At 70.9% G+C, this 57245-nt stretch carries 40 protein-coding genes, 3 tRNA genes and 22 pseudogenes (2 of these 65 running past the window's edge); 51 read left to right on the top strand and 14 right to left on the bottom strand.

Going from position 1 to position 57245, the window contains the following annotated elements; translation table 11 throughout:
• Positions 1-7: transfer RNA gene (locus L2X98_RS01250), tRNA-Lys, on the top strand (it extends 65 nt beyond the left edge of the window).
• Between the two features lie 296 nt (positions 8-303).
• Here the strand turns inward: L2X98_RS01250 and L2X98_RS01245 are convergent.
• Genes L2X98_RS01245 through L2X98_RS01230 form a run of 4 tightly spaced genes read right to left on the bottom strand, consistent with a single transcriptional unit; the run spans position 304 to position 2964 of the window.
• A complete protein-coding gene (locus L2X98_RS01245; protein WP_259612081.1) occupies positions 304-687 on the bottom strand; it encodes a pyridoxamine 5'-phosphate oxidase family protein in 384 nt (127 codons plus the stop codon).
• A complete protein-coding gene (locus L2X98_RS01240; protein ID WP_259612080.1) occupies positions 618-1268 on the bottom strand; it encodes a cupin domain-containing protein in 651 nt (216 codons plus the stop codon). The genes L2X98_RS01245 and L2X98_RS01240 overlap by 70 nt, the downstream gene beginning before the upstream one ends.
• 35 nt (positions 1269-1303) lie before the next feature.
• A complete protein-coding gene (locus L2X98_RS01235; protein WP_259612079.1) occupies positions 1304-2536 on the bottom strand; it encodes an MFS transporter in 1233 nt (410 codons plus the stop codon).
• The gene (locus L2X98_RS01230; protein ID WP_259612078.1) at positions 2533-2964 is read right to left on the bottom strand and encodes a MarR family winged helix-turn-helix transcriptional regulator; all 432 of its coding nucleotides are present in this window, start codon (positions 2962-2964) and stop codon (positions 2533-2535) included. The genes L2X98_RS01235 and L2X98_RS01230 overlap by 4 nt, the downstream gene beginning before the upstream one ends.
• A gap of 138 nt (positions 2965-3102) precedes the next feature.
• Here L2X98_RS01230 and L2X98_RS01225 point away from each other — a divergent pair.
• From L2X98_RS01225 to L2X98_RS01180, 10 genes and pseudogenes are all read left to right on the top strand, one after another.
• Positions 3103-4304, top strand: a pseudogene (locus tag L2X98_RS01225) (substrate-binding domain-containing protein).
• A 1-nt stretch (position 4305) separates the two neighbouring features.
• Positions 4306-5071 (top strand): annotated as a pseudogene (locus tag L2X98_RS01220) (ABC transporter ATP-binding protein).
• Positions 5068-5799: an ABC transporter ATP-binding protein gene (locus L2X98_RS01215; protein WP_259613409.1), complete on the top strand. Its 732-nt coding sequence runs from the start codon at positions 5068-5070 to the stop codon at positions 5797-5799. The pseudogene L2X98_RS01220 and the gene L2X98_RS01215 overlap by 4 nt, the downstream one beginning before the upstream one ends.
• Positions 5796-6671: a branched-chain amino acid ABC transporter permease gene (locus L2X98_RS01210; protein ID WP_259612077.1), complete on the top strand. Its 876-nt coding sequence runs from the start codon at positions 5796-5798 to the stop codon at positions 6669-6671. The genes L2X98_RS01215 and L2X98_RS01210 overlap by 4 nt, the downstream gene beginning before the upstream one ends.
• Positions 6668-7774 (top strand): branched-chain amino acid ABC transporter permease, encoded by a 1107-nt coding sequence (locus L2X98_RS01205; RefSeq protein WP_435526234.1) that lies wholly within the window; start codon positions 6668-6670, stop codon positions 7772-7774. Before L2X98_RS01210 ends, L2X98_RS01205 begins: the two co-directional genes overlap by 4 nt.
• A 21-nt stretch (positions 7775-7795) precedes the next feature.
• Positions 7796-8926: a class I adenylate-forming enzyme family protein gene (locus L2X98_RS01200; RefSeq protein WP_259613408.1), complete on the top strand. Its 1131-nt coding sequence runs from the start codon at positions 7796-7798 to the stop codon at positions 8924-8926.
• Positions 8889-9356, top strand: a complete 468-nt coding sequence (locus L2X98_RS01195; RefSeq protein WP_354002864.1) for a class I adenylate-forming enzyme family protein — start codon at positions 8889-8891, stop codon at positions 9354-9356. Before L2X98_RS01200 ends, L2X98_RS01195 begins: the two co-directional genes overlap by 38 nt.
• On the top strand, positions 9353-10039 hold the full coding sequence (locus tag L2X98_RS01190; RefSeq protein WP_259612075.1) for a TetR/AcrR family transcriptional regulator: 687 nt from the start codon (positions 9353-9355) through the stop codon (positions 10037-10039). The genes L2X98_RS01195 and L2X98_RS01190 overlap by 4 nt, the downstream gene beginning before the upstream one ends.
• Positions 10036-10788, top strand: coding sequence for a 3-hydroxybutyrate dehydrogenase (locus L2X98_RS01185; protein WP_259612074.1), 753 nt, complete (start codon positions 10036-10038; stop codon positions 10786-10788). Before L2X98_RS01190 ends, L2X98_RS01185 begins: the two co-directional genes overlap by 4 nt.
• A gap of 208 nt (positions 10789-10996) precedes the next feature.
• On the top strand, positions 10997-11689 hold the full coding sequence (locus tag L2X98_RS01180) for an alpha/beta hydrolase (RefSeq protein WP_259612073.1): 693 nt from the start codon (positions 10997-10999) through the stop codon (positions 11687-11689).
• Positions 11690-11692: 3 nt separating this feature from the next.
• Here the strand turns inward: L2X98_RS01180 and L2X98_RS01175 are convergent.
• A pseudogene (locus L2X98_RS01175) lies at positions 11693-12482 on the bottom strand (IclR family transcriptional regulator).
• Positions 12483-12604: 122 nt separating this feature from the next.
• On the opposite strand from L2X98_RS01175, the gene L2X98_RS01170 reads away from it, so the two are divergent.
• Genes L2X98_RS01170 through L2X98_RS01160 form a run of 3 tightly spaced genes read left to right on the top strand, consistent with a single transcriptional unit; the run spans position 12605 to position 15220 of the window.
• Positions 12605-13384, top strand: a complete 780-nt coding sequence (locus L2X98_RS01170; RefSeq protein ID WP_259612072.1) for a CoA transferase subunit A — start codon at positions 12605-12607, stop codon at positions 13382-13384.
• A 1-nt stretch (position 13385) separates the two neighbouring features.
• On the top strand, positions 13386-14039 hold the full coding sequence (locus L2X98_RS01165) for a 3-oxoacid CoA-transferase subunit B (RefSeq protein ID WP_259612071.1): 654 nt from the start codon (positions 13386-13388) through the stop codon (positions 14037-14039).
• Positions 14036-15220 carry an acetyl-CoA C-acetyltransferase gene (locus tag L2X98_RS01160; protein ID WP_259612070.1) on the top strand — a complete coding sequence of 395 codons (1185 nt, stop codon included), beginning with the start codon at positions 14036-14038 and terminating at the stop codon, positions 15218-15220. The genes L2X98_RS01165 and L2X98_RS01160 overlap by 4 nt, the downstream gene beginning before the upstream one ends.
• A gap of 8 nt (positions 15221-15228) precedes the next feature.
• On the opposite strand, the gene L2X98_RS01155 is transcribed toward L2X98_RS01160, so the two are convergent.
• Positions 15229-15351 carry a hypothetical protein gene (locus L2X98_RS01155; protein WP_259612069.1) on the bottom strand — a complete coding sequence of 41 codons (123 nt, stop codon included), beginning with the start codon at positions 15349-15351 and terminating at the stop codon, positions 15229-15231.
• A gap of 234 nt (positions 15352-15585) precedes the next feature.
• Here L2X98_RS01155 and L2X98_RS01150 point away from each other — a divergent pair.
• The 10 genes and pseudogenes from L2X98_RS01150 to serA all read left to right on the top strand — a co-directional run bounded on the left by L2X98_RS01150 (position 15586) and on the right by serA (position 25605).
• Positions 15586-16993 (top strand): annotated as a pseudogene (locus tag L2X98_RS01150) (alpha,alpha-trehalose-phosphate synthase (UDP-forming)).
• A pseudogene (locus tag L2X98_RS19660) lies at positions 16990-17181 on the top strand (trehalose-phosphatase); the annotation flags it as partial. The pseudogenes L2X98_RS01150 and L2X98_RS19660, both read left to right, overlap by 4 nt.
• Positions 17163-17594: pseudogene (locus L2X98_RS01145) on the top strand (trehalose-phosphatase); the annotation flags it as partial. The pseudogenes L2X98_RS19660 and L2X98_RS01145, both read left to right, overlap by 19 nt.
• Positions 17595-17787: 193 nt before the next feature.
• Positions 17788-19493, top strand: a pseudogene (ilvD, locus tag L2X98_RS01140) (dihydroxy-acid dehydratase).
• Positions 19494-19557: 64 nt separating this feature from the next.
• Positions 19558-21345, top strand: a complete 1788-nt coding sequence (locus L2X98_RS01135) for an acetolactate synthase large subunit (protein WP_259613407.1) — start codon at positions 19558-19560, stop codon at positions 21343-21345.
• 11 nt (positions 21346-21356) lie between these two features.
• Positions 21357-21866: an acetolactate synthase small subunit gene (ilvN, locus tag L2X98_RS01130; RefSeq protein ID WP_259612068.1), complete on the top strand. Its 510-nt coding sequence runs from the start codon at positions 21357-21359 to the stop codon at positions 21864-21866.
• Between the two features lie 33 nt (positions 21867-21899).
• Positions 21900-22929, top strand: a pseudogene (gene ilvC / locus L2X98_RS01125) (ketol-acid reductoisomerase).
• A 74-nt stretch (positions 22930-23003) separates the two neighbouring features.
• Complete coding sequence (locus L2X98_RS01120) at positions 23004-23501, top strand: DNA polymerase III subunit gamma/tau (protein WP_259612067.1); 498 nt, start codon at positions 23004-23006, stop codon at positions 23499-23501.
• A complete protein-coding gene (locus L2X98_RS01115) occupies positions 23498-23863 on the top strand; it encodes a hypothetical protein (protein WP_259612066.1) in 366 nt (121 codons plus the stop codon). The genes L2X98_RS01120 and L2X98_RS01115 overlap by 4 nt, the downstream gene beginning before the upstream one ends.
• Positions 23864-23999: 136 nt before the next feature.
• Positions 24000-25605, top strand: a pseudogene (gene serA, locus L2X98_RS01110) (phosphoglycerate dehydrogenase).
• Between the two features lie 18 nt (positions 25606-25623).
• Here the strand turns inward: serA and L2X98_RS01105 are convergent.
• Positions 25624-25881, bottom strand: a complete 258-nt coding sequence (locus L2X98_RS01105; protein ID WP_259612065.1) for an LPXTG cell wall anchor domain-containing protein — start codon at positions 25879-25881, stop codon at positions 25624-25626.
• Positions 25882-25997: 116 nt separating this feature from the next.
• Positions 25998-26546 (bottom strand): TetR/AcrR family transcriptional regulator, encoded by a 549-nt coding sequence (locus tag L2X98_RS01100; RefSeq protein WP_259612064.1) that lies wholly within the window; start codon positions 26544-26546, stop codon positions 25998-26000.
• Positions 26547-26637: 91 nt separating this feature from the next.
• On the opposite strand from L2X98_RS01100, the pseudogene L2X98_RS19655 reads away from it, so the two are divergent.
• The 8 genes and pseudogenes from L2X98_RS19655 (at position 26638) to L2X98_RS01055 (ending at position 34507) form a co-directional block, all read left to right on the top strand.
• Positions 26638-28202: pseudogene (locus tag L2X98_RS19655) on the top strand (MFS transporter).
• 19 nt (positions 28203-28221) lie between these two features.
• Positions 28222-29285 (top strand): annotated as a pseudogene (locus L2X98_RS01085) (3-isopropylmalate dehydrogenase).
• Positions 29286-29332: 47 nt separating this feature from the next.
• Positions 29333-30432 (top strand): annotated as a pseudogene (locus tag L2X98_RS01080) (branched-chain amino acid aminotransferase).
• A 26-nt stretch (positions 30433-30458) separates the two neighbouring features.
• Positions 30459-31226: a fumarylacetoacetate hydrolase family protein gene (locus L2X98_RS01075; RefSeq protein ID WP_259612063.1), complete on the top strand. Its 768-nt coding sequence runs from the start codon at positions 30459-30461 to the stop codon at positions 31224-31226.
• Positions 31227-31243: 17 nt separating this feature from the next.
• Positions 31244-32465: pseudogene (locus tag L2X98_RS01070) on the top strand (MFS transporter).
• A gap of 10 nt (positions 32466-32475) precedes the next feature.
• Positions 32476-33993, top strand: a complete 1518-nt coding sequence (gltX, locus tag L2X98_RS01065) for a glutamate--tRNA ligase (protein ID WP_259612062.1) — start codon at positions 32476-32478, stop codon at positions 33991-33993.
• A 70-nt stretch (positions 33994-34063) separates the two neighbouring features.
• Positions 34064-34135: transfer RNA gene (locus L2X98_RS01060), tRNA-Gln, on the top strand.
• Between the two features lie 96 nt (positions 34136-34231).
• Positions 34232-34507 (top strand): hypothetical protein, encoded by a 276-nt coding sequence (locus L2X98_RS01055; RefSeq protein ID WP_259612061.1) that lies wholly within the window; start codon positions 34232-34234, stop codon positions 34505-34507.
• Between the two features lie 6 nt (positions 34508-34513).
• Here the strand turns inward: L2X98_RS01055 and L2X98_RS01050 are convergent, their stop codons facing one another.
• On the bottom strand, positions 34514-36385 hold the full coding sequence (locus L2X98_RS01050) for an ArnT family glycosyltransferase (protein ID WP_259612060.1): 1872 nt from the start codon (positions 36383-36385) through the stop codon (positions 34514-34516).
• 78 nt (positions 36386-36463) lie between these two features.
• Between L2X98_RS01050 and L2X98_RS01045 the strand changes: the two genes are divergently transcribed.
• Entirely contained in the window at positions 36464-37294 is an 831-nt protein-coding gene (locus L2X98_RS01045) for a hypothetical protein (RefSeq protein ID WP_259612059.1), read from the top strand.
• On the opposite strand, the gene L2X98_RS01040 is transcribed toward L2X98_RS01045, so the two are convergent.
• Positions 37295-37933: an MBL fold metallo-hydrolase gene (locus L2X98_RS01040; RefSeq protein ID WP_259612058.1), complete on the bottom strand. Its 639-nt coding sequence runs from the start codon at positions 37931-37933 to the stop codon at positions 37295-37297.
• Positions 37934-38029: 96 nt separating this feature from the next.
• Here L2X98_RS01040 and L2X98_RS01035 point away from each other — a divergent pair.
• From L2X98_RS01035 to L2X98_RS01000, 10 genes and pseudogenes are all read left to right on the top strand, one after another.
• Positions 38030-38105: transfer RNA gene (locus L2X98_RS01035), tRNA-Glu, on the top strand.
• A gap of 216 nt (positions 38106-38321) precedes the next feature.
• Positions 38322-39354: pseudogene (locus L2X98_RS01030) on the top strand (TerC family protein).
• 134 nt (positions 39355-39488) lie between these two features.
• A pseudogene (locus L2X98_RS19645) lies at positions 39489-39710 on the top strand (aconitase family protein); the annotation flags it as partial.
• 67 nt (positions 39711-39777) lie between these two features.
• Positions 39778-40173 (top strand): annotated as a pseudogene (locus tag L2X98_RS19640) (aconitase family protein).
• Entirely contained in the window at positions 40158-40991 is an 834-nt protein-coding gene (locus tag L2X98_RS19635) for an aconitase family protein (RefSeq protein WP_435526292.1), read from the top strand. The pseudogene L2X98_RS19640 and the gene L2X98_RS19635 overlap by 16 nt, the downstream one beginning before the upstream one ends.
• On the top strand, positions 40949-41560 hold the full coding sequence (leuD, locus tag L2X98_RS01020) for a 3-isopropylmalate dehydratase small subunit (protein ID WP_259612057.1): 612 nt from the start codon (positions 40949-40951) through the stop codon (positions 41558-41560). The genes L2X98_RS19635 and leuD overlap by 43 nt, the downstream gene beginning before the upstream one ends.
• A gap of 64 nt (positions 41561-41624) precedes the next feature.
• Positions 41625-42951: pseudogene (murA, locus tag L2X98_RS01015) on the top strand (UDP-N-acetylglucosamine 1-carboxyvinyltransferase).
• A 23-nt stretch (positions 42952-42974) separates the two neighbouring features.
• Positions 42975-43726: pseudogene (locus tag L2X98_RS01010) on the top strand (lysophospholipid acyltransferase family protein).
• Between the two features lie 25 nt (positions 43727-43751).
• A pseudogene (locus L2X98_RS01005) lies at positions 43752-44818 on the top strand (NAD(P)H-dependent glycerol-3-phosphate dehydrogenase); the annotation flags it as partial.
• Positions 44819-44823: 5 nt separating this feature from the next.
• Positions 44824-45828, top strand: a complete 1005-nt coding sequence (locus L2X98_RS01000; protein WP_259612056.1) for a D-alanine--D-alanine ligase family protein — start codon at positions 44824-44826, stop codon at positions 45826-45828.
• On the opposite strand, the gene L2X98_RS00995 is transcribed toward L2X98_RS01000, so the two are convergent.
• Positions 45818-45949, bottom strand: coding sequence for a hypothetical protein (locus tag L2X98_RS00995; RefSeq protein ID WP_259612055.1), 132 nt, complete (start codon positions 45947-45949; stop codon positions 45818-45820). The two genes, L2X98_RS01000 and L2X98_RS00995, sit on opposite strands and share 11 nt — an antisense overlap.
• 126 nt (positions 45950-46075) lie before the next feature.
• The gene (locus L2X98_RS00990) at positions 46076-46297 is read right to left on the bottom strand and encodes a hypothetical protein (RefSeq protein ID WP_259612054.1); all 222 of its coding nucleotides are present in this window, start codon (positions 46295-46297) and stop codon (positions 46076-46078) included.
• 130 nt (positions 46298-46427) lie between these two features.
• Here L2X98_RS00990 and thiL point away from each other — a divergent pair, with 130 nt between their 5' ends.
• On the top strand, positions 46428-47423 hold the full coding sequence (gene thiL, locus L2X98_RS00985; RefSeq protein ID WP_259612053.1) for a thiamine-phosphate kinase: 996 nt from the start codon (positions 46428-46430) through the stop codon (positions 47421-47423).
• Here thiL and rsmD read toward each other — a convergent pair whose 3' ends face one another.
• Positions 47424-47990, bottom strand: coding sequence for a 16S rRNA (guanine(966)-N(2))-methyltransferase RsmD (gene rsmD, locus L2X98_RS00980; RefSeq protein WP_259612052.1), 567 nt, complete (start codon positions 47988-47990; stop codon positions 47424-47426).
• Between the two features lie 65 nt (positions 47991-48055).
• Here rsmD and L2X98_RS00975 point away from each other — a divergent pair.
• The 6 genes and pseudogenes from L2X98_RS00975 to mutM all read left to right on the top strand — a co-directional run bounded on the left by L2X98_RS00975 (position 48056) and on the right by mutM (position 53227).
• Positions 48056-50222 (top strand): annotated as a pseudogene (locus tag L2X98_RS00975) (ATP-dependent DNA helicase RecG).
• Between the two features lie 55 nt (positions 50223-50277).
• Positions 50278-50775, top strand: coding sequence for a pantetheine-phosphate adenylyltransferase (gene coaD, locus L2X98_RS00970; protein WP_259612051.1), 498 nt, complete (start codon positions 50278-50280; stop codon positions 50773-50775).
• A gap of 107 nt (positions 50776-50882) precedes the next feature.
• Entirely contained in the window at positions 50883-51377 is a 495-nt protein-coding gene (locus L2X98_RS00965; protein WP_259613405.1) for a YceD family protein, read from the top strand.
• Between the two features lie 20 nt (positions 51378-51397).
• The gene (gene rpmF, locus L2X98_RS00960) at positions 51398-51607 is read left to right on the top strand and encodes a 50S ribosomal protein L32 (protein ID WP_050721097.1); all 210 of its coding nucleotides are present in this window, start codon (positions 51398-51400) and stop codon (positions 51605-51607) included.
• A gap of 10 nt (positions 51608-51617) precedes the next feature.
• The gene (rnc, locus tag L2X98_RS00955; protein WP_259612050.1) at positions 51618-52310 is read left to right on the top strand and encodes a ribonuclease III; all 693 of its coding nucleotides are present in this window, start codon (positions 51618-51620) and stop codon (positions 52308-52310) included.
• 3 nt (positions 52311-52313) lie between these two features.
• A pseudogene (gene mutM / locus L2X98_RS00950) lies at positions 52314-53227 on the top strand (bifunctional DNA-formamidopyrimidine glycosylase/DNA-(apurinic or apyrimidinic site) lyase).
• On the opposite strand, the gene L2X98_RS00945 reads toward mutM, so the two are convergent.
• Positions 53217-54296, bottom strand: coding sequence for a GNAT family N-acetyltransferase (locus L2X98_RS00945; protein ID WP_259612049.1), 1080 nt, complete (start codon positions 54294-54296; stop codon positions 53217-53219). The pseudogene mutM and the gene L2X98_RS00945 sit on opposite strands and share 11 nt — an antisense overlap.
• Positions 54297-55108: 812 nt before the next feature.
• Between L2X98_RS00945 and smc the strand changes: the two are divergent.
• A pseudogene (smc, locus tag L2X98_RS00940) lies at positions 55109-57245 on the top strand (chromosome segregation protein SMC); it runs 1386 nt beyond the window's last position.

Here is a 57245-nt window from a genome sequence, read left to right as displayed (position 1 = left end):
GGGCGCACCCCAAGTCCGGCGGCGACCGGAGATTTCCCTGGTGCCGGTCCGGTGAACGCCGGTCGACCTCCCGCGATCAGCAGCACGGCGACGGTTGCCAGCGCCACCAGCCACAGCAGCACCGACGCAAGCCTGCCCGGTTCCAGAGCCGAACGATCGCAGACGCATGTCGACAGGGTAGCCCCCGCCTGCGTGGCGACCGACGGAGTGTCCGCGGGCGTCGGGCATCCGGCATCAGCGTCGCGACGGGCGTCGAGGCCGCCCACATCGTCGTGCTCGTCGGAACGCGCCGTTCGGGTCAGCTCATTCGCTGGACGCGCCGGGTAGCCGCACACCGGCCGGGACGAGGAATCTCCTCCCGGTGATCGACCTCACCATCAGCCTGATCACGAGCGCCTTCTCGCCCGGGAACCACGAGAGCGCGTCGGGCGGGGTGGGCGGCTGGCCCGCGGCGTCGGTCGCGCTCACTTCGGCGGTCGCGTGGACGATGACGCTCCAGCGCACCCGCAACGCGCCGCCGTCCACCTCCATGGCGACCCGGGGATGAGCGGCGATCGAGCGGACCTTGCCGTCATCGGCCGACCGGATGAGGATGACTCCGCGGTCGGTCCGGAAGTTCACCGGATAGATCTCAGGATCGCCGTCCGCATCGACGAATGCCAGACGCGCCAGGGATGCCTGCCCCAACAGCCGCCAGCATTCGTCCGACGGCAGCTCCTCGATGCGTACGGCGGCGCCCGATCCGGAAGCGCCCCGCGAGACCTCTTCACCTTCAGCCATCGGGACTCCCTATGGGATTCATGTTCCTCTGATCGTCCGCTGCCCGCAAGAACAGCGGTCACCAGGGCATCAGCCGGTCGGGCCCGCGTTCGCTGTCGTTCGGACGCTCCGGAAGCTCCTCGCCGCCGGCTCGGATGCAGAGCCAGCGCAAGCTCGCCTGGGCTCTCGGGCAGGCAGCGCCAGGTGCGCCACACGCCCTGGCCCACCCGCACGACGCTCCCCGGGCCGACATCGACGATATCGTCGTCCAGGCCCATCTGCCCCTGCCCGGCGAGGAACACGTACAGCTCCTCGATCCGGCTGTGTCGATGCCAGTAGCCGGCCTCTTCACCCGGCTCGTACGCGTTGGCGGTCATTCCGATGTACTGCATCGCCAGCCCGCCGTCCACGACGCGTCGCCCGTCGCGCGACGTAGCCGGCGCAAAGCCGCCATAGAACTCGCGCCACTTCTCCAGCGCGCCGATTTCGAGGACGTCGTAGTCGGTCATCTCGCGACAGTATCGGGCGCGGCGACGGTCTGGGCTCAGCCGGCGTCGCCGATGAGGACCGCGGCGCCCTCCTCCTGCGCATCGGCCGGGTGCGAGTCGATGCCCGTGAGCACCTTGTGGCCGAGGGCGATGGTGACGGTGGCGATCAGCACGGATGCTGCCGCGAACAGATACGGCACGGTCGCGTTGAACTGATGCCACAGGAGGGCGGCGATCGGCGGGGCGATGGCGCCGCCGATGAAGCGCACCGCGGAGTAGGCGGAGGATGCCACGGCCCGCGGATGGTCGGTCGCCTCCATCACGGCTTCGGTGAGGACCGTGTTCATGATGCCCAGCAGCAGACCGCCCACGATGATGCAGATCACCAGCGCGGTGGGATCGGCCACGAGGAGTCCGGCGACCACGAGGTCGGCGGCCAGCAGCGGCAGGATCGTCAGCATCACGGCGCTGCGGCCCAAGCGGTCCAGCAGGATCGGGGCGATCCAGACGCTGGTGAGGGCCAGCGCCACGCCCCAGCCGAAGAACGTGAGGCCGATGCCCATCGCCGAGAAGCCGAGCGGGAACGGCGAGAAGGCGAGGAGGACGAAGAAGCCGATGTTGTAGAACAGGGCCGCGATGGCCAGGATCGCCAGCGCCGGCGTGCGCAGAGCGCGGAACGGCGCCGACAGCGGCATCGGCGCGCGCTTCTCGGACGTGCCGGAGCGCACGAGGAGCATCACGGCGATGAACGCGACGGCCATGAGCACGACCACGCCGAAGAACGGTCCGCGCCAGCTCACCTCGCCGAGCAGGCCGCCCAGGAGCGGGCCGATGGCGATGCCGATGCCGAGTGCGGCCTCGTAGAGGATGATCGCGGCTTCGCTGCCACCGCTGGCGGCGCCGACGATGGTCGCCAGGGCGGTGGAGATGAACAGCGCGTTGCCGAGCCCCCACCCGGCGCGGAATCCGATGATCGCATCCACGCTGCCGCTGAGCGCGCAGAACAGGGCGAACACCACGATCAGCCCGAGCCCGGCCAGGAGGGTCGCCTTGGCGCCGATGCGGCTGGAGATCCAGCTCGTGATCAGCATGGCGGCGCCGGTCACCAGCAGGTAGCTCGTGAACAGCAGCTCGGTCTGGACCGCGTCGGCCTTCAGCGACTCGGCGATCGCCGGGAGGATCGGGTCGACGAGGCCGATGCCCATGAAGGCCACCACACATGCGAACGCGACCGCCCATACTTGGGCCGGCTGACGCCAGACGGATCCGGTAGCGGGTTTCGCACTCATTCGGCAGCTCCTTGCAGGGTGGTGTGGGATGTGAGGATGCGGGCGGCCCGCGACAGGGTGGCCCACTCGTCGTCGCCGAGATCGGCGAACAGCGGCATCAGGGCGTCACGCAGCTCGAGCCGCCAGTCGGCCAGCGCCGTCCGCCCCTGCGCGGTGACGCTGATCACGGTGGCGCGCGAATCGGACGGATCGCCGTCGCGGCGCACCAGCCCTTCCTTCTCCATCGCACCGACGAGCTTGGTCATCCCGGGCTGGGTGGTTCGTGACGCGGTGGCCAGGGCGCCCAGGCGCAGGGGACCGTCGGTGCTCAGCACGCTGAGTGCCCGCCACTTCGCGGCCGGCGAATCGTTCTTGGTCTGCAGGGCTGCAAGCCGGGTCAGGGTGTGCGCGGCCGTGACGATCTCTGCGATGTCGTGGGAGCGGGGCATTCCCAAAGTATATACCCCAGATATATATCGCGCGAATCGAACCGGGGTCCAGGTTGACAGCGGGATGCTGCGTCCCTAGCATTCCTACTACCTGAATCGGGTTTCATAAATGCACCTTCAACGGCGAAAGGCAGTCACATGCGAATCAAGAAGACGAGGCTGCTCCTCGGAGCGATCACGGCAACGGCGGTGGTCGTACTCGCCGCCTGTGCGCCGTCCGTCTCGGACGAGGGCAACGCCAAGGGCAGCGCGCCCAGCGCCATCAGCGTGGGCGTGATCACGAGCGAGACCGGGGCGCTGGCCGGCTACGGCAGCCAGTACCTGGACGCCTTCAAGGCGGGCCTGGACTATGCCACCGACGGCACCGGCGCCGTCGACGGGATGAAGCTGGACATCGACTACCGCGACGACGCGGGCGACCCCGACACCGCCGTCACGGCGGCCAAGGACCTCATCGGCAAGGGCACGAAGATCCTGATGGGCAGCGCGTCCTCGGGGGTGGCTCTGGCGGTGGCCGAGCAGGCCGCGCAGAACAAGGTCCTGTTCATCTCGGGGCCGGCCGCCGCCGATGCGATCACCGGCGTGAACGCGTACACGTTCCGCTCCGGTCGGCAGAGCGCGCAGGACGTCGCCACCGCGGGCACGTTCCTGGACGACATCTCGGGCAAGAAGATCACCGTGTTCGCGCAGAACAGCGCGTTCGGCCAGGGCAACGAAGCGGCCGTGAAGGCGATCCTCGGCGCGAAGGGCGCCACCGTGAACTCGGTGCTCGTGCCCGAGGACGCGACGGAGTTCACCCCGTTCGCCCAGCAGATCCTGCAGTCCAAGCCCGATCTCGTGTTCGTGGCGTGGGCGGGAGCGACCAGTGGGGCGATGTGGCAGGCGCTGTCGCAGCAGGGCGTGCTCGAATCCATCCCGGTGGTCACCGGCCTCGGCGACTCGCCGACGTTCGGCGCCTACGGCGAAGCCAGCGAGAAGATCAACTTCCTCAGCTACTACTTCCCGGGCGCGAACGACAACGACGTGAACAAGACGATGATCGAGATGATCACCAAGGCCGGCGGCACCCCGGATCTTTTCAGCCCGGACGGCTTCAACGCGGCCATCATGCTCGTCCACGCCGTCAAGGAGGGCAAGGGCGACGTGGATGCCATGGTCAAGGCGCTGGAGGGCTTCAGCTTCGACGGCCCCAAGGGCAAGACGACGGTGCGCGCCTCGGACCACGCGCTGCGCAGGAGATGTACCAGGCCAAGCTGGTCGCGAAGGACGGCTCGTTCGCACCGGAGCTGGCGGCCGCCGTCCCGGCCGACGAGGTCACCCCCGCCGAGGCGAAGAAGTAGCATGACCGCTCCCAACCCGCCCGCCCTGCGGATCTCGGGCCTCGGCCTGCAGATTGGCGGAGCGACCATCCTGAAGGACGTCGACCTGGCGGTCGACTCCGGGGCGCTGGTCGGCGTCATCGGCCCGAACGGCGCCGGGAAGACGACGCTGTTCAACGCGGTCTCCGGTGTCGTGCGCCCCACCGCGGGCCGCATCGAGATGGACGGCACCGACGTCACCCGGATGTCGGTCGCCCAGCGCGCGCGGGCGGGATTGGGGCGGACCTTCCAGACATCCAGTCTGTTCCCGCGGCTCACGGTGCTCGAGAACGTGCGGCTGGCGGCCCAAGCCGCCGCCGGCGGCAGCTACTCGCTGATCCGCTTCCCGCGGCGCTCGGATGCCGCCACCGGCCTGGCGTGGGACACGCTGCGTGCAGTGGGTCTGGACCACAAGGCGCAGTCGCCGGCCGGAGACATCTCGCACGGCGACAAGCGCAAGCTCGAGATCGCCGTGCTGCTGGCCGTCCGTCCGCGTACCGTGCTGCTGGACGAGCCGATGGCCGGGGTTGCCTCCGGCGACGTGCCGGGCCTGGTCGACAGCATCCGCACCTTCCACCGCCAGACCGGCTTGCACGCTGCTGATGGTCGAGCACCACATCGACGTGCTGATGGGCCTGGTGGAGAAGGTCGCGGTGCTGTACTTCGGCGAGGTCATCGCGTTCGACACCCCGCAGCGCATCATGGCCGACCCGCTCGTGCAGAGCGCCTACCTCGGAAGTGCGGCATGACCGCCGACGTCATCCTCCGGGTGCGTGGCCTGCGGGCCTCGATCGCCGGGCAGCAGGTGGTCGAGGATGTCACGTTCGACGTGCCCGCGCACGGCATCACCGCCCTGCTCGGGCGCAACGGCGTGGGCAAGACCTCGACGCTGCGGGCGATCATGGGGCTCATCCAGCGCCACGGCGAGGTGCGCCTGGCGGGAGAGCGCATCGACGGTCTGCTCACCCACCGCATCGCCGGACGAGGGGTCGGCTACGTGCCGGAAGACCGCGAGGTGTTCGCCGGGCTCACCGTCGCCGAGAACCTCGCTCTGGCCGAGCGGGGACGCCACCCGCGGCGAGATCTGGTCGCTGCGCTGTTCCCCGACCTGGTCGCGCGGCGCGCCCAGCGGGCCGGCACGCTCTCGGGCGGCCAGCAGCAGATGGTCTCGGTCGCCCGTGCACTGCTGAACGAGAACCGCATCCTGCTCGTCGACGAGCCGACCAAGGGTCTGGCCCCCAAGATCGTCGCCGAGGTCGCCGAGGCCCTCGAAGAGGCGGCCAAGACCGTGCCCATCCTGCTGGTCGAGCAGAACCTCGAGGTCGTGCGCCGTCTGGCCGGCGATGCCGTGGTCATCGCCGGCGGCCGTGTGGTGCACACCGGGCCGGCCGCCGCCATCCTGGACGACCCGGGAATGACGCGCCGCCTGCTGGGCGTGCACGTGGACGGCATTCCCCTGGACGGGGCCGACGCATGAGCAGCATCATCCTGGCCCTGATCACGGGCGTGGGCCTGGGCGCCCTGTACTTCCTCGTCTCGTCCGGACTGAGCCTGATCTACGGTCTCATGCACGTGCTGAACTTCGCGCACGGCGTGTTCCTCTCGTTCAGCGCCTTCATCGGATGGGAGGTCGCCCGTCGCCTCGACGCCGGCTCGTGGGGCGGGTTCCTCCTCTCGCTGCTGGTGGGCGCGCTCGTCGGCGCCGCCTTCGCCGCGCTCACCGAACTCGTCCTCATCCGGCCGCTGTACGAACGGCACATCGAGCAGGTGCTGGTCACGGTCGGGCTCTCGTTCGCCGCGATCGCCCTGTTCGACGGCATCTGGGGGACCGACGCCATCTACATCAGCGGGCCGAGCTGGCTCAGCCGCACCACTGCGGTGCTGGGCGCGAAGATCCCGAACGTGTACTGGGTGCTGATCGTGACCGCCGTCGTCGTGCTCGCCGCGCTGGTGCTGTTCCTGCGCCGGACCCGGCACGGCATCATCATCCGGGCCGGCGTGGAGAACCGCGCGATGGTCACCGCCCTGGGCATCGATGTGCGGCGCTCGTTCACGCTCGTGTTCGCCATCGGGGGAGCGGCCGCCGGGATCGGCGGCATCCTGGCCGCGCATTGGGCCGGCTATGTCTCATCCGGGCTGGGTCAGACGCTGCTCATCTTCGCGTTCATCGTCACGATCATCGGCGGCCTCGGATCGCTGCCCGGCGCTGCCATCGCGTCGGTGCTCGTCGCCGTGCTCGAGCAGTTCGCCAACTTCTACCTCGCGGGCACCGGCGACTTCATCGTCGTGGTCCTCCTGGCCGTCGTGCTCCTGGTGCGGCCGCGCGGACTGATGGGGAGGGCGGCATGACCCCGGCACCCCGTTCCATGCGCCCGCTCCGCGCGCTCTGGCCGGTGCTCGTGGGTGTCGTGGTGGTCGTCGTCCTGGCGATCCTGCCGCTGCTGAACCTCAGCATCCCCGGCGTGCTTCCCGGCCCCACCTACACGCCCGGCACCCTCGCGCTGCTGTCGCTGTGCATGGTGTACGCCGCGCTCGCGCTCTCGTACAACATGCTGCTGGGCACGAGTGGGCTCCTCTCCTTCGGCCACGCCCTCTACTTCGGCGTCGGCGCATACGGGCTGGGCCTCGCCCTGGAGTATGCGCAGGTGCCGCTGTGGCCGGGGATCCTCATCGCCGTCCTCGGGGGGCTGGTGATCGCAGTGGTGACCGGAGCGATCAGCCTGCGGGTCACCGGCATCCCGTTCGCGATGGTCACCCTCGCCTTCGCCCAGGCCGTGTCGCTGCTCGTGCGCCGCAACGCGCAGATCACCGGCGGCGAGGAGGGCCTGAACCTGCCCACCGCGCACGTGCCGGATTCCTTGGTCGGGGTCGTCCACACGCGCAATCTGTACTGGGTCGTGCTCGGCATGGTGGTGATCGTCTACCTCATCGCCCTGTGGATCGACCGCTCCCGACTGGGGCATCTGGCCGAGGCGACGCGCGAGAACGAGCTGCGGGTGCGGGTGCTGGGCCTGAGCCCCTACCTCGCCAAGCTCATCGTCTTCGCCGCCGCCGCGGTGGGCGCCTCGCTGGCTGGCGTGGCGTACATGCTGCTGCAGACCGGCACCCAGCCGCAGGCCGTCTCGGCCGACCTCACGATCACGATCCTGGTGATGGTCGTGCTCGGCGGAGTCGGCTTCCGCTGGGGCGCGGTCGTCGGCGGTGTCGTGTACACGCTGCTCGACCAGCGCCTGACGGTCCTGGCCCGGTCCGAGGCGATCGGGTCGCTGCCGGATGTGCCTGCGGGTGCCGCTGTCCGAGCCGCTGTTCCTGCTGGGCGTACTGTTCATCATCGTGGTCATGTTCCTGCCCGGAGGGATCGCCGGCACCCTCGACGGCATGGTGCGCCGTCGTGCCCGCCGTCGGGCCGCGGCCGTCACGCGCGACGGGGCGCCGGAGCCGTCCCTCGATGAGCAGGTGCCGTCGTGACCGCGATGGACGGGATGCTCGAGCCCGCCGACGAGCCGCACACGATCGGCCGGTGGCTGGACGACCGCGCCGACGCGACGCCGGCGGCGATCGCGATCGATGACCGCGGCGTGACGATCACGTACGGGCGACTGCAGCAGCGCGTGGCGGCACTGGCCGAGCGGCTGCGGGATGCCGGGTATCGCCCGGGCGATCGCATCGCGACGGTCTCGGGCAACTCGATCGACCACGTCGTCGCGTTCTTCGCGTGCGCGCAGACCGGCATCGCGTTCATTCCGCTGTCGTGGCGCCTCACCGCCGGCGAACTGGCCCCCGTGCTGGATCGGGCGGCGCCCCACCTGCTGCTGATCGAAGAGGACTACGCGGGACTGGCCGCAGACGCACGCGACCGGATGCGGCGACCCGCGCCGGTCGCGATGCTCGGGGTTACCGGGGTCGAGACCCGCACGCCCGCGCGACTGCCGCGGTTCGGCCCGCCCGCCGCACGCCTGCACGTGCGCGACGACGACGTCGCGGTCGTGATCTTCACCTCCGGCAGCGAGGGCATGCCCAAGGGGGTGATGCTCACCCACGCGAACTGCTTCTGGAACAACCTGGCGCTGTCGGGAGTGCTGCAGCTGACGGCGCAGGACGTGGTCCTCGGGATGCTGCCGCAATTCCATGTCGCCGCCTGGAACGTGCAGCCGCTGCTGGCCTGGTGGACCGGCGCCACCGTCGTGCTGGAGCGCTCATTCCAGCCCGATCGGGTGCTGCACCTGATCGAGGACCGCCGGATCACGGCCCTGATGGGCGTGCCCACCCAGTACCGGCTGCTCGCCGACGACCCGCGGTTCGCCTCCAGTGACTTGTCGAGCCTGCGGATCGCGCAGGTCGGCGGCGCGATGATGGCCCCCGACCTGTTCGACGCCTGGGCCGGACGCGGCGTCGAGCTGCTGCAGGGGTACGGATTGACCGAGGCCGCGCCCAACGTGCTCACCGTCGCGCCCGGCGGGGGCGGCGTGGGCACCGTGGGACGGCCCTATCCGCACGTGGACGTGCAAGCTGCGAGACGTGGAGAGCGGGCTCGTCCTGGACGGCGAGGCGACGGGAGAGCTGTGGGTGCACGGCCCGAGCGTGTTCGCCGGCTACCTCGGTGATCAGGCGGCCACATCCCGGGCGCTGCGGGCCGGGTGGCTGCGCAGCGGCGACCTGGTGCGTCGCGATGCCGACGGCGCCTATCGCGTGATCGACCGCCTGAAGGACATCTACATCTCCGGCGGCGAGAACATCGCACCCGCCGAGGTGGAGCGCGCGCTGTGCACGCATCCGCTCGTGGCCGCCGCGTCGGTCGTGGGCGTGCCCGACCGGGTGTGGGGTGAGCGCGGCGTGGCCTTCGTCGAACTGGTCGACGGCGCGCAGTGCGCGCCCGATGAGCTGTTCGCCCATGCCCGCGCGCGGCTGGCCGCCTTCAAGGTGCCGGTCCGGATCGAGATCGTCGAGACGCTGCCGCGCTCGGCGATCGACAAGCTCGCCCGGTCGCGGCTGCGCGAACGCGCGCTCGACCTGGTGGCGGAGGGAGCCCCATGACCATGAACGACGAGCAGGTCCTGCCGGTGGAGAACGTCTCGCCGGCCACCGGCCGACCGCTGACCAAGCGCGGCGAGGCCACCCGCCGCCGGCTGCTGGAGGCCGCGGAGGAGGTGTTCGCCGCGCAGGGGTACCACGAGGCATCCATCGTCAAGATCACCGAGCGCGCCGGTATCGGCCTCGGGACCTTCTACCTCTACTTCGACAGCAAGAAGAAGATCTTCGAGGACCTGGTGGTCGACCTGAACCAGCGTGTGCGCCACTCGATGGCACAGGCCATGGCGGATGCCGGGAGCCGCCTGGACGCGGAGCGGGCCGGCTTCGCCGGGTTCTTCCGCTTCACCGCCGCCCACCCGGCCCTCTACCGGATCGTGCGGGAGGCCGAGTTCGTCTCACCCGAGATGCTGCGGCTGCACTACACCCGCATCGTCGAAGGGTACGAGCAGGGCCTGCGTCGTGCGCAGGAGGTGGGCGACATCGATCCCGCCCTGGACCCGGGCGTCAGCGCCTGGGCGCTGATGGGCATGGGCGAGCTGATCGGCATGCGCTTCCTGCTGTGGGAGCGCGACGCCGACGGACACGGACCGGATCAGCTGCCGGACGACGTCTTCGAGGACATGATGCGATTCATCCACAACGCGCTCGCACCCCGCAGCGCCCGGACAGAAGGGGACACGCCATGACCCAGCACGATCTGAAGGATCGGCGCGCGATCGTCACCGGCGGCGCCGGCGGCATCGGCCTGGCCTGCGCGCGGGAACTGGCCGCGCGGGGCGCCCACGTCGTGGTCGCCGACCTCGATGCCGAAGCGGCGCAGGCCGCGGCATCCGAGATCGGCGGCGAGGCCTGGGCCGTCGACCTGTCCGACACGCGCGCGCTGGACGAGATCTCGCTGGACGCCGACATCCTCGTGAACAACGCGGGCATCCAGCGGGTGGCGCCGATCGCCGACTTCGACCCCGACACCTTCCGGCTGATCCAGCGGCTCATGCTCGAGTCGCCGTTCCTGCTGATCCGCGCGGTGCTGCCGGGCATGTACGCGCGCGGCTGGGGGCGCATCGTCAACATCTCCAGCGCGCACGGACTGCGCGCCAGCCCGTTCAAGGTCGCCTACGTCACCGCCAAGCACGGTCTGGAGGGGCTGTCGAAGGTCACCGCGCTGGAGGGCGCCGAGCACGGCGTGACCAGCAACTGCGTGAACCCGTCGTACGTGCGCACCGCACTGGTGCAGAAGCAGATCTCCGACCAGGCGCGCACCCACGGCATCCCGGAATCCGAGGTGGTGGAGAAGATCATGCTCACCGAGACGGCCGTCAAACGGCTGGTCGAGCCGGAAGAGGTCGCATCCCTGGTCGGCTGGCTGGTCGGGGACACCGCCGGCATGGTCACCGGCGCCTCGTACACCATCGACGGCGGATGGACCGCCCGGTGAGCGTCCGCACCCGCACCACGATCGACGTTCCCGTCGACGGGGGATGCCTGCGCGTCGGCATCTGGGAGGCCGACGCCCCGGACGCGCCCACCGCTCTGCTGGTGCACGGGGTGACCGCCTCGCATCTGGCCTGGCCGTTCGTGGCCGACCGGCTGCCCGGCGTGCGTCTGATCGCCCCCGATCTGCGCGGTCGCGGCCGGAGCGCACGGTGCAGGGGCCGGCCGGGATGGCGGCCCACGCCGCCGATCTGGCTGCGGTGCTGGATCACCTCGGCGTCGCGCGCACGGTCGTGGTCGGGCACTCGATGGGCGCCTTCGTCGCAGTGGTGTTCGCCCACCTGCACCCCGACCGGGTCGCCGAGCTCGTGCTCATCGACGGCGGAATGCCGCTGGACGTGCCGGCGGGTCTGGACCCGCAGGCGCTCGTGGCACATATCCTCGGTCCGACCGCGGCCCGGCTGGACATGACGTTCGCCTCGACGGCGGAGTACCTCGACTTCTGGCGGGCGCATCCGGCGTTCGCCGAGGACTGGACGGCGGAGCTCGAACAGTATCTGGCCTACGATCTGGTCGACAACGGGCGCGGGTCGCTCTCGCCCGCCACCGCCTATCGCACGGTCGTGGACGACACGGTCGACATGAACACCGGCACCGCGCTGCCGGCCGCCCTCGCCGCACCCGGCCCGCCGACACGGCTGGTGACCGTGCCCCGCGGGCTGCAGAACGAGCCGCCGGGACTGTACAGCCCCGCACATCTGGAGCAGGTGCTGGCCGCGCATCCGGGAGTGGCCCACACGCGGCGCGAGGAGTTCAACCACTACACGGTCGTGATGTCGCCGGCCGGCGCGGATGCGGTCGCCCCGCTGATCGCCGACGCGATCGAGGATGCCGCGGGCCGATGACGGTCAGCGCCGCGCCGAGGCGATCCGGGAGGTGAGCTGGTGCGCGTGGGCGAGCAGTGTGCGGCCGAGTTCGGGCAGGCGGTCCGGGCCGAACCGGAACTGCACCCCGGTCAGGCTCAGCGCCCACTGCGGCGCGCCCTCGCGGGAGAACACCGCCGCCCCGATGCCGTAGCTGCCCTCGACGATCAGGCCCGGGTTGACCGAATAGCCTCGCTCCTGGGTCTCGCCCAGCCGGCGGCGCAAGCCGCTTCTCGCCGTGCGCGGCGCCCCACCGTTGCGCCAGCTCGGGATGCCGCTCGAAGTACGCGTCCACATCGTGGGGCGGCAGGAACGACAGGATCGCCAGCCCCGCCGACGCGACGCCCAACGGGAAGCGCACGCCCTCGCTCAGGACGAACGAGCGGATCGGGAAGCTGCCCTCCTCGTTGACCAGGCAGACGGTCTCGTCACCGCGCCGCGCCGAGAGGAACGCGCTCTCCTCGGTGCGCACGGCCAGCGAACGGACGATGTCCCGCCCGATCTCGGTGATGTCATAGCGGGCGGCGGCGACGCTGCCCATCAGATACAGCTCGGGCCCCGGCATCCACATGCCGGTCCGCTCGTCCTGGTCGACCAGCCCCTCGCGTCGCAGCGCCGTGAGGAGACGGTGCGTGGTCGGGCGCGTGAGCTCGGCGCGGCGGGCGAGCTCGCTCACCGTCAGGCCGTGGGCGGCCGATGCCGTCACCAGACGCAGCAGCGACGCGGCGCGGGCGATGGCCTGCGCGCCGGGAACGGTCGTCCGGGTGTCCACGATATGAACACTAGAGGCCGGGCTATCCACATCGCAAACGTGGGGATGCGCGCGCGCCGGACGAGGACGAACATGGAGAGCGGGCGCGGTGCCGACGGCGGCATCGCAGGACGAAGGAGGTCCGTGTGATCGACAAGCAGGTGGCCGACGCCGCGCACGCGGTGGCAGACATCCCGGACTCGGCGACGATCGCCGTCGGCGGCTTCGGGCTCAGCGGCAATCCGATGACCCTGATCGAGGCGCTGCTCGCGCAGGGCACCCGCGATCTGTCGATCGTCTCGAACAACTGCGGGGTGGATGACTGGGGTCTGGGAATCCTGTTGAACGCGCGGCGCATCCGGAAGATGACCTCGTCGTACGTCGGTGAGAACAAGGAGTTCGAACGGCAGTTCCTGGAGGGCGACCTCGAGCTCGAGCTCACCCCGCAGGGCACGCTCGCCGAGAAGCTGCGGGCCGGCGGTGCCGGGATCGCCGCCTTCTACACGCCCACCGGCGTCGGCACCCAGGTCGCCGAGGGCGGGCTCCCGCGGCGCTACGACGGCCACGGCGGCATCGCCGTGGCATCCCCGGTGAAGGAGACCCGGACGTTCACCATCGGCGGGCGTGCGCGCGAGTTCGTGCTCGAGGACGCCATCGTCGCCGACTATGCGCTCGTGCACGCCGCGCGCGGCGATCGGCACGGCAACCTCGTGTTCAACAAGGCCGCGCGCAACTTCAACCCGCTCGCGGCGATGTCCGGGCGCATCTGCATCGCGCAGGTCGAAGAGCTCGTCGAGCCCGGTGAGCTGGACGCCGATGCCGTCCACCTGCCCGGCATCTACGTCCACCGCATCGTGGAGGTCGGACCCGACATCGAGAAGCGGATCGAGCGGCGCACCGTCGCCGCACCCGCGGAAGGAGCATGACATGGCACTGACCCGACAGCAGATGGCGGCCCGCGCCGCGGCGGAGCTGCCCGACGGCGCGTACGTGAACCTCGGAATCGGCATGCCCACCCTCGTGCCCAACTACGTCCCCGCGGGCGTCACGCTCGTGCTCCAGTCCGAGAACGGCATCCTCGGCGTCGGACCGTACCCGACCGAGGAGGACGTCGACCCCGACCTGATCAACGCCGGGAAGGAGACCGTGACGCTCCTGCCCGGTGCGTCCTTCTTCGATTCGGCCACCAGCTTCGGGATGATCCGCGGCGGCAAGATCGACACGGCCATCCTCGGGGCGATGCAGGTGTCGCGCCGCGGCGACCTGGCCAACTGGATGATCCCCGGCAAGATGGTCAAGGGCCCCGGCGGGGCCATGGACCTGGTGCACGGCGCCGGCACGCTGATCGTGCTGATGGAGCACGTCGCCAAGGACGGCTCGCCCAAGATCGTCGACGAATGCTCGCTGCCCCTGACCGGCAAAGGGGTCGTGGACCGCATCATCACCGATCTCGCCGTCATCGACGTCACCGATTCCGGCCTCGTCCTGGTCGAGACCGCGCCCGGGGTGAGCGTGGAAGATGTGATCGCCGCCACCGAACCGGAGCTCACCGTCTCGGCCGACCTTACAGTGAGGGCATGAACATGGACGACGTCGTCATCGTCGCCGCGGCGCGCACGCCGCAGGGGCGTCTGAAGGGCCAGCTGGCACCGCTGACCGCCGTGCAACTGGGCAGCGCCGCGATCGCGGGGCGCTGCAGAAGGGCGGCATCCCGGCCACGGCCGTGGACGCGGTGCTGGTCGGCCAGGTGCTCGACTGCCGGATCCGGGCAGAATCCCGCCCGGCAGGCGGCGGTCGGCGCCGGCATCGGCTGGGATGTGCACGCCGGATCGGTGAACAAGGTCTGCCTGTCCGGGCTGACCGCGATCATCGACGGGGCGCGGATGCTGCGGGTGGGCGATGCGACCGTGGTCGTGGCCGCCGGCATGGAGTCGATGACCCGCGCGCCGCACCTGCTGATGGGGTCGCGCGAAGGCTACGCCTACGGCACGATCGAGGTGCTCGACCACATGGCGTACGACGGGCTCACGGACGCGTACGACGAGGAGAGCATGGGCGCCTCGACCGAGCGGCTGAACGACAAGTACGAGGTCACCCGCGCGCAGCAGGATGCGGTCGCGGCCCGCTCGCACCAGCGCGCGGCCGCCGCATGGGATGCCGGGGTCTTCGCCGATGAGATCGTCGAGGTGACCGTCCCCGGGCGGCGCGGAGCGACCACGACCGCGACGCAGGACGAGGGCATCCGGCCCGAGACCACGGTGGAATCGCTGGCGTCGCTGCGCCCGGCCTTCGCCGAGGGCGGGTCGATCACCGCGGGCAACTCGTCGCAGATCTCCGACGGCGCCTCGGCGGTCGTGCTGACGACCCGCTCGCACGCGGACGCGAACGGCTGGCCGGTGCTGGCGGTCGTGGGCGCCAGCGGCCAGGTCGCCGGACCGGACAACTCGCTGCACGCCCAGCCGGCCCGGGCCATCCAGAAGGCGGTGGACAAGCAGGGCATCGCGGTGTCCGACCTGGACGTGGTCGAGATCAACGAGGCGTTCGGCGCGGTCGTGGCGCGGTCCCAGCGCGAGCTCGGCCTCTCGGATGACATCGTCAACATCCACGGCGGCGGCATCGCCATCGGCCACCCGATCGGCGCCAGCGGCAACCGGCTGGTGGTGCACATGGTGCACGAACTGGTGCGCCGCGGCAGCGGGACCGCCGCGGTGGCCCTGTGCGGCGGCGGCGGTCAGGGCGACGCGCTGATCCTCACCCGCTGACGCCCGGCTCAGCGCTCGAGGTGTTCCTTCAGATACTTCTTCTCGTGCCCTGAGACGGGGGAGTCGGGCGGCACCAGATGTCCGGTGCCGGCGCGACGGATGTCCACGATCGATCCGATCGCCAGCGCCACGGTGATCCCCCAGCTGAGCCAGGCCAGGGCGGTGCGCCAGGTGAAGGGCTCGTGCTCACGCAGTGCTCGGCGAGCGTCATGCCGCTGGTCACGGCCGCGATGATCCCTGTGCCGAAGACGTACTTGCGCATCCCTCCACGCTAGCGCGCGATCCGCGCCGCGTCTTCCCCGGGCGCACGCGCGTCGGCGCTGTTAGCCTGGGAGCGCAGTCGCGATCCGAAAGCAGGGGCTGACATGACGCAAGCCGAACTCGTCGTCGTCGCCAATCGTCTTCCCGTCGATCGCGACGAGGCCGGCGGCTGGCGGCCCTCTCCCGGCGGCCTGGTGACGGCGCTCGAGCCGGTGATGCGGCGCGTGGACGGCGCGTGGGTCGGCTGGCCGGGACAGGCCGGGCTGAAGGCCGACGAGTTCGACTTCGACGGCATGCATCTGGTGCCGGTGACGCTGAGCGCCCAGGATGTCCAGCTGTACTACGAGGGCTTCGCCAACGACACCATCTGGCCCCTCTACCACGATGTGATCTCGCCGCCCCGCTATCGGCGGGAGTGGTGGAACGCCTACGTGGACGTGAACAGCCGGTTCGCCGACGCGGCGGCGGCGGTCGCCGCCCAGAACGCGACGGTGTGGGTGCAGGACTACCAGCTCGAGCTCGTGCCGCAGATGATCCGAGAGCGCCGGCCCGACCTGACGATCGGTTACTTCCATCACATTCCGTTTCCGGCATACGGACTGTTCTCGCAGCTTCCGTGGCGGCGCCAGGTGGTCGAGGGCCTGCTCGGGGCCGACGTGATCGGATTCCAGCGGACGGCCGACGCCAGCAACTTCGCCCGGGCCGTGCATCGCCAGCTTGCGCTACGAGACCCGGGCCTCCGGCATCCGGATCCCGCAGGAGGACGGGACGACGCGCATCGCCCTGGCGAAGGCTTTCCCGATCTCGATCGACTCGTCCACGTACATCGAGATGGCGGCCCGCCCCGACATCCAGGCCCGCGCCGTCCAGATCCGCGAGGAGCTGGGCAACCCGGAGAAGATCCTGCTGGGCGTGGATCGCCTCGACTACACCAAGGGGATCCGCCACCGGATGAAGGCGTTCGGCGAGCTGCTCAGCGACGGGCGCCTGTCGGTAGAGCGCGCCACCCTCGTGCAGGTGGCCAGTCCCAGCCGCGAACGGGTGGCCGCCTACATGCAGCTGCGCGACGAGATCGAGCGGACCGTGGGACGGATCACCGGCAGCTACGACACCATGGGGCACACCGCCATCCGCTACCTGCACCAGACCTTTCCGCGGGAGGAGATGGTGGCCCTGTTCCTGGCCGCCGACGTCATGCTGGTCACCGCGCTGCGCGACGGGATGAACCTGGTCGCCAAGGAGTACGTCGCCGCCCGCACCGACAACCGCGGAGTGCTCGTGCTCAGCGAGTTCACCGGCGCCTCCGACGAGCTCGGCAGCGCGCTGCGCATCAACCCGCACGACATCGAGGGGCTCAAGGACTCGATCATGCAGGCGGTGGACATGCCGCGAGCCGAGCAGGGACGGCGGATGCGCAAGCTGCGTCGACGCGTGCTCGAGCACGACGTGAACGCGTGGTCCCGTGACTTCCTCGCGGCGCTGGACCAGGCGCGCAAGGCGAACGACCGATGAGCGGGGATGCCGCAGAGCACGCGCTCGAGCGGCTGGCGGCGGCACCCCGGCTGCTGATCGCCCTCGATTTCGACGGCACTCTCTCGCCGCTGGAGGACGATCCGATGGCGGCCCGGATGCTGCCCGAGGCGCGTCGGGCGCTGCAGGCACTGGTCGCTCTGGCCGACACCTGGGTCGCCCTGGTGTCGGGCGCAGCCTGTCGGATCTGCGCGTCATCGCCGAGCATCGGGATGATGCGGCCATCCTGCTGGCCGGCTCGCACGGGGCGGAGTACTGGACGCCGGCCGACGGCCTGCTCGAGCCGACTGAATCGGCGGAGGACATCGTGCTCCGCGACCGGCTGCGCGCGGCCGCGGAGGAGGCCGTGCGCCACCTGGCCGGGGTCGTCGTCGAGCCGAAGACCTTCGGCTTCGGGGTGCACAGCCGCACGGCGGCACCGGACGACGCGCGCACCGCGAACGACGCCGTCGACGCGATCGTGGCCGCCGGTGCCCCGCACTGGCGCCGGCGGACCGGGCACAACATCGTGGAGTACGCGTTCCGGCACGAGGGCAAGGACACCGCGGTCGCCCACCTGCGCGAGCTCACGGGCGCCGACACGGCACTGTTCGCCGGCGACGACGTCACCGACGAGGATGCGCTGGGCAGCCTCGGCCCCGACGACGTGGGCGTGCACATCGGCACCGGTCAGGCCACGGCCGCCTCGGTCGTGCCTGCCCGACATCCCCGCGTTCGCGGCCTTCCTGTCCGAGCTCGCGCGGCGACGCGGTTCCCGCCCGGAATAGACTGCGACCATGTCTGCCGCCGAGAACCCGATCGACATCAAACCCCGCAGTCGCGTCGTCACCGACGGGATCGAAGCCACCACCTCCCGCGGCATGCTCCGCGGCGTCGGGATGGGGGACGAGGACTGGGACAAGCCGCAGATCGGGATCGCCTCCAGCTGGAACGAGATCACCCCGTGCAACCTGAGCCTGGACCGGCTGGCCCAGGGCGCCAAAGAGGGGGTGCACGCCGGCGGCGGCTACCCGCTCCAGTTCGGCACGATCTCGGTGTCGGACGGCATCTCGATGGGCCACGAGGGCATGCACTTCTCCCTGGTCTCGCGCGAGGTCATCGCCGACTCGGTCGAGACGGTCGTGATGGCGGAGCGGCTGGACGGCACCGTCCTGCTGGCCGGGTGCGACAAGTCCATCCCCGGGATGCTGATGGCCTCGGCGCGGCTGGATCTGTCCAGCGTCTTCCTCTACGCCGGCTCGATCGCCCCGGGATGGGTCAAGCTCTCCGACGGGACCGAGAAGGAGATCACGATCATCGACTCGTTCGAGGGCGTGGGCGCGTGCCTGTCCGGCCGGATGAGCGAAGCCGATCTGAAGCGGATCGAGTGCTCGTTCGCTCCCGGCGAGGGCGCGTGCGGCGGCATGTACACCGCGAACACCATGGCCTCGGTCGCCGAGGCGCTGGGGCTCAGCCTGCCGGGGTCGGCGGCCCCGCCGTCGGCCGACCGACGCCGGGACGCGTTCGCCCATCGATCCGGCGAGGCGGTCGTGAACCTGCTGCGTCAGGGCATCACCACCCGCGACATCCTCACGATCGAGGCGTTCGAGAACGCCATCGCGCTGGCCATGGCGCTGGGCGGCTCGACGAACGTGGTGCTGCACCTGCTGGCGATCGCCCACGAGGCCGGGGTCGAGCTGAGCCTGCACGATTTCAACCGGATCGGCGACGAGGTGCCGCACGTGGCCGACATGAAGCCGTACGGACAGTTCGTGATGAACGACGTCGACCGTCACGGCGGCATCCCCGTGATCATGAAGGCCATGCTCGACGAGGGCTGCTGCACGGCGACGCGCTGACCGTCACCGGAAAGACGCTCGCCGAGAACCTGCGCGCACTGAACCCGGACCCGGTCGACGGGACCGTCATCCACTCCTTCGACGACCCCATCCACGCCACCGGGGGACTGACCATCCTGCACGGCTCGCTCGCACCCGACGGCGCCGTCGTCAAGACCGCCGGATTCGACGCCGCCGTGTTCGAGGGACCGGCGCGCGTGTTCGAGCGCGAGCGCCAGGCCATGGACGCGCTGGAAGCCGGGCGGATCGCCCCCGGGGACGTGGTCGTGATCCGGTACGAAGGGCCCAAGGGCGGCCCGGGGATGCGCGAGATGCTGGCGATCACCGCGGCCATCAAGGGCGCGGGCCTCGGCCGGGATGTACTACTCTTGACGGACGGTCGATTCTCCGGCGGCACAACCGGCCTGTGCATCGGCCATATAGCACCTGAGGCAGTGGACGCTGGTCCCGTGGCCCTGGTGCGCGATGGTGATCTGATACGGGTCGATATCGCGGCTCGCACTCTCGACCTACTCGTCGATGAGCCCGAGTTGAGCTCCCGCAAGGTGGGATGGGAGCCACTGGAACCGCGCTATACCCGAGGTGTCCTGGCCAAGTACTCCAAGCTCGTGCACTCTGCCGCGCAGGGCGCCGTCACGGGGTGACGGCCGTTTCGATCCCCTGCGAGCCCGATCAATCGAGGAATCATCACCATGCCCGCAGACACTGCTGCGGCCGTGCCCCGGCCGCCCGCCCGCACCGCATCCGCCCCCGTGCTCACCGGGGCGGCAAGCCGTCGTGCGCTCACTCGAACTGCTCGGCGTCACGGACGTGTTCGGCCTGCCCGGGGGAGCGATCCTCCCGGTGTACGACCCGCTGATGGACACGTCCGAGATCCGCCACATCCTGGTCCGCCACGAGCAGGGCGCCGGCCACGCGGCCGAAGGGTACGCGTCGGCGTCGGGCAAGGTGGGCGTCGCCATCGCGACCTCCGGCCCCGGCGCGACCAACCTGGTCACCGCCATCGCCGACGCCTACATGGACTCGGTGCCGATGCTGGCCATCACCGGCCAGGTGTTCAGCACCCTGATGGGCACCGACGCGTTCCAGGAGGCCGACATCGTCGGCATCACCATGCCGGTGACCAAGCACTCGTTCCTGGTCAAGCGCGCCGAGGACATCCCCGGTGCCCTGGCCGCCGCCTACGAGATCGCCTCGACCGGCCGGCCCGGACCGGTGCTCGTGGACATCACCAAGGACGCCCAGCAGGCCGAGGCGCCGTTCATCTGGCCGCCGAAGGTCGACCTGCCCGGCTATCGTCCGGTCACCAAGGCGCACGGCAAGCAGATCCAGGCCGCCGCACGGCTGCTGGCCGAGTCGCGCAAGCCCGTGCTGTACGTGGGCGGCGGCGTGATCCGCGCCGGCGCGGCGGACGAGTTGCGCACGCTCGCCGAGTCCACCGGCGCGCCGGTCGTGACCACGCTGATGGCACGCGGCGCCTTCCCGGATTCGCACCGGCAGCACCTGGGCATGCCGGGCATGCACGGGACCGTGCCGGCGGTGCTCGCCCTGCAGGAGTCCGACCTGATCCTCGCGCTGGGCGCGCGGTTCGATGACCGCGTGACCGGCAAGGCCGCGCTGTTCGCGCCGAACGCCAAGGTCGTCCACGTCGACATCGACCCCGCGGAGATCTCGAAGATCCGCATCGCCGACGTGCCGATCGTGGGCGATCTGAAGGACGTGCTGGTCGATCTGGAGGTCGCCTTCCGCGGGGCCGCGGCATCCGAGGGCCCGGACATCGAGGAGTGGTGGTCCTACCTGGACGGACTGCTCGAGGAGTTCCCGCTCGGGTTCGCCCCGACCAGCGACGGGCTGCTCTCGCCCCAGCACGTGATCCAGCGGATCGGCGAGCTGACCGGGCCCGAGGCCGTGTATGCGGCCGGAGTCGGCCAGCACCAGATGTGGGCGGCCCAGTTCATCAAGTACGAGCGGCCGAACTCCTGGCTGAATTCGGGCGGCGCCGGCACGATGGGCTACTCGGTCCCCGCCGCCATGGGGGCCAAGGTCGCCGAGCCGGATCGCGTGGTCTGGGCGATCGACGGCGACGGCTGCTTCCAGATGACGAATCAGGAGCTGGCCACCTGCACGATCAACGACATCCCGATCAAGGTCGCGATCATCAACAACTCGTCGCTGGGCATGGTGCGCCAGTGGCAGACCCTGTTCTACGACGGGCGCCACTCGAACACCGACCTGAACACGGGCCACGGCACCGTGCGCATCCCCGACTTCGTGAAGCTGGCCGAGGCATATGGCGCGCTGGCGATCCGCGTGGAGAGGCCCGAGGACGTGGATGCCGCGATCACGAAGGCGCTGGAGACCAACGACCGCCCGGTGGTGATCGACTTCGTCGTCAGCGCCGACGCCATGGTCTGGCCGATGGTGCCGCAGGGCGTCAGCAACAGCTACATCCAATACGCGCTCGAGCACGCGCCGGCGTTCGACCAGGAAGACTGAGGGGGAGCGACATGCCCAATCACGTGCTGAGCCTCCTGGTGGAGGACAAGCCGGGTCTGCTGACCCGCGTCGCCGGGCTCTTCGCCCGCCGCGGCTTCAACATCGCCTCGCTCGCCGTAGGCGTCACCGAGGTGCGCGGACTGAGCCGCATCACCGTCGTGGTCGACGTGGAGGAGCAGCCGCTGGAGCAGGTGACCAAGCAGCTGAACAAGCTGGTGAACGTCATCAAGATCGTCGAGCTCGAGCCGCAGGCGTCCGTCCAGCGCGAGCACGTGCTGATCAAGGTGCGCGCCGACAACGCGAACCGGTCGAACGTGCTCGAGGTGGTGAACCTGTTCCGCGCCTCGGTGGTCGACTACGCGCCCGACGCGCTCGTGGTCGAGGTCACCGGCGACCAGGGCAAGATCGAGGCCTTCCTGCACGCGCTGGAGCCGTTCGGCATCAAGGAGCTGGCCCAGTCCGGGCTGCTGGCGATCGGCCGCGGCGGCAAGAGCATCACCGAACGCGTCCTGCGCGGCTGAGACATCCATCCCATTACGAAGGAGAAACACCAAGTGAGCACCGAGATCTTCCACGACGCCGACGCCGACCTGTCCATCATCCAGGGCAAGAAGGTCGCGATCGTCGGCTATGGCTCCCAGGGCCACGCCCACGCGCTGAACCTGCGCGATTCGGGCGTCCAGGTCGTCATCGCCCTCAAGGAGGGGTCGAAGTCGATCCAGAAGGCCGAGGAGGCCGGGTTCGAGGTCAAGACGGTCGCCGACGCGACCGACTGGGCCGACGTGATCGTCATCCTCGCGCCGGACCAGCACCAGCGCGGCATCTTCGCCGACTCGATCAAGGACCACCTGACCGAGGGCAAGACCCTGCTCTTCGCGCACGGCTTCAACATCCGCTTCGGGTACATCCAGGCCCCCGAGGGCGTGGACGTCGTCATGGTCGCGCCCAAGGGCCCCGGCCACACCGTACGTCGCGAATACGAGGCCGGCCGCGGCGTGCCGGTCATCGCCGCGGTCGAGAAGGACGCGTCCGGGCATGCCTGGGACACCACCTGGTCGTACGCCAAGGCGATCGGCGGCCTGCGCGCCGGCGGCATCAAGACGACGTTCACCGAAGAGACCGAGACCGACCTGTTCGGCGAGCAGGCCGTGCTGTGCGGCGGCGTGTCGCAGCTGATCCAGTACGGCTTCGAGACGCTGGTCGAGGCCGGGTACCAGCCGCAGATCGCCTACTTCGAGGTGCTGCACGAGATGAAGCTGATCGTCGACCTGATCTGGGAGGGCGGCATCGCCAAGCAGCGCTGGAGCGTGTCCGACACCGCCGAGTACGGCGACTACGTGTCCGGGCCGCGCGTGATCGACCCGCACGTGAAGGAGAACATGCAGGCGGTCCTGGGCGACATCCAGTCCGGCGCGTTCGCCGAGCGGTTCATCGCGGACCAGGATGCCGGGGCCCCCGAGTTCCTCGAGCTTGCGCAAGAAGGGCGAGTCGCACCCGATCGAGGCCACCGGCCGCGAGCTGCGGGCGCTGTTCGCCTGGAAGCAGCAGGACGAGGACTACGTGGACGGCTCCGCCGCGCGCTGAGTCATCGCCGCCGACGGGCCGGGGGAGCGATCCCCGGCCCGTCGTGTATGCGGGCGTGTCCTAGACTGGCGCACATGGCGACCGGTCCGGATCATCTCGACGATGACGAGGCTCTCCGGTGGGACGGCGACGAGTCATCGCGCCCGGTGCTGCCGCCCGGGTGGAAGGCCAAGGGCAGGGGAGCGGACGCGGTCGGCGCCCCCGACGACCCCGATGCGACCACCGGCGTCTCGCATGCACTGGACGCCGCCGACGAGGCCGAGGCCGACGCTCCGCCGATGGGCAACGCCACCCTGATCGGGCTGGGCGTGCTCGGCGGCGTGTACGCGCTGTACGTCGTCGGCTGGATCATCGGCGGCCTGCGGCTGCAGGGCACGTCGCAGTCGCTGCTGGCCGACGCGATGTTCCAGGGCAGCCGGTGGCTGGCGGTGCTGGCGCCGATCATCTGGTTCGCCACGGTCTTCGCCCTCACCCGCGCCCGCGCGACCTGGCTGCGGTTCGCGTGGCTGGCCGCGGGCGCCGTGCTGCTGGTGCCGTGGCCGTTCATCATGACCGGGATGGTGGGGCGATGACCGACGCGACCTCCGCGGCACCGGCATCCGGCCGTCGCACTCCGGTGTGGCTGCTGGGCACCATCGTGGGCCTGTTCGGGCTGTTCTATGCGTATGCCGTGTGGAACGCGATCGGGAACCTCATCACCTCGGTGCAGTACTTCGCGGGCATCCATGTGCCGCTGAACGCCTTGGGGTGGTTCCTGTGGATCTTCGCGGCGGTGCTCCCCGTCATCGTGTTCGTCGCCGGGTTCCGGCTCGCCTTCCGGCGCGCGCCCGGCCCGGTCGTGCTGATCATGCTGAGCGGCCTCGCGCTGGTGGCCGTGTTCTGGCTGAACGTGGTCGCGTACTCGGTGCTGAACACGAACGCGCTGATCTCCTGAGGCGTCACACGGTCGGGGACGGTCGGCGGATGCCGGTAGGCTGGCAGCGTCTCGCCCCGAAGGCGTGCGGCGCGGCATCCCCACTCTCGAAGCCGTCGTGCGCTGTGCGCGCGGCCCACCGCCGAAGGGTCTGCTTGTGACCAAGCCCGTCGTCCTCATTGCCGAACAGCTCTCACCCGCGACCGTCGAGGCCCTCGGGCCCGACTTCGAGATCCGGGATGTGGACGGAGCGGATCGGGCGGCCCTGCTGCCGGCTCTCGCCGACGCCGAGGCGGTGCTGATCCGGTCGGCGACGAAGATGGATGCCGAGGCCATCGCCGCCGCGCCGAAGCTGCGGGTGATCGCCCGCGCCGGCGTGGGGCTGGACAACGTGGACATCAAGGCGGCGACCACCGCCGGCGTCATGGTCGTGAACGCCCCGACCTCGAACATCATCTCCGCCGCCGAGCTGACGATCGCGCACATGCTGAGCCTGGCCCGGCACATCCCGGCCGCGAACGACTCGCTGGCCCGGGGGAGTGGAAGCGCAGCGCCTACACCGGCGCCGAGCTCTTCGAGAAGACGGTCGGCATCGTCGGCGTCGGACGGATCGGGAGCCTGATCACCGAGCGGCTGCGCGCCTTCGGCGTGCGGGTCGTCGGCTACGACCCGTATCTGACCCCCGCCCGCGCACAGCAAGCTGCAGGTCGAGCCCTGCCGCTGGACGAGGTGCTTGCGCCAGAGCGACTTCGTCACGGTGCACATGCCCAAGACGCCCGAGACCACGGGCATGATCGGCGCCGAGCAGCTGGCGCTGATGAAGCCGACCGCCTACATCGTCAACGTCGCACGCGGCGGGCTGATCGACGAGGACGCGCTGCACGACGCCCTGGCCGGCGGCGTGATCGCGGGGGCAGCGCTGGATGTGTTCACCTCCGAGCCCCCCGCCGACGGCGGCTCGGCGCAGCGCCTGCTCGCCCTGCCCAACACGGTCGTCACCCCGCACCTGGGTGCCTCCACCGCCGAGGCGCAGGAGAAGGCCGGCGTCTCGGTGGCGCGGTCGGTCAAGCTGGCGCTGGAAGGCGACCTGGTCCCGGACGCGGTCAACGTCGCCGGCGGGGTGATCGACCCGTTCGTGCGTCCCGGCATCGCGCTGGTGGAGATGCTCGGGCAGTTCTTCACCGGTCTGTCGCAGAGCGCCCTGACCAGCCTGGACATCGAGGTGCGCGGCGAACTGGCGGCGTACGACGTGAGCGTGTACCGGCTGGCGGCGCTGAAGGGGATCTTCACCAACATCGTCAGCGAGAACGTCTCGTACGTGAACGCGCCGCTGTTCGCCGAGCAGCGTGGGATCGAGACCCGGCTGATCGTCGAGGCCGACAGCCCGCTGTACCGGAACATCACGATCCTGCGCGGCTCGCTGTCCGACGGCAGCGTGCTCAGCGTCGCCGGGACGCTGGCCGGCACCCGCATGGTGCCGAAGATCGTCGGCATCGACGACTACGAGATCGAGGTCCCGATCGAGCAGGCATCACCTCGTGATGCAGTACGCCGACCGGCCCGGGGTGGTCGCCATCTACGGCCGGCTGCTCGGCGACACCGGCATCAACATCGCCGGTCTCCAGGTCGCCCACCCGGACGCGCACGGGCGGGCGCTGTCGGTGCTGACCGTCGACTCCCCGGTGCCCGAGGAGATCACCGAGAAGATGCAGGACGCCGTCGGCGCCGACCTGCTGCGCCAGATCGAGATCGTCGGGGTCTGAGGGCCGGGTGCGCGTCGCTCAGATGGTGTCGTCCGGGGCGGAGGTCTCGTCGCGGCGCACCGTGTCGCCGCTGCGCGGGTCGACCGAGGTGTGCGAGGTCGCGATCGTGCGCCGCCGGCGCATGAGGAACACGAGCCCCACGATGAAGACGACGACCCCCGCGGCCATGAGGATGTAGCCGACCAGCGGAAGGTCCACCCACCCCACGTCGATGTGCAGGGCGAAGGCGAGGATCGCTCCGATGACGAAGAGGACGATGCCGAGTCCGATGCTCATGGTCGCTCCGTTCCGTGTGTCCTTGACCACGGCGTGATGGGTCGCGCCGCGGCGGGCCTCCATCATCCGACACGGCGCGGCGGGGCGCCAGGCCTTGCGGCGCCGGTCCGGCTGTGTTAGTCGCCCGGCGCGGTGACGTCGCGCACGAGAGCGGCCAGCGCGTCCAGTTCGGACGAGTCGGCGAGCGGGCCGGATGCCGTCGCGTCGAGCAGATTGTTGAAGTACAGGCCGTCCGAGACCAGCAGCACCAGGCGCAGCGCCGTCTCGTCGCGCACATGCGGACGTACGGCGTCCGCCCAGCGCTCCCGGATCTCGTGCAGGGCGGTGCCGGCGGCCGGACTCCCGCCCTGGGCGAGCCGCGACACGCCCAGGAGCGCGCGATCCAGCGCGGTGCCCTCCATCATCGACGTGCGCACATAGGCGGCCACGACGCCCTCGGGAGCGTTGCTGATCTCCTCGACATCCTGGTCGACGAGGACGCGGAGCCGCTCGATCAGCGCCGCCTCGAGCGCGTCCTTGGTGGCGAAGTGGTACAGCAGGCCGCCCTTGGAGACGCCCGCCGCGCGGGCCGTGGCATCCATCGTCGCCGCCCGCTCGCCGTCGTCCATGAGGATCTGCGCGAACGCGTCCAGGACGCTCTCGCGGGCATGCGGCGGACGACTCATGGGCTCGATCGTATCGGCGGGGGACGGGGATGCTGTTAGTATACCGGCTGGACGGTACAGTATCGTCCTGCCGCCACCGAACGAGATCGTCATGACCGTGCTCAGCCCCACTCCCGACCCCGCCCGCATCCCCGCGGGGTCCGCGCCGCGTCCGGCGCGCGCCGGCGGGCGCGCCTGGGCCGCCCTGGCCGTCCTGATGCTGCCTGTGCCTGCTCATCTCGGTGGACAACACCGTGCTCAGCTTCGCCCTGCCGATGATCGCGCTCGAGCTCGAGCCGACGAGCATCCAGCAGCTGTGGATCATCGACGCCTACCCACTGGTGCTGGCCACGCTCCTGGTGACGATGGGGACACTGGGGGATCGGTTCGGCCGGCGTCGGATGCTGCTGATCGGCGCCACCGGCTTCGCCCTGGTGTCGGCGGCCACCGCGTTCGCGCCCACAGCCGAGTGGCTGATCGCCGGGCGCGCGGCGATGGCCGTGTTCGGCGCCATGCTGATGCCCTCCACGCTGTCGCTGATCCGCAGCGTCTTCACCGACCGCCGCCAGCGGCGCCTGGCCATCGCGGTGTGGGCCGCGATGTTCTCGGCCGGGGCCGCCCTCGGCCCGATCGTCGGCGGCATCCTGCTGGAGCACTTCGCCTGGGGCTCGGTGTTCCTGATGGCCGTCCCCGTGCTGATCCCGCTGCTGGTGCTCGCCCCGCTGCTCGTGCCGGAGAGTCGCGACCCCGCGCCCGGGCGCATCGATCCGATCAGCATCGCGCTGTCGATCGGGGCGATGGTGCCGATCGTGTACGCGATCAAGGAGATGGCGGTGGTCGGCCTGGGCGGAATGGTGCTGCCGCTGCTGGCGATCGGCGTGCTGTTCGGGGTGCTCTTCGTGCGCCGACAGCTGCGCGTCCCGTCGCCGATGCTGGATATGGCACTGTTCCGCCGCCGGGTGTTCACCGGCGCACTGCTGGTCAACCTGCTCAGCGTGGTGGCGCTGGTGGGGTTCCTGTTCTTCGTCGCCCAGCACCTGCAAGCTGATCGTCGGGCTGTCGCCGCTGGAGTCGGGGCTCGCGCTGGTGCCGTCGCTGGCGGCGATGATCGCCGCGGGCCTGATCGTCGTCCCGATCTCGGCCCGGGTCTCGCCGCGGGTGGTGATCCCGGCCGCGCTGGTGTTCTCCGCGGCGGGATACGTCGGGATCGCACTGACCACCGGCCCGCACACACTGTGGCCGACGATCCTGGCCTCGATCAGCCTGGGGATCGGCGTGGGGGCGGCTGAGACCGTCTCGAACGAGCTCATCCTCTCCTCCGCCCCGGCGGCCAAGGCGGGTGCGGCCAGCGCGGTCTCCGAGACCGCTTACGAGCTGGGCACCGTGCTGGGCACGTCCGTGATCGGCGGGCTGCTGACGGCCGTCTACCGGGGCACCCTCGCCGTGCCGGCCGGCGTGCCGGCGGCGGTGGCCGACGCGGCCCGCGAGACGCTCGCCGGCGCGGTGCACGCCGCGTCCGGACTGCCGGGCGCGGTCGGCGCGGCGCTGCACGAGGCCGCCGCCACGGCGTTCGACGCGGGCGTGGGGGCCGCCGCACTGATCGGGGCGGCCCTGGTCGTGGCAGCCGGCGTGATCGCGGCCACTACTCTGGGTGGGAACCAGAACAGCGTCGAGTGAGTCGCAGAGGAGTGCCGTGTTGGAGCATGCACAGTCGCGTGTCGTGAAGCTGGCGGTCATCGCCGGGGACGGGATCGGACCGGAGGTCGTCGCCGAGGCGGAGAAGGTGCTCGACGCCGCGACCGCGGGCAGCGACATCCGATTCGAGAAGACGCGCTTCGCGCTGGGGGCCGGCCGCTACCTCGCGACCGGCGACACGCTCACCGACGAGGACCTCACCGCGATCAAGGGGCACGACGCGATCCTGCTGGGTGCCGTGGGGGAACACCCGGCGATCCCCGTCTGGCGGGAGCGAACATCGAGCGGGGCCTCCTGCTGAAGCTGCGGTTCGAACTCGACCACTATGTGAACCTGCGCCCGGCACGGCTCTACCCGGGGTCTGCCGGGCCGCTGGCCGACCCCGGATCGGTCGACTTCGTCGTGGTGCGCGAGGGCACCGAAGGGCCGTACGTGGGCAACGGGGGCAGCATCCGCCGCGGCACACCGCACGAGATCGCGAACGAGACGAGCGTGAACACCGCCTACGGCGTGGAGCGCGTCGTGCGCTACGCGTTCGACCTCGCCGAACGGCGCGCGCACCGGCTCACCCTCGTGCACAAGACGAACGTGCTGGTCAACGCCGGGTCGCTGTGGAAGCGGATCGTGGACGACGTGGCCGCGGAGCATCCGGACGTTGCCGTAGACTACCTGCACGTCGATGCCGCGACCATCTTCCTGGTCACGAACCCGGGTCGCTTCGACGTGATCGTCACCGACAACCTCTTCGGCGACATCCTGACCGATCTGGCCGGCGCCGTCACCGGAGGCATCGGTCTGGCCGCATCCGGGAACATCAACCCGGACGGCGCGTTCCCGTCGATGTTCGAGCCCGTGCACGGTTCGGCACCGGACATCGCCGGACAGCAGAAGGCCGATCCCACGGCCGCGATCCTGTCCATCGCCCTCCTGCTCGACCACCTCGGGCTGCCCGGCGACGCCGACCGCGTCACGCGCGCGGTCGAGGACGACATCGCCGGCCGGGGCGCGGCATCCCGCACGACGGCGCAGATCGGCGACGCGATCGCCGCACGGCTGCGGGCGTAATCTGAGACACGTGGGCGTCGCCGCCACCTTCGACGTTTGGACCTGACATGACCCTCTCCGCAGCATCTGCCACCGCCACGGCGGCCTTCACCGTGACCCGCAACCCGTCCGCCGTTCCGCCGGCCCGCCGCACGGAGCTGCTGCGCGACCCGTCGTTCGGGACCGTGTTCACCGACCACATGGTCGGCATCTCGTGGTCCTCCACCGAGGGCTGGCACGACGCACGGGTCGAGCCCTACGGACCGCTCTCGCTCGACCCGGCCGCGGCCGTGCTGCATTACGGGCAGGAGATCTTCGAGGGCATCAAGGCCTACCGGCACGCGGACGGATCGGTGCACACGTTCCGGCCCGACCAGAACGGCCGGCGGCTCGAGCGCAAGCGCGCGGCGGCTGGCACTGCCCGAGCTGCCGGTCGACACCTTCGTGCAGTCGCTGCGCGAGCTGATCGCGGTCGACGGGGACTGGGTGCCCGGCGGCGAGGATCAGAGCCTGTACCTGCGGCCGTTCATGTTCGCCTCCGAGGCGTTCCTGGGCGTGCGTCCGGCGCGCGAGGTGTCGTTCCGCGTCATCGCCAGCCCGGTGGGCGCCTACTTCAAGGGCGGCGCGAAGCCGGTCTCGATCTGGCTCAGCGAGGACTATGCACGTGCCGGCCGCGGCGGCACCGGGGCGGCCAAGACCGGCGGCAACTATGCGGCGAGCCTCCTGCCCCAGGCCGAGGCGGCCGACCAGGGCTGCGACCAGGTCGTGTTCCTGGACCAGGACCGCAACGTCGAGGAGCTCGGCGGCATGAACGTGGTGTTCGTGCGGAAGGACGGGACGCTGGTCACCCCGGCCTCCGACTCGATCCTGGAGGGCATCACCCGTGAGTCCCTGCTCCAGCTGGCCCGGGATCGCGGCCACGAGGTGCAGCGAGCGGCCGGTCTCGCTCGACGAGTGGCGGCAGGGCGTGGCATCCGGCGAGATCGTGGAGGTCTTCGCCTGCGGCACCGCCGCCGTGGTCGCGCCGATCGGCACCCTGAAGGGCCACGACTTCGTGGACCCGCAGCCCACCGGCGACCTGGCCACGTCGCTGCGCGAAGAGCTCACCGACATCCAGTACGGACGTCGCGCGGACACGCACGACTGGCTCGTGCGGCTCGACGCCTGAGGGAGCGGCACGACTAGGCTGATGCGGTGAGAATCGCGCGGTTCAGCCACCAGGGCTCCATCAAGTACGGCATCGTCGACGAGACCGACCTGGTCGTCCTCGCGGGCGACCCGATGTTCGCCGGACTCGACACCACCGGTGACCGGGTCCCGCTGGCGGACGTCGCCCTGCTGGCGCCGGTCATCCCGCGCTCCAAGGTGGTGGCGGTCGCCCGCAACTACCGCGACCACGCGGCGGAGCTGGGCAACGAGGTCGCCGAGGCGCCCATGCTGTTCCTCAAGCCGAACACCTCCGTGATCGGGCCGGGCGACGCGATCGTGCTGCCGCCGCAGTCCCAGCGGGTCGACTTCGAGGGCGAGCTGGCGGTGGTGATCGGCAAGATCGCCAAGAACGTTCCGGCCGAGCGGGCGCTGGAGTACGTGTTCGGCTACACCATCGCCAACGACGTCACCGCGCGCGATCTGCAGCGCAACGACGGGCAGTGGTCGCGGGCCAAGGGCTTCGACACCTTCTGCCCGCTCGGTCCCGCGGTCGAGACCGAGTTCGATCCGGCCGGCGACGCCGTGATCACCACCCGGGTCGACGGCGAGGTGCGCCAGCAGGGACCGATCTCGGACATGGTGCACTCGGTGCCCGACATCATCGCCTACGCCTCGGCCGCGTTCACCCTGCTGCCCGGCGACGTGCTGCTGACCGGCACCCCGGCCGGGGTGGGGCCGTTCACCGCCGGGCAGAGCGTCGAGGTCGAGATCACCGGTCTCGGGATCCTGCGCAACCCCGCCCGCGCCGCGTGACGACATCCATCGCAGTGCTGCCCGATCCCGCGCAGCTGGGCCGCATCCAGCGGCGAACCGTGTGGGTCCTCTCGCTCGGACAGATCCTGGGCGGACTCGCGTTCGGCGCCACGGTGTCGCTGGGCGCGGTGCTGGCCGCCGATCTCTCCGGCGACGAGGCGTTCTCCGGCTGGGCGACGGCGTCGGTGACGCTGGGCACCGCCCTCACCGCGGTGCCGCTGGCCGCCCTCGCCCGTCGCGGCGGGCGGCGGCCGTCACTGGCGACCGGGATGCTGGTGGCCATCATCGGCGTCGCCCTCGTCGTGGTCGCGACCGGCGCGCGCAGCTTCCCGCTGCTGATCGCCGGCTTCGCACTGGTCGGCGCCGGCCAGGCGGCGAATCTGCAGTCGCGCTTCGCCGCGGCCGACCTGGCCACCGACAGCTCGCGCGGACGCGATCTGTCCATCGTCGTGTGGGCGACCACGATCGGCGCCGTGCTCGGCCCGAACCTCGTGGGACCGGGCGAGGTCATCGGCGATGCGCTCGGGATGCCGACGCTGACCGGACCGTACCTGTTCACGATCGTCGCCCAGGCGATGGGCATCGCGCTGTACCTGCTGGCGCTGCGACCGGACCCGCTGCGACTGGCGATGCGGATCACGGCGCATCATTCGGCGGCCGGCACCCGCGTCGCCCATGCCGACCGCCCGGTGCCCGCCCGCTATGCGATGCTGGCGATCGCGGGCGCCCACGGCGTCATGGTGTCGGTGATGGCGATGACCCCGGTCCACCTCATCCACGCGGGCGCGACCCTGGAGATCATCGGCCTGACCATCAGCCTGCACATCGCCGGGATGTATGCGCTCTCACCGGTGTTCGGCATCCTCGCCGACCGCATCGGGCGGGTCCCGACCGTGCCTGCTGGGACAGGCCCTGCTGGTCGCCTCGCTGGTCACGGCGGCGCTCGGGCAGACCTCGACTCCGGCGGTCACGGTGGCGCTGGTCCTGCTCGGTCTCGGCTGGAGCGCGACCACGGTCTCCGGTGCGGCGCTGCTGACCGAGGCATCCGCCGAAGACCGTCGCACCCGCCGGCAGGGGCGCAACGACTTCCTGATGAGTCTGGTCGGCGCGGTCGGCGCGGTCCTTGCCGGCGTGCTGCTGTCCTGGATCGGGTACGGGGGGCTCGCGCTGTGCGCGCTGGTGATCGTCGCCGTGGTGGCGGGTCTGTCACCGCTCGGGCGACGCACCCGGGCGAACTAGGCTGGAGGGCGTGTCTTCCGCGCCCCACCCCCTGACCACGACCGCCGCCGGACCCGACGTGCGCGTCCGCTTCTGCCCCTCGCCGACCGGCCTGCCGCACGTCGGCATGGTGCGTACGGCGCTCTACAACTGGGCATACGCGCGACACACCGGCGGCACGCTGATCTTCCGGGTGGAGGACACGGATGCTGCCCGCGACAGCGAGGAGAGCTATCGCCAGCTCGTCGACGCGCTGACCTGGCTGCGCATCGACTGGGACGAGGGGGTCGAGAAGGGCGGTCCGCACGGACCGTACCGGCAGTCGCAGCGCACCGGGATCTACGCCGACGTGCTGGAGCGGCTGGTCGCGGCCGGGCGGGTCTACGAGAGCTACTCGACCGCCGCCGAGATCGATGCCCGGAACGCGGCGAACGGACGAGCCGCACAGCTCGGCTACGACAACTTCGACCGCGAGCTGACCGACGAGCAGAAGGCGGCGTTCCGCGCCGAGGGACGGGAACCGGCCTGGCGCGTCCGCGTGCCCGACGAGGACCTGACCTACGTCGACCTGATCCGCGGCGAGGTGACCTTCCCCGCCGGGTCGTTCCCCGACTTCGTCATCGTGCGCGCCGGCGGCAAGGCGCTCTATCCGTTCACGAACCCGGTGGACGACGCCCTGATGGGCATCACGCACGTCATCCGCGGCGAGGACATCATGCCCTCCACGGCGCGGCAGCTGGTCCTGTACGACGCGCTCATCGCCGCCGGCATCGCCACCTTCATGCCCCGGTTCGGTCACATGCCGCTCGTGCTCGGCGCGACCGGCAACAAGAAGCTGTCCAAGCGCGATCCGCAAGCCGACCTGTTCTTGCAGCGCGAGAAGGGCTTCATCCACGAGGGCCTGCTGAACTACCTGGCGCTGCTCGGCTGGTCGATCGGACCCGACCGCGATGTGTTCTCGCTGGCCGAGTTCACCGCCGCCTTCGACATCGTCGACGTCAACCCGAACCCGGCCCGCTTCGATCAGAAGAAGGCCGAGGCGATCAACGGCGACCACATCCGGATGCTGGAGCCGTCCGACTTCGCGACGCGCATCGTGCCCTACCTGCGTGCCGCCGGTCTCGTCGGCGAGGACGTCACGCCGGAGCAGCAGCGGCTGATCACCGCGGTGGCCCCGCTCGTGCAGGAGCGGGTGCAGCTGCTGGGCGAGGTGCCGGCCCTGGTCGGGTTCCTCTTCACCGACGACGTCGAGTACGCCGACGACGCGATGAAGGGCCTCGGCGAGAACGCGGGGGAAGTGCTGGTGGCGTCGGTGAACGCCGTGCAGGACATCCCGCGGGCCGACTTCGCCGCCGCCGCGATCCAGCAGGCGCTGTCGGTCGCGCTCGTGGACGAGCTCGGTCTGAAGCCGCGCCTGGCCTATGGTCCGCTGCGGGTGGCGGTGACCGGGCGACGCGTCTCGCCGCCGCTGTTCGAGTCGATGGAGCTGCTCGGCAAGGACGAGACCCTGCGCCGCCTGGGACTGCTCGTCGCGCGACTCGCCCGGTGACCGCTCGGTTTGTCCGCAGCCGGACCGTCGTCTAGACTTGATCCTCGGCACGACTTCGGTCGAAGCCCCTTGGGGTATGGTGTAATTGGCAACACAGCGGTTTCTGGTACCGCCATTCTTGGTTCGAGTCCAGGTACCCCAGCGCTCAGAGAAACCCCCGCTCCGGCGGGGGTTTTCTCATTCCGCCGGACGCGGCCCGTGGCGCGGATGCGGGCCGGACGCGTACTAGCCTGGGCTCATGCTGTTCGGCCGAATCCGTCCCGTCGAGGTCCGCGAGATCACTGTGGAGGCCGACGGCATCGACGCCGCCCGGGCGCAGGTGGACGCCCAGGTGCCGCCGGGCTGGGCGCTCACGGATGCCGCGGCCACGATGGCGAAGGCCTCCGTCCTGATCATCCTGCGCGCGAAGATGGCGCGCCGGGACGGGGTCGACGACATCCAGGCCGCCGACATGGCCACGCTGCGGTCGCAGGTCCCCGAGGGATGGCAGCTGGTCAGCGTGCGCGAAGCCTGAGCGCGCTCAGTCGGGTGCGCAGTCGTACAGCCCCGACGCGTCCTCGGTCGTGGCACTCGTGCAGTGCGATTCTACCCAGGTCAGGATCTGACCCGAGGTGGTCGTGCCGCTGCCGCCGAAGCCGCCGCCGCGTCCCGAGGTGAGGACATAGCGGATGTCGCCGGCTTGCACCATCGCGGTGAAGGCGGTCGCGGTGGGCACCGGGTCGTTGCCGCTGAAGCCGCCGACCGGCAGGATCGCGGCGCCCCCGGACGCGATGATCAGCGGGGCCGCGGCCTGCGCGCCGAACACCGTCAGCAGATAGCGGGAGTCGCCGGCGTTCTGCTTCAGGAAGGAGAGCAGCCGCGCGTCATCCGTGCCTCCCGTCAGCGCGCCCCCGAACCGTCCCCCGTCGCGTCGCGCGCCGAACGCGGCGAACCCGCGCGCACGCGCGGACGTGGTGACGGGGATGTCGCTGACGCCCCCGGCGACCGGATTGGTCGAGCTGGGATCGGCGATCGTGACCGCCGACCAGACCGTCGGGGTCAGCAGCATCCCGACCAGCGCCAGCGACGCCGTCATCCACCGCATCCGTCCCCGCTTGCGGGTCAGGAGCGCGATCAGCAGGACGGCGGCGCCGCCGAGGACCGCCTGCGCGACGGCCACCGGCACCGAGTAGCCGCGGTAGATCGTGGCGATCACCGGTGCGGTGCCGGCCGCGACGGCCACCAGCGCGATCTGCGGCCCGCGCCGCCCGCGCTGGTGGGCACGACCGAACGCGACGCCGATGGCCAGTCCCATCGGGACGGCGAGGGCCGCCGTGTAGAACTGGTGCATCCCGGCGACCGCGGAGAACATCACGGCGAAGGTGAGGATCCACACCCCCAGCAGGACCCACACCGCAGCCCGGACGCGCAGGGCGATCAGCAGGGCCAGGGCCGCCAGCGCGGTGGGGATGAGCCAGCCGATCTGACCGGCCAGCTGGTCGTTGAACAGGCGGAGCGCGCCGGCATCGCCCGAGAACGGGGGAGTGAACGAGTTGTAAGCGTCGGCATCCGAGGTGGCCTGCCCGAACCGGCCCAGGCCGTTGTACCCGAACACCATCTCCCAGGGCGAGTCGTGCAGCGTGCTGCCGACATACGGGCGGCTGCCGGACGGGATCAGCGCGACCGTCGCGATCCACGCCACCGACAGGGCGACGCTGAGGGCGCCGGCGACAGCGAGGTGCCACACCCGACGCCACCAGCGCTGTCGGGTGCACAGATAGGCCGCCGCGAGGGCCGGCCACACGGCCCACGCCTCCAGCATGTAGCACTGGAACGCGGCGGCGATGAAGACGCCGGCCAGCACGAGCCAGCGCAGCCGGGCGCCCTCGATCGCGCGCATCCCCGCCCATGCGGCCAGGGCCAGGCCGAGCACGAAGAACGACTCGGGCTGATTGGAGCGCGACACCGCCACGAGGATCGGCGTCGTGGCCACCACGGCTCCGGCGACCACACCCCCGACCGACCCCGCGATCCGCTTGGCGGTGACGGCCACCAGCAGCGTCGCGGCGACAGCCGCCAGCGCATTGGGCAGGACGACGGTGAAGGTGGAGAAGCCGAACGCCTTCACGAACAGCGCCGGGATCCAGTACGACCCCGGGATCTTGTCCAGGGTCACCGTGCCGGCCGGATCGAACGCGCCGAAGAAGAAGTTCGACCAGTTCTGACTCATCGACACCGCGATGGCCGCGTAGTAGTCCGACCGCGACCCGGCCCACGACCCCCAGATCGTCAGGATGCCGCTGACCACGCCGAGCGTCGCCAGCGCTTGCGCCCAGGGCGTCGGCCGGCGGATGCGCGCCCACGTCCGGGGTGCGGAGGGCGTCAGGGGCGCGGCGGGGGAGAGGGCGGCCATGAGCAGGACGCTAGGCGGTCGGGGACAGCGCCGGCCCAGGGGGCGCTATGAAGCGACTGTGTGGGCCAGAATCGACGTATGGCCACTGACGTCCCGCTGTCCCCGTCGCTCGCCGCCGAACTGGCTGCCCTGCGGCGACGCGCATATGCGCCGGGCGGGGACATCGCGGCGGACACCCGCGCGGCGGCGCGGCTGGCCACGCTCGAGGGCATGGCCCGCGAGGCGGGCGCCGTGCGTGTGCTCGCCCCGGACGGGCGCACCGCGCAGGAGGCGCCGCTCTCCGCGGCGGGGGAGGATGCCGCGCCCGCAGCTCGTTCCCGGACGACGCCGACCGCACCTCGGGTGCGGGCCGCGGCATCCGAGGCGCCGGGGCCGGGGCCGGCGCGCCTGTCGCCGGCCGCACGCGGCGGGGTCCTCGGCGCGATCGGGCTCGTCGCCGCGGTGCTGGTGAGCCTGTGGGCCGGCGGGGCGACCGGGGTGCTGCCGGCGCAGAGCGGACTCTCCGGGCCCGACGCGGTGCTCACGATGTCGCCGCGGCTGCTGGCCGACGTCGACCGGAACGATCAGGCCCGCTCGCTGATGGACATCTGGGACATGGACCCGAAGACGCTGACCGTGAGTGAGACGTTCCAGGGAATGCGCGCCTGGGCGGTGCGGACGACGGACGGGCGGAACTGCATGTTCGTGGTCGCGGACCGGGTGCCGGAGGGTGGGGACTACCTGCCGATCCTGGCCGCGGGGTGCGCGCCGCGGGGGCAGGATGCGGTGGCGGACTTCTCCCCGATGGCGATGCTCGCCGACGCCGACGCTGACGCCGAGCGCACGCCGACGAGATGGGTGCGGATGTCCGTCCACGGCGAGACCGTCGGGGTGTGGCTGACCGGGGACTTCCCGGATGCCCGGAGCTGATCAGATGTCGACGGCGTCGCCCGGCTCGAGCGCGAGGAACTCGCCGTCGCCCTGCTCGACCGCCCACTTCAGCCGCTGCCGGCCCGCCTCGCGGCCGATCACCGACAGGGTCATATCGTGCGTTCCGAAGGCCCGGCGCGGCGCGACGGCCAGGACGAAGTCCATCGCCTCGCCGATCTTCAGCCACGGGGCGCCCACCGGCGCCGCCAGCAGCGCGACTTCGTGCCCCTTCGGGACGGTGTAGGAGTCGCCGGGGTAGTAGAACCGGTCATCCACCAGCACTCCCACGTTGTCGACCACCGGGATCGTCTCGTGGATCACCGCGTGCCGGCCGCCGAAGAACTCCAGCGTGAAGGGCGCGATCGACACGGTGTCGCCCGGGGCCACCACGGTGATGTCGTACCCGGCAGCGACGGCCGCCACCCCTGCGGGCGCATAGATCGGGACCCCGCCACTGTCCCGGAGGATCCGGTCGAGGTGCTCCGGCGTCCAGTGGTCCGGATGCTCGTGGGTGAGCACGATCGCGACGACGTGTCCGAGGTCGGTCAGAGGGCTGGTGAAGGTGCCGGGATCGATGACGAGGGCCTTGCCCTCGGCCTCGATCAGGAGGGCGGCGTGTTCGTGCTTGGTCACTCGCATACCTGCAGTCAACTCCCCGCGCGCGGGCCCGGCAAGCGGTGCCGAGCCGATTTTGCCGGGGTGCGCGGCCATGGCATAATTGAACGGTTGCCTGACGGCCCCATCGTATAGCGGCCTAGTACCTCGCCCTCTCACGGCGGTAACGCGGGTTCGAATCCCGCTGGGGTCACCAACACCGAACGAGCCTCTTCCTTCTGGAAGGGGCTCGTTCGTCGTCGGGCCGAGGTCCGGGCGGGCGCCGACATCCGGCTAGACTGGTCGAGCGAGAGGGAGTATCCCGTACATCGCGCGTTCGTCATCACGGAGCCCGTCGGAGGGCTTCCGGACGCGCACCGCCGTCGGCGGGGGAGAGACTTTCGACTCATCGTCGAACTCCCGAAGGGCCCCCATGGATTTCGTGATCCCCGTCTGGTTCGAGGTCACCGCGCTCATCGTGCTGGTGCTGATCCTGGCCGCCGACCTGCTGATCATCCTCAAGCGTCCGCACATCCCGTCGATGCGGGAGGCATCGCTGTGGGTGGCGTTCTACGTCGCCCTCGCGCTGATCTTCGCCGTCATCATGTTCGCCGTCACCGGCAGCTCGGATGCCGCGGGCCAGTTCGTCGCCGGCTGGCTCACCGAGTACAGCCTGTCCATCGACAACCTGTTCGTGTTCGTCCTGCTGATGAGCCAGTTCGCCGTGCCGCGGCGCTACCAGCAGGAGGTGCTGATGGTGGGCATCATCATCGCCCTCGTGCTGCGGGGCGTCTTCATCCTCCTCGGCGCCGCACTGATCGAGAACTTCAGCTGGATCTTCTACGTCTTCGGCCTGTTCCTGGTCTACACCGCCTGGCGCCAGGCGTTCCCGGGCAAGGACGAGGGCGACGCCGAGACCGAGACCGGCATCGTGCGGTTCCTGCGGCGGTTCATCAACATCAGCGACCACTACGACGGTTCCAAGCTGCGCACCACCGTGGGCGGCGTGCGCACCTGGACGCCGATGATCCTGGTCTTCGTCGCCATCGGAGTGACCGACCTGATCTTCGCCATCGACTCCATTCCAGCCATCTTCGGGATCACCCACCACGCGTTCATCGTGTTCACCGCGAACATCTTCGCGCTGATGGGTCTGCGCCAGCTGTACTTCCTGCTCGGCGGGCTCCTGGACCGGCTTGCGCTATCTGCACTACGGCATCGCGTTCATCCTCGCCTTCATCGGCGTCAAGCTGTTCGCGCACGCCCTGCACGTGAACGAGCTGCCGTTCATCAACGGCGGGCAGCCGGTGGATTGGGCCCCGGAGATCTCCACCGTGACCTCCCTGCTGGTCATCGTGGTGGCCATGGCGGTGGCGACGCTGGCCAGCCTCATCTCGGCGCGTCGCGAGAAGAAGGCCGTGGCGCCGGCGGCCGACGATGGTCCCGTCGGGGGCGACCACCGGTGACGCGGTGGTATTCTGGGCACGTGCGGATCGCTCGACTTCTGCTTAGCGGCCGCGACGAGTCCTAGTTCTCAGGCCTTCCTCGTCGCGGAGTTCGTCGCGGGCTTGATCCCTTTCCCCGAGGAGAACGACAGAACATGAGCACCCCTGCGTCCACCGTCCCCCAGCATCCGCGCACCCTGGCCGAGAAGGTGTGGGACGACCACGTCGTCGTCCGCGGCGAGGACGGAAGCCCGGACCTCATCTACATCGACCTGCACCTGGTGCACGAGGTCACCAGCCCCCAGGCCTTCGACGGTCTGCGCGCCGAAGGCCGCGGCGTGCGCCGCCTCGACCTGACGATCGCCACCGAAGACCACAACACCCCGACGCTGGACATCGACAAGCCCATCGCAGACATCACCAGCCGCACCCAGATCGAGACGCTTGCGCCGCAACGCCGCCGAGTTCGGCGTCCGGCTGCATTCGCTCGGCGACAGGGAACAGGGAATCGTGCACGTCGTCGGGCCGCAGCTGGGTCTGACCATGCCGGGCATCACCGTGGTCTGCGGCGACAGCCACACCTCCACGCACGGCGCATTCGGCGCGATGGCGTTCGGGATCGGCACCAGCGAGGTCGAGCACGTCCTGGCGACCCAGACGCTGCCCTGAAGCCGTTCAAGACCATGGCCATCACGGTCGAGGGCGAACTGCAAGCCGGGCGTCACCGCGAAGGACATCATCCTCGCCGTGATCGCCAAGATCGGCACCAACGGCGGCCAGGGCTACGTCCTGGAATACCGGGCAGCGCCATCCGGTCGCTGTCGATGGAAGGCCGGATGACGATCTGCAACATGTCGATCGAGGCCGGCGCGCGGGCCGGCATGGTGGCCCCGGACGAGACCACGTTCGCCTACCTGGAGGGGCGCCCGCACGCCCCGAAGGGCGCCGACTGGGACGAGGCCGTCGCCTACTGGCGCACGCTGCCCTCGGATGAGGGCGCTGTGTACGACGCCGAGGTGTACCTGGACGCGAGCGAGCTCGAGCCGTTCGTGACCTGGGGCACCAATCCCGGCCAGGGCGTGTCGCTGAGCGACGTCATCCCGTCGCCCGAGCAGTTCGCCGACCCCAACGAGCGGGCGGCCGCCGAACGCGCGCTGACCTACATGGACCTGCAGCCGGGCACCCGGCTGAAGGATGTGCCGGTCGATGCGGTGTTCATGGGGTCGTGCACCAACAGTCGGATCGAGGATCTGCGCGCGTTCGCGTCGATCATCCAGGGGCATACCAAGGCGGACGGCGTCCGCGTGATGGTGGTCCCGGGTTCGGCGCGCGTGCGACTGGAGGCCGAAGCCGAGGGGATCGACAAGATCGTCGAGGAGTTCGGCGCCGAGTGGCGATTCGCCGGATGCTCGATGTGCCTGGGCATGAACCCCGACCAGCTCGCGCCCGGCGAGCGCTTGCGCGTCGACCTCGAACCGCAACTTCGAGGGGCGCCAGGGCAAGGGCGGGCGCACGCACCTGGTGTCGCCGCTGGTCGCGGCAACCACCGCGATCCGCGGCACGCTGTCCAGCCCCAGCGATCTGGAGACCGCGACGGTCGGAGCGGAGGCCTGAGATGGACAAGTTCACCACGCACACCGGGATCGCGGCGCCGCTGAAGCGCTCGGCCGTCGACACCGATCAGATCATCCCCGCCGTCTACCTCAAGCGCGTCACCAAGACCGGATTCGAGGACGCCCTGTTCGCCAGCTGGCGTCAGGACCCCGGATTCGTGCTCAACCAGGAGCCGTATCGGAACGCCTCGGTGCTGGTGGCCGGCCCGGACTTCGGCACCGGATCCAGCCGCGAACACGCCGTCTGGGCGCTGCGCGACTACGGCTTCCAGGTGGTCCTGAGTCCCCGTTTCGCCGACATCTTCCGCGGCAACGCCGGCAAGCAGGGCCTGGTCACCGGGGTGATCTCCGAGGCGGACGCCGAGCGGTTCTGGCGCGCGATCGAAGCCCAGCCCGGCGTCCGGATGACGGTCGACCTGCAGGCGCGCACGGCGACACTGGGCGACATCCAGGTGCCGTTCGAGATCGATGATTACACTAGGTGGCGGCTTCTGGAGGGCCTCGATGACATCGGGCTCACCCTCCGCAGCGAAGACAGAATCGCCGCTTACGAGGCGCGTCGGGCGAGCTGGCGACCGCGCACCCTCCCGGTGCCGACGCCATCTGCCGAATGATTCCCACACTGTGAGGCAACACCGCATGACACTCCTGAACGGCTTGACATCCACCGGCGGCCGGATGGGAGGGTCGGGTGAGACGCTGGCGATCCGCGGCGGCCACCCGCTGCGGGGACGCGTCGACGTGAAGGGCGCCAAGAACCTGGTGACCAAGGCGATGGTGGCCGCCCTGCTCGGCGAGACGCCCAGCGTCCTGCACGACGTCCCCGACATCAGCGACGTCGCCGTGGTGCGCTCGCTGCTGGAGGTCCACGGCGTGCGGGTCACCGACGGCGAGGACGAGGGCACGATCCATCTCGATCCATCCGACGTGGCCTCCGCCCACATGGAGGAGATCGACGCGCACGCCGGCGCGTCGCGGATCCCGATCCTGTTCTGCGGACCGCTGCCGCACCAGCTCGGACAGGCGTTCATCCCCGACCTCGGCGGCTGCCGCATCGGCGACCGTCCGATCGACTTCCACCTGGACGCGCTGCGCAAGTTCGGTGCGATCGTGGAGAAGCTGCCCGGCGGCATCCGGCTGTCCGCACCGCGCGGGCTGGCCGGGGCCAACATCCACCTGCCCTACCCGAGCGTGGGCGCGACCGAGCAGGTGCTGCTGACCGCCGTGCGCGCGCGCGGGACGACCGAGCTGCGCAACGCCGCGATCGAGCCCGAGATCATGGATCTGATCGCGGTGCTGCAGAAGATGGGCGCCATCATCTCGTACGAGCCGAACCGCGTGATCCTCATCGAGGGCGTCGATCGGCTGGAGGGCTACACCCACCGCGCGGTCTTCGACCGCAACGAGGCCGCGAGCTGGGCCAGCGCCGCGCTGGCCACCGGCGGTGAGATCTTCGTCGGCGGAGCCCGCCAGCCCGAGATGCTGACGTTCCTGAACGTCGTGCGCAAGGTCGGCGGCGACTTCGACATCCGCGAGGACGGCATCCTCTTCCGCCGCGGCGGCGACCTGGGGCCGGTCACGGTCGAGACCGATGTGCACCCCGGGTTCATGACGGACTGGCAGCGAGCCGCTGATCGTCGCCCTCACCCAGGCGCACGGCGAGTCGATCGTGCATGAGACCGTCTACGAGAACCGCTTCGGCTTCACCGACGCCCTGGTGAAGATGGGCGCCGACATCGTCGTGCACCCGCACGGACTGCAGGACGGCCCCCGGCGGGTCCCGCGTCGCAACCTCGAGCAGGCCGCGGTGATAAACGGTCCGACGCCGCTGAGCGGCGCCGACATCACCGTCCCGGATCTGCGCGGCGGCTACAGCCACGTCATCGCGGCCCTGACCGCGACCGGGGAGTCCACGGTCCGCAATGTCGGCATCATCAGCCGCGGATACGAGAAGTTCTTCAGCAAGCTCGCCGCCCTGGGCGCCGACTTCGACATCCTGGAGTGAGCGTGGGGGAGAGCAAGGCGCGACTGCGCGCGTCCAGCGAGAAGACGCGCCCGAGCGTGTTCTGGCTCCTGGCCGCGATCGTCGTGCCCGTCGTGGGGCTGATCGCGAAGATCGAGATCATCGGCGGCGAGAAGCTCCCGCGCGAGGGTGCGTACGTGGTCGCGGTGAACCACCACAGCGAGATCGACCCGCTCATCGTCGCCATCGCCATCTGGCGCCTGGGCCGCGGACCGCGGTTCATGGCCAAGGAGAGCCTGTTCCGCGTGCCCGTCCTCGGCGCGGCGCTGCGCGCGACCGGCATGGTGCCGGTCGCCCGCTCCGCCTCGTCCGCCGGTGCCCGGCAGACCCTGGAGACCTCGCGCGCGCTCGTGGAGCACGGTCGCGGTGTGGTCGTGTACCCCGAGGGCACGCTGACCCGCGATCCGCAGCTGTGGCCGATGCGCGGCAAGAGCGGCGCGGTGCGGCTCGCCCTGGCCGGCGACATCCCCCTCATCCCGATGGCGCAGTGGGGCGCAAGCAGATCCTCCCGCGCTACGGCAGGCTCCGGCTCTGGCCGCCGCGCCGGCACGTGACGGTGATCGTGGGCGACCCGGTCGACCTGAGCGCCTACCGGCAGCAGGCGCATGCGCAGCCGGCGGCACTCGCCCGGGCGACGACCCTCGTGATGGATCGCATCGCCGCCCTGCTGTCGCAGCTGCGCGGCATCCCCGCCCCGCCCGAACGCTGGAATCCGGCCGCCCACGGGCAGAAGGAGACCGGTCGACTTGAGCCCTAGACACGAAGCCGTCACCCGGGTCGCCGTGCTCGGCTCGGGCAGCTGGGGACCACGTTCGCGAAGATCCTCGCCGACGGCGGCGCGCACGTGACGATGTGGGCCCGCCGGCCCGAGATGGCACTGGAGATCCAGGAGGCCAAGCGCAACAGCCGGTACCTGCCCGGCATCAACCTGCCCCGCACGATCTCGGCGACACCCGATCTGGCGACGTCGCTGGACGCCGCGGAGCAGGTGTACGTGTGCGTGCCGAGCCAGTCCGCGCGCGAGATCCTGAAGACCGTGCGCCCCTGGTCGCGCACACCGAGGTGCCGATCGTCTCGCTGATGAAGGGGATCGAGCGGCGCACCGGGCTGCGGATGAGCCAGGTGCTCGAGCAGGTGCTGGGCTGCGACCCGGCGCGCATCGCGGTCGCGTCCGGCCCCAACCTCGCCCTGGAGATCGCCCGCGAGCAGCCGACCGCGGCGGTCGTGGCATCCACCAGCCAGGAGACCGCCGACGCGGTCGCCCGCCGCGCCCGCAACGCGTACTTCCGCACGTTCGTGAACACCGATGTGATCGGCACCGAGTTCGGCGGCGTCCTGAAGAACCTCATCGCGGTGGCCATCGGCATCGTGGACGGGGTCGGCTACGGCGAGAACACGAAGGCGTCGATCATCACCCGCGGACTGGTCGAGATGACCGACTTCGCCGTGGCGCAGGGCGCCCACCCCGAGACCCTGCACGGACTGGCCGGCCTGGGCGACCTGATCGCGACGTGCCAGTCGCCGCTGAGCCGCAACAACACGGCCGGGCGCCTGCTGGGCCAGGGTTACAGCCTGCAGGACGTGGTCAAGCAGATGAACCAGACGGCGGAGGGGCTGGCCTCCGTGGCGCCCGTGCTCCGAGCTCGCGCGGGCCTCGCACGTGGAGATGCCCATCGTGGAGCAGGTCAAGCGCGTGCTGGACGGCGCGATGAACCCGCGCGACATCGCCCCGCACCTGACCACCGACGACGACACACCGAAGGGTGAGAGGACTGAGAATGGACAATCCGGCGGTGGCGGTGCTCTTCGGCGGGCGTTCCAGCGAGCATTCCATCAGCGCCGCGACGGCCGGGAGTGCTGCGGGCCATTGACCGCGACCGGTTCCGGGTCATCCCGATCGGGATCACCCGGGACGGGGCCTTCGTGCTCGAAGAGGACGACCCCGACAAGTTCGCGCTCGATCCGGCCCGTCTGCCCGAGGTCGTCGACAACGGCACCCGGATCGTGTGGCCCGATTCGGCGCGCAGCCGCGAACTGAAGGTGACGGATGCCTCGGGCACGCACTCGCTCGGGGAGGTCGACGTCGTGCTTCCCATCCTGCACGGGCGCTGGGGCGAGGACGGCACGATCCAGGGGTTCCTCGAGCTGCTGGACCTGCCGTACGCCGGGGCGGGGCTGCTGATGTCGGCCATCGGGATGGACAAGCACACCACCAAGCATGTGCTGCAGGCCGCCGGGGTGCCGGTCGTGCCGTGGGTGACCGTCACCCGTCCGGGGCTGGACCGCGACCGCCGGATGTGGGAGCAGCGGATCCGGGCGCTCGGGCTGCCGGTGTTCGTCAAGCCCGCGCGTGCCGGGTCGAGCGTGGGCGTGTCGCGGGTGGACGCCTGGGAGACGCTGGATCACGCGCTGGCGACGGCGTTCGCCGAGGACGACACGGTGCTGGTGGAGCAGGCCGTCGTCGGCCGCGAGCTGGAATGCGGCGTGCTGGAGAGCCGCGACGGCGGTCTTCCCCGGGTGAGCGTGGCCGGCGAGGTCGTGATCACCGGGCGGGACTTCTACGACTTCGCGGCGAAGTATCTGGATGCCCCGGGCATCGATCTCGTCTGTCCCGCCGAACTGAGGCCCGGCGAGCTCGACGAGATGCAGCGCATCGCCGGGCGGGCCTTCGAGGCCGTGGGCGGGCAGGGACTGGCGCGGGTGGACTTCTTCTTCACCGGGACCGAGTTCTTCGTCAACGAGCTGAACACCATGCCGGGCTTCACCCCGATCTCGATGTTCCCGAAGTGCTGGATCGCCAGCGGGATGAGCTACCGCGAGCTGATCTCTGATCTGCTGAACACGGCTCTCAGCCGCTGACGGTGTCCGGAGCGGTGCACTTCGCGTTCTGCGTCGTCTGGGCCGCCACCAGCCGGCCCAGCTGGGTCAGGACCGCATTCGGGTCCACCGAGGCGTCCCCGCCGCCGACGAACAGCTGCACCGCGGGCGTGCGCCCGTAGCTGGTGATGCGGAAGTCGGGCTCGCTGCGCCTCGTCGACGAGCCAGTCCACTCCGCCCAGTGAGACGCACTTGATGGTGCTCGGCCCGGGCGGGGTCACGCCGCAGGTCATGATGATCCGGGTCGGGCTGCCCATGCGGCCGTCGACTGGGCGTCGGTCCAGGCCCGCTGCTGGCCGTCGAGGTTGCCGGGCAGGCGGACCATGATCGCCGCGCACTTGGGGTTGTTCGCATCCTTGGCCGGCTCGAGCGAGACCGTCGTGGAGCACCCGGCCAGAGCGAGCGCCAGTGCGAGGACGGCGGCCGCGCGGCCGAGTCGGGTTCGGGTCACCCCTCCAGGCTAACCCGCACCCGGGTCGCCGGAGCGCCGCAGGACGGCGGGGAGCGCGCGGTGAAGCAGAATGGGGACGACGGTCGCGCTCGGACGGCCGACACTGACCGCAGCGGACGGGAGGACCGGCGTGACCGAGCCGAAGGCGGACCCGATGGTCGGCGAGCTGAGCGAGGCCGCCGTCCTGGGCGCGATCCTTGCGCGCATCGGCCCGTCCGCGGCGCTGGTCGGTCCCGGTGACGATGCGGCGGTGCTGGAGGCGCCCGACGGCCGCATCGTGGCGACCGTGGACACGCTCGTGCACGGCCCGGACTTCCGCTTGGCCTGGTCGACGGGCTTCGACCTGGGCTGGAAGGCGGCGGCGGTCAACCTCGCCGACGTCGCGGCGATGGGTGCCCGCCCGACTGCGCTGCTGGTGGCGTTGGCCCTGCCCGAGGCCACCCGGCTCTCGTTCGTCACCGCCCTCGCGGACGGCCTGCGTGCGGCGTGCGCGGCCCTGGCCCCGGGGTGCGCTGTCGAGGGCGGCGATCTGACCGTGTCGGACACGCTGACGGTGGCGGTGACCGCGCTCGGGGCGCTCGACGGTGCGCGCCCGGTGCGCCGCAGCGGGGCCCGTCCGGGCGACGCCCTCGCCCTGGCGGGCGAGGCGGGGCTGGCCGCGGACGGTCTGCGGATCCTGTTCGACCGGTTCCGGGATGCCGACGGGCGGCCGGTCGCGGTCGACCGCGGCGCGCTGCGGCCCGAGCAGCGCCGGGCCGTGGACGCCCAGCTGCGTCCGTCCCCTCCGATCCTGCTCGGCCCGGCGGCGGCGCGCGCCGGCGCGACGGCGATGATGGATGTCTCCGATGGGCTCGTGCTGGATGCGACCCGGCTCGCCGACGCCTCGCAGGTGACCGTCGACCTCGATCCGACAGCTCTCGGCCCGGACCCCGATGCGGCACTGGCCGGCGGCGAGGATCACGCGCTGCTCGCGGCGTTCCCGGCCACGATGCCGCTGCCCGAGGGATTCCGGCGGATCGGGCGGATCGCCGACCGCGGGCCCGGCGCGGTCACCGTCGCCGGTGCGCCCTACGCCGGACGCGGCGGGTGGGACCCGTACCGCGACTGGGATGCCGCGGGCGGCTGATCACGGCGTGCCGGTCGCGCGCAGCCACCACAGCACGGTGTCGCCGTAGCGCTTGGTGCGCTCCTGCTCCAGGCCCGGCGTCGCAGCGGGAGCTCCGGCGCGCGCGCCCCGCTCGAGCACGACGAGCGCGTCGGGGCCGAGGTGGGGGACGAGCGCGGCCAGCATGGCCGCGGTCTCGTCGTCGCCCACCGCATAGGGCGGGTCGGCGAAGACGAGGTCGTAGGGCCCGCGGGCAACGGCCAGGAACGCCGCCACGGCCGCCCGATGAACCCGGGCGGAGGCGCCTGTGCACGCCGCGGCCACCCGGGCGGCGTTCCCGCGCGCCACCTGGGCGGCGCCGGCCGCGCGCTCCACCAGGTCGGCACTGCGCGCGCCGCGGCTCAGCGCCTCCAGCCCCAGCGCGCCGGAGCCGGCGTACAGGTCGAGGACGGCCGCATCGTCGAGCTCGCCGCCCGCCTCGAGCGCGCCGAACAGCGATTCGCGCACGCGGTCGCTGGTGGGCCGGGTCCCGGCCGACGGGACGTCCAGTCGGATGCCGCCGGCTCGGCCGGCGATGATGCGGGTCACCTCCCCACCCTACAAAGCCGCGACGCTGCGAACCCCTGTCGGCCCTGGTGCCTAGACTCGGATCCATGTCGGTGTACACGCTCGAGACGCGCCTGGACGGCGCGCTCGGCGGCAAGAGCGCCGGCGCCCTGAAGCGCGCGTTCGGCATGCACACCGTCGCGGATCTGCTCGCTCACTACCCTCGCCGATACGCCAAGCGCGGCGAGCTGACCCCGATCGACTCGCTGGTGGTCGGCGAGCAGGTCACGATCGTGGCCCGGATCAAGCACGCCTCCGAGCGGCCGATGCGCCAGCGGCGCGGCCGACTGCTCGAGGTCGTCATCACGGACGGGCACGGCGATGTGCAAGCTGACGTTCTTCAACCAGAGCTGGCGACTGAACGAGCTGCAGGTCGGCCGCCAGGGCATCTTCTCCGGCAAGGTCGGCACCTACGGACGCGGCAAGCAGTTCGCCCACCCCGAATACGAGCTGTTCGACGACGTCGGCATGGCGCGCATGACGGCCGAGGCGCAGGCGAACGAGCCCATCCCCATCTATCCGGCGACCTCCGCGGTCTCCAGCTTCGCCCTGCGCAAGATGATCGTGATGATCCTCGACGGGCTCGGCGAGATCGCCGACCCGCTGCCGGAGGACATGCGCGCCCGCCAGGGACTGCTGACCGCCCGACAGGCGCTGGAGCGCATCCACCGCCCCGACTTCGAGGACCAGGCCGACGATGCGCGTCGGACCCTGCGCATGCACGAGGCGCTGGTCCTGCAGACGGCCCTGCTGGCGAGCGGCAGTTCGTGCGCGCGCTGTCGGCGACCGCGCGTCCGGCCGGCGAACTGCTGCGCGCCTTCGACGCGGCGCTGCCGTTCGCACGCACGCCGGATCAGGTCGCCGTCGGCGAACGGGTCGCCGCCGACCTCGTCGCCGACTGGCCGATGAATCGGCTGGTGCAGGGCGAGGTGGGGTCCGGCAAGACCCTCGTGGCGCTGCGCGCGATGCCTGCAGGTCGCCGAGTCGGGCGGACAGTCCGCCCTCATCGCCCCCACCGAGGTGCTGGCCGGCCAGCACCTGCGCTCGATCACCCGGATGCTGGGCCCGCAGCTCGCGCCACGGCTGATGCCCACCCTGCTGACCGGACAGCTGTCGGCGCCCGAGCGCCGTCGCGCCGCCCTGCGGGTGGCCGCCGGGCAGGCGCTCATCGTCGTGGGCACGCACGCCCTGCTGAGCGCGAGCACGACCTTCGCCGACCTCGGGCTGGTCGTGGTCGACGAGCAGCACCGGTTCGGCGTGGAGCAGCGCGAGACGCTGCGCGCGAAGGGCAGCGCCCGCACGCGCTCGTGCTCACGGCCACCCCGATTCCGCGCACCGTGGCGATGACGGTGTTCGGCGACCTCGACGTGTCCACGATCCGCACGATGCCGGAAGGGCGGGCCGGCTTCGAGACGTTCGTGGCGCCGGTGGCCGAGAAGCCCGCCTGGTTCCCACGGGTCTGGCAGCGGGTGGCCGAAGAGGTGGCCAAGGGGTTCCAGGTCTTCGTCGTCTGTCCCGCGATCGACGTGGAGGCCGGCGCCGGGAAGGACCTGGACGACGCCGACGAGCTCGCCGAGGCGGACGGCGAGACCAGGCCGATGCGATGGGGCGTGGCCCAGGCCGCCCAGCTGCTGGCGCAGGCATCCGCTGTTCGCCGCGCTCCGCGTGCAGACGCTGCACGGACGCATGCCCGCCGACCAGAAGGACGCCGTCATGCGGTCGTTCGCCGACGGCGAGATCGACGTGCTCGTGGCCACCACTGTGATCGAGGTGGGGGTGGACGTGCCGAATGCCTCGACCATGGTGATCCTCGAGGCCGATCGCTTCGGCGTCTCGAGGCTGCGACCAGCTCGCGCGGGCGAGTGGGGCGCGGGTCCGTGCCGGGGCTCTGCCTGCTGGTGACCGAGGCCGCCGAGCACACGCCCGCCCGCCAGCGGGTGGATGCGGTGGCTCGGACCGCCGACGGATTCGAGCTGGCCGAGGTCGACCTGCAAGCTGCGGGCGAGGGCGACGTGCTGGGCGACGTGCAGTCCGGCGCGCGCTCGTCCCTGCGCCTGCTGCGGGTGATCAAGGACGCCGACCTGATCGCGATCGCGCGGCAGGAGGGCGAGACGATCCTGGACGAGGATCCCGCGCCTGCGGCATCCCGGCCTGTCCGACGCGATCGAGCGGCGTCTGGACACGTCCGCGCGTGCGGCGCTGGCCAAGAACTGAGCCGGGTCCTCCACGGCATTCAGGAAGCGGACAGGTCGACCGGTAGGCTGGCAGCGTGAGCAACCGGATCGCCGTCGTCCCGGGGTCGTTCGACCCGCCCACCCTCGGCCACCTCGACGTGATCCGTCGAGCCGCCGCACTGTACGACACGGTGCACGTGCTGGTCGTGCACAACCCCGACAAGCAGGCGATGCTGCCGATCGCGCAGCGGCTGTCGCTGCTGGAGCAGTCCATCGCCGAAGACGGGGTGGTCGGCGAGATCGTGGTGGCGTCCTGGAGCATGGGCCTGCTCGTGGACTACGCGACCGATGTGAACGCCGGCGTGCTGGTCAAGGGCATCCGCTCGCAGGTGGATGTCGCCTACGAGACGCCGATGGCGATCGTGAACCGCCATCTCGCCGAGATCGAGACGGTGTTCCTGCTTCCCGACCCCGCGCACGCGCTGGTGTCCAGCTCGCTCGTGCGCCAGGTCGCCGGGCTGGGCGGCGACGTGGCGCCGTACGTGCCCGGCGCGGTCGCGCGGTTCCTGGACACGGGTTCGCGCGGGATCTGACGCGCCGAGCCCGGCGCGTCGGCGGCAGGTAGACTCGCCGGGTGAGAAATCGTCGTCCCGGCCCGTTCAGCACCCTGGTGCGCGACATCGTCCGGCACCCCGGTGAGATGCGCGAGACCTCCTTCGACGTCGTGCTCTCCGAGCGCTGGGGCGAAGGTCTGGTCGCCGTCGAGTCCGGCGAGACCGTGCGCCTGGACGTGCGGCTGGAGTCCGTGCACGAAGGCATTCTGGCCACCGGCGACGCGCGCACCCGGTACACCGGGCAGTGCGGGCGCTGCCTCATCGACATCGCCGCGCCGGTCGAAGTCGAGTTCCAGGAGCTTTTCGCGTATCCTGGAGAGGAAGCGAACGACTTCGAGGTTCAAGACGACCACGTGGATCTTGAAACTCTGGTCCGGGACGGCATCGTCCTGGCGCTTCCGTTTCAGCCGGTGTGCCGGCCGGACTGCCCGGGGTTGGACCCCGTCACGGGCGAACGTCTGGCCGACGTGTCGGACGCAGCACCCCCTCAGAGCATCGACCCGCGGTGGTCGGCCCTGGCGGAGTTCGCGCCCGAGCCGGCCGAGGGAACAGACGATTCTGCGCCCCGATCCCAGACCTAGAGAACGAAGGATGAACAGCCATGGCAGGTAACCCCCCGAAGCGGAAGGTCTCCCGCTCCAACACGCGCTCCCGTCGTGCGCAGTGGAAGGCCGAGGCGCCCGCGCTGGTCAAGACCGTCGAGAACGGCAAGGTCGTCTACAGCCGTCCGCACCAGGCCAAGGTCGTCACCGACTCGCAGGGCACTGAGCTGTTCCTGGAGTACAAGGGCCGCAAGGTCGCGGACGTCTGATCGACGTCCGATGAGGCGGCCGGCGGGAGATTCCTCCCAGCTGATGGAGAAGCTCGGGGTCGACATCGACTCCGAGCTTCTCTCGCTCGCCTTGACACATCGCTCGTACGCCTACGAGCACGGGCACCTGCCGCACAATGAGCGGCTGGAGTTCCTCGGCGACTCCGTCCTCGGACAGGCCGCCACCGTCCTGCTGTACACCCGGCATCCCGAGCTCGAAGAGGGAGCCCTCGCCAAGCGCCGCGCCAGCGTCGTCTCGACCGTCGCGCTGGCCGAGGTCGCTCGCAGCATCGGCCTCGGCGCCTACCTGCGGCTCGGCCGCGGCGAGGACCAGACCGGCGGACGCGACAAGGACTCGATCCTGGCCGACACGATGGAAGCGGTGATCGGCGCCACCTACATCTCCGCGGGGCAGGATGCCGCCACCGCCCTGGTGCAGCGGCTGATCGAGCCGCTGCTGGCCGACCCGGACCGCTACGGCGCGGCCGTGGATCCCAAGACCAGCCTGCAGGAGCTGGCGGCGCGGCTGGGTTTCCCGCCGCCCGCCTACCGGATCGACGCGACTGGACCCGACCATGACCGGGTCTTCACCGCCACGGTCGCGGTGGGCGACGAGCAGCGCAACGGCACCGGGACGAGCAAGAAGCACGCCGAGATGGCCGCCGCGCTGCTGCTGTGGCGCGCCCTGTCCGAGCGGACCTGATCGGTGCCGGAGCTGCCCGAGGTCGAGGTCGTCCGCCGCGGCCTCGCCCCGGCCGTGAGCGGCGCCCGCGTCATGCGGGTGACCGTGCACGACCCGCGCGCCCTGACGCGGCATGCCGGTGGCGACGCTGACTTCGTGGGCGCGCTGACCGGGTCCACGCTCGAGTCGGCGGTGCGCCGGGGCAAGTTCCTGTGGCTGCCCGTGGCCGGCACCTCCCACGTGCTGATCGGCCACCTCGGGATGAGCGGTCAGCTCCTGCTCCGCGCCGCCGACGCCCCGCAGGAGCGCTTCGAGCGCATCCGGATCGGGCTGCGGCATCCCGTCCACGGCGACATCGCCGTCGTGTTCGCCGACCAGCGCACGTTCGGCTCGCTCGCCGTCGACACCCTCGTGCCGACCGCGGACGGCGCGCCGGGTGGTTGGGGCGACGCTGCCCAGTGGTGCCGACCCAGGTCGCGCACATCGCGCGCGATCCGCTGGATCCCGCCTTCGACGACGCCGCGTTCCGCCGGCGCCTGGCGCACAAGGACGTCGCGGTGAAGCGGGTGCTGCTGGATCAGCCCGTGGTCAGCGGCATCGGCAACATCTACGCCGACGAGTCGCTGTGGGCGGCCCGCATCCACCCGTCCACCCCCGCGCAGGCGCTTTCCACCCGCGCGGTGCACCGGCTGATGGCCGAGGTCCGGGGTGTGCTCCAGAAGGCTCTGAGCGAGGGCGGCACCAGCTTCGACGCGCAGTACGTGAACGTGAACGGCGAGGCCGGCTACTTCGCGCATTCGCTGAACGCGTACGGCCGCACCGGACTGCCGTGCGCCCGATGCGGCCGCCCCATCGTGCGGACCTCGTTCATGAACCGGTCGAGCCACTTCTGCGCGCGGTGCCAGCGGATGCCCCGCCCGCCCGCCCTCAGCGGCTGAGCGTCTTCTTCCAGGCGCCGTTGTAGGCGACCGGCACGAAGCCGATCCGCTCGTTGATGTCGAGCATCGGCTGGTTCTCCTCCGCGTTGTACGTGATCACCCGCGGCGAACGGGGAGCGATCTGGTGCCAGTCGTGCAGGGCCTGACACTTCACGAGCAGCCCCAGCCGGTGCCCGCGATGCTCCGCCAGGACCAGGGTGTCCTCCTGGCTGGTGGCCGCGGTGCGGTCGGTGCCGATCACGAGCTCGTTGAACGCGGCCAGCTCTCCCGTGGCGATGTGCTGCGCGGCGGTCACGTGCAGCGTGCGCCCCGCCTCCAGATAGGGCCGCTCGTGGTCGGCCAGGCGTGCAGCATCCCAGACCTCGTCGTCGAACTCGAGGGCTGCCGAGGGGGCGTCGGTGACCATGCGCGACTTCATCCAGGCATAGCCGTCGACGTACTCGGCGGGTGTGGGCACAGCCCACTGCACCACCCGGTATCCGGTGGCCGCCGCCCGGGCCTCCGCGAGCAGCCTCTCCACGTGTGCACGCGCATCGTTGGTCAGCGCGAGCACGCTGTTGCGCTCGATCTGCTCGAGCGTGTAGCCGTGCGCGCGCATGAAACGGGCCGTGTGATCCAGCGGCAGCGAGCCGAAGCCGGTGGGCGGGACAAGACGTTCGGCGCCCGCGGCGTCGTCGGTGCCCGCGGCGCTTGCATGGTCGCTCCAGGCCTGCAGCACGCTCCGGCCCTGCGCGCGGGCGGCGTCCTCGAGCAGGCGATGCGCGGCCCTGCCGATGCCGCGGCCCCACGCACGCCGCAGAGCTCGATGTTGGTGAACGCGACCCGCGAGCCGTCTTCGAGCGGGAGCTGCAGGGCGGCCCGTCCGACGACCTCCCCATCCAGCAGGGCGATCCACATGAGGGTGCGCTCGTACTCCTGGCTCCGCAGACGGGCAGCGCTCGGCGGGCGTCATCCGCTCATCGTCGTTGCCGTTCATCTCGCGGTAGGCCTCATTGCGGACGTCCACCATCGCGATGAAGTCCGCGGCGTCCGCGTCGTCGAGGGATGCCGGGAACGTGAGCGGGCGCAAGCTCGATCTCGTCGGTGGTGGCCATGGGGGTCTCCTTCGTGCCGGGCGAGGGTGAGGCGGGGGTGCGGGTGACCCGCACCCCGTCACCGGTACTGCTGACTGACGATCGCGCGGACCAGATCGGCCTCGCGCTGAGTGGCTGCGAACCCGTCGCGGGCGAGTGCGCGCACGGCGCGGGCGTTCCGCTCCGCGCTGCGGTGGGCACGACGCTCGTTGCGCAGGCAGGACCCAGAGACTGAATCGCAGTGCGAGCCGGTCGGGAGCCGAGATCCGGATGTCGTGGGTGAGGTCCGCGAGATCCTGCAGTCGTTCCTGATCGGGGGGACGCGTCGATGACGACGTGGTGTTCATGATGTGAGCTCTCTGAAGAATGAGATTGCCGGTGCGTGCACCGGGGAGTGTCGCCGAGAGCGACGGAAGAAGCACGACGAGATGGTCGTGCGGGCGAACGTCGGTGAAGACGGCGCGGACGCGGGTGAAGCGGATCGCTTCTGACCCCGCTAGCAGGCAGTGCCCGCGAAGACGCCGATGGCGGCCCCCGGGAATGCGCTGCTGTGCGCGACACTCGCGAACGCGGTCGGTTCGTTGATCATCATCGGTGGGCCTCCTTTCGGCTCGGGTCCGAGCTTGGCTCAGACGCAAGAAATGACACTAGTGGCGTGGCGGGCGCCTCGTCAAGCACATTCGCAGAATCGGAGGGAAGTCGGGCGTGTCGCGACCGGAAGTGCCGTCGTCGCGGCCCGTCGCGGCGGTGCGACCCTCGGCATCCGGTAGCGTGTTCCGGTGATCGACCGGGGCGGGAAGGCGCGACCATGCACCTGAAGAGCGTGACGCTCAAGGGCTTCAAGTCGTTCGCCGCGTCGACGACCTTCCTCCTGGAGCCCGGGGTCACCGCCATCGTCGGGCCGAACGGCTCGGGCAAGTCGAATGTCGTCGACGCGCTGGCCTGGGTGATGGGCGAGCAGGGCGCCAAGACCCTCCGCGGCGGCAAGATGGAGGACGTCATCTTCGCCGGCACGTCCACTCGCGGCCCGCTCGGGCGTGCCGAGGTGCAGTTGACGATCGACAACGCCGACGGCGCATTGCCGATCGACTACGCCGAGGTCACCATCAGCCGCACGCTGTTCCGCAACGGTGCGAGCGAGTATGCGATCAACGGCCAGTCCTGCCGACTGCTGGACGTCCAGGAGCTGCTGAGTGACTCCGGCCTCGGCCGCGAGATGCACGTGATCGTCGGCCAGGGCCGCCTGGATACCGTCCTGCAGGCCTCTCCGGAGGAGCGACGCGGCTTCATCGAAGAGGCCGCCGGCATCCTGAAGCACCGCCGGCGCAAGGAGAAGACCGTCCGCAAGCTGCAGGCGATGGAGGCGAACCTGATGCGGCTGAGCGATCTGGCCGGCGAGCTGCGCCGTCAGCTCAAGCCGCTCGGACGCCAGGCCGAGATCGCCCGCGAGGCCGCGACGATCGCCGCGGTGGTGCGCGACGCGAAGGCGCGGCTGTTCGCCGACGAGCTGGTAGGGCTGCGCGCGGAGCTGGCGGCCGCGGCGCAGAACGAGCAGGAGCGGCATTCCGAGCGCCTGGTGCTGCAGGATCGCGCGGACAGCCTGCACAGCCGGATCGGCGAGCTCGAGGCCGATCAGCGCTCCGAGGCGGTGGACCGGGCGCGTGGCGTGGTGTTCGCGCTGGAGCAGGTGCAGGAGCGCTTGCGCGGGCTGTACACGCTCGCCGGGCAGCGCCTGACCCTCCTGGCCGACGACGACGACGCGCACGCCGTGCAGACGACGGTGACGCAGGCGATGATCGACCAGGTGCGGGACGGGATCGGCGAGATCTCCTCGGGTCTCGGTGCTGCGCAGGATGCCGCCGCCGCGGCCGCTGTCCAGGTCGTGCGGGCTCGGGGCGAACTTGATGCGCTGGACACCGACATCGCCGCGCAGAGCGCCCTGGTCTCGGAGCACGACATGCGGATCACCGCGCTGCGCGGATCGGCCGAGGCTGCGGCATCCGCCCTGGAGGCCGTGCAGACGGCCGTGACCCGACAGCAGGCCGCGCTGGATGCCGCCGTGACCCGCCGCGGCGAGGCCGAGCAGGCCCTGGCCGCGCTGGACCCCGAGGCGATGACGGATGCCGCGTCCGCCGAGCACGCCGCCGCCTATGAGCGCAGCCAGCGCGAGGCGACGGACGCCGAGTCCGAGGCGGCCTCGCTGCGCGAGAGGCTGCACGCCGCCGAGCGGGAGAAGGACGCGCTGACCGCCCAGACCGCCGCCCTGTCACGGGCGCTGGACGTGCGCAACGGCGCGTCGGAGCTGATCGAGGACGCCGGCCCCGGCATCCGCGGGCTGGTGCTCGAATCCGTGCAGGTGCACCCCGGCCACGAGGCGGCGATCGCCGCCGCGCTGGGGCCGCTGGCCGAGGGCGTGCTGGTCGACCGCGCCGAGGATGCGCTGTCGCTGGCCCGCGCCGCCCGCGACGGCGACGTGGGCGTGGTGGACATCGCGATCGCGGAGGCGACCGTCGCGATCGCCGACGAGCCGGCCCCGCCCGGACTGGTCCGCGCCGCGGACCTGGTCACCGCGCCGGACGGCGTGCGTGCGCTGCTGGCCTCGGTGTACGTCGCCGACGACCTGGAGCAGGCTCTGGCGGCCGTGCGGTCCGCCGGGCGGACGATCACGGTGGTCACCGGCGACGGCGAGGTGGTGACGCCGTTCACGGTGCGTGCGGGTTCGGGACAGGGCCGATCCCGTCTGGAGCTGGCGGCCGAACGGGATGCCGCGGCCGAGCGCCTCGCCGAGGTCCGCGTCGTCGCCGACTCGCTGCGCGAGGCGCTGGCCGAGCGGGTGACGGCGCTGGACGATGCGCGTCGGCGTGCGAAGGCCGCGCTGCAGACCCTGCGGGAGCATGACGCCGCCCTGGCCGCGCAGGCCGAGAAGCTCAACCGGGCGACGGTCC

Source organism: Microbacterium elymi (assembly GCF_021582895.2).
GTDB classification, from domain to species: Bacteria; Actinomycetota; Actinomycetes; order Actinomycetales; family Microbacteriaceae; genus Microbacterium; species Microbacterium humicola.
Note: the sequence above shows the minus strand (reverse complement) of the source record. Positions and strands in the feature narration are given on the sequence as shown.

Excerpts from the sequence above, each read along its gene's own strand:
- L2X98_RS01045 (WP_259612059.1), top strand. The coding sequence starts at position 36,464 with ATGGCCACTGACGTCCCGCTGTCCCCGTCGCTCGCCGCCGAACTGGCT.
- L2X98_RS19635 (WP_435526292.1), top strand. The coding sequence starts at position 40,158 with ATGGAAGGCCGGATGACGATCTGCAACATGTCGATCGAGGCCGGCGCG.
- L2X98_RS01190 (WP_259612075.1), top strand. The coding sequence starts at position 9,353 with ATGACCATGAACGACGAGCAGGTCCTGCCGGTGGAGAACGTCTCGCCG.
- L2X98_RS01100 (WP_259612064.1), bottom strand. The coding sequence starts at position 26,546 with ATGAGTCGTCCGCCGCATGCCCGCGAGAGCGTCCTGGACGCGTTCGCG.
- L2X98_RS01105 (WP_259612065.1), bottom strand. The coding sequence starts at position 25,881 with ATGAGCATCGGACTCGGCATCGTCCTCTTCGTCATCGGAGCGATCCTC.
- leuD (WP_259612057.1), top strand. The coding sequence starts at position 40,949 with ATGGACAAGTTCACCACGCACACCGGGATCGCGGCGCCGCTGAAGCGC.
- L2X98_RS01215 (WP_259613409.1), top strand. The coding sequence starts at position 5,068 with ATGACCGCCGACGTCATCCTCCGGGTGCGTGGCCTGCGGGCCTCGATC.
- rnc (WP_259612050.1), top strand. The coding sequence starts at position 51,618 with ATGAGGCGGCCGGCGGGAGATTCCTCCCAGCTGATGGAGAAGCTCGGG.
- L2X98_RS01040 (WP_259612058.1), bottom strand. The coding sequence starts at position 37,933 with ATGCGAGTGACCAAGCACGAACACGCCGCCCTCCTGATCGAGGCCGAG.
- L2X98_RS01185 (WP_259612074.1), top strand. The coding sequence starts at position 10,036 with ATGACCCAGCACGATCTGAAGGATCGGCGCGCGATCGTCACCGGCGGC.
- L2X98_RS01205 (WP_435526234.1), top strand. The coding sequence starts at position 6,668 with ATGACCCCGGCACCCCGTTCCATGCGCCCGCTCCGCGCGCTCTGGCCG.
- ilvN (WP_259612068.1), top strand. The coding sequence starts at position 21,357 with ATGCCCAATCACGTGCTGAGCCTCCTGGTGGAGGACAAGCCGGGTCTG.
- L2X98_RS00965 (WP_259613405.1), top strand. The coding sequence starts at position 50,883 with ATGCGCGAGACCTCCTTCGACGTCGTGCTCTCCGAGCGCTGGGGCGAA.
- L2X98_RS01240 (WP_259612080.1), bottom strand. The coding sequence starts at position 1,268 with ATGACCGACTACGACGTCCTCGAAATCGGCGCGCTGGAGAAGTGGCGC.
- L2X98_RS01210 (WP_259612077.1), top strand. The coding sequence starts at position 5,796 with ATGAGCAGCATCATCCTGGCCCTGATCACGGGCGTGGGCCTGGGCGCC.
- rpmF (WP_050721097.1), top strand. The coding sequence starts at position 51,398 with ATGGCAGGTAACCCCCCGAAGCGGAAGGTCTCCCGCTCCAACACGCGC.
- L2X98_RS01200 (WP_259613408.1), top strand. The coding sequence starts at position 7,796 with ATGGACGGGATGCTCGAGCCCGCCGACGAGCCGCACACGATCGGCCGG.
- L2X98_RS01120 (WP_259612067.1), top strand. The coding sequence starts at position 23,004 with ATGGCGACCGGTCCGGATCATCTCGACGATGACGAGGCTCTCCGGTGG.
- L2X98_RS01160 (WP_259612070.1), top strand. The coding sequence starts at position 14,036 with ATGAACATGGACGACGTCGTCATCGTCGCCGCGGCGCGCACGCCGCAG.
- L2X98_RS01055 (WP_259612061.1), top strand. The coding sequence starts at position 34,232 with ATGCTGTTCGGCCGAATCCGTCCCGTCGAGGTCCGCGAGATCACTGTG.
- L2X98_RS01050 (WP_259612060.1), bottom strand. The coding sequence starts at position 36,385 with ATGGCCGCCCTCTCCCCCGCCGCGCCCCTGACGCCCTCCGCACCCCGG.
- L2X98_RS01235 (WP_259612079.1), bottom strand. The coding sequence starts at position 2,536 with ATGAGTGCGAAACCCGCTACCGGATCCGTCTGGCGTCAGCCGGCCCAA.
- L2X98_RS01115 (WP_259612066.1), top strand. The coding sequence starts at position 23,498 with ATGACCGACGCGACCTCCGCGGCACCGGCATCCGGCCGTCGCACTCCG.
- L2X98_RS01165 (WP_259612071.1), top strand. The coding sequence starts at position 13,386 with ATGGCACTGACCCGACAGCAGATGGCGGCCCGCGCCGCGGCGGAGCTG.
- L2X98_RS01230 (WP_259612078.1), bottom strand. The coding sequence starts at position 2,964 with ATGCCCCGCTCCCACGACATCGCAGAGATCGTCACGGCCGCGCACACC.